The 57,671-nt window shown below is 64.0% G+C and carries 43 protein-coding genes (2 of these 43 cut by a window edge); 25 read left to right on the top strand and 18 right to left on the bottom strand.

Going from position 1 to position 57,671, the window contains the following annotated elements; genetic code table 11:
• The 6 genes from AC1DTQ_RS15600 to AC1DTQ_RS15575 all read right to left on the bottom strand — a co-directional run.
• Positions 1-246, bottom strand: partial view of a LacI family DNA-binding transcriptional regulator gene (locus AC1DTQ_RS15600; protein WP_477850745.1) — the 5' end (the start) only. 810 nt of this gene lie to the left of the window's left edge; 246 of the gene's 1,056 nt are visible here — the first part of the coding sequence; the start codon lies at positions 244-246; its stop codon lies beyond the left edge, outside the window.
• A gap of 51 nt (positions 247-297) precedes the next feature.
• Positions 298-1,890 (bottom strand): family 43 glycosylhydrolase, encoded by a 1,593-nt coding sequence (locus AC1DTQ_RS15595; protein ID WP_477850744.1) that lies wholly within the window; start codon positions 1,888-1,890, stop codon positions 298-300.
• Positions 1,887-3,170, bottom strand: coding sequence for a TRAP transporter large permease (locus tag AC1DTQ_RS15590; protein WP_477850743.1), 1,284 nt, complete (start codon positions 3,168-3,170; stop codon positions 1,887-1,889). Before AC1DTQ_RS15590 ends, AC1DTQ_RS15595 begins: the two co-directional genes overlap by 4 nt.
• Positions 3,170-3,670, bottom strand: coding sequence for a TRAP transporter small permease (locus AC1DTQ_RS15585; RefSeq protein WP_477850742.1), 501 nt, complete (start codon positions 3,668-3,670; stop codon positions 3,170-3,172). The genes AC1DTQ_RS15590 and AC1DTQ_RS15585 overlap by 1 nt, the downstream gene beginning before the upstream one ends.
• Positions 3,671-3,734: 64 nt before the next feature.
• Positions 3,735-4,736, bottom strand: coding sequence for a TRAP transporter substrate-binding protein (locus AC1DTQ_RS15580; RefSeq protein WP_477850740.1), 1,002 nt, complete (start codon positions 4,734-4,736; stop codon positions 3,735-3,737).
• Positions 4,733-5,548, bottom strand: a complete 816-nt coding sequence (locus tag AC1DTQ_RS15575) for a 2-keto-4-pentenoate hydratase (protein ID WP_477850862.1) — start codon at positions 5,546-5,548, stop codon at positions 4,733-4,735. The genes AC1DTQ_RS15580 and AC1DTQ_RS15575 overlap by 4 nt, the downstream gene beginning before the upstream one ends.
• Before the next feature lie 198 nt (positions 5,549-5,746).
• On the opposite strand from AC1DTQ_RS15575, the gene AC1DTQ_RS15570 reads away from it, so the two are divergent.
• The 3 genes from AC1DTQ_RS15570 (at position 5,747) to AC1DTQ_RS15560 (ending at position 9,572) form a co-directional block, all read left to right on the top strand.
• Positions 5,747-7,099: a pectate lyase family protein gene (locus AC1DTQ_RS15570; protein WP_477850739.1), complete on the top strand. Its 1,353-nt coding sequence runs from the start codon at positions 5,747-5,749 to the stop codon at positions 7,097-7,099.
• 5 nt (positions 7,100-7,104) lie between these two features.
• Positions 7,105-8,694 (top strand): carboxylesterase/lipase family protein, encoded by a 1,590-nt coding sequence (locus tag AC1DTQ_RS15565; protein ID WP_477850738.1) that lies wholly within the window; start codon positions 7,105-7,107, stop codon positions 8,692-8,694.
• Positions 8,695-8,756: 62 nt separating this feature from the next.
• The gene (locus AC1DTQ_RS15560; protein ID WP_477850861.1) at positions 8,757-9,572 is read left to right on the top strand and encodes a rhamnogalacturonan acetylesterase; all 816 of its coding nucleotides are present in this window, start codon (positions 8,757-8,759) and stop codon (positions 9,570-9,572) included.
• A 53-nt stretch (positions 9,573-9,625) separates the two neighbouring features.
• Here the strand turns inward: AC1DTQ_RS15560 and pelA are convergent, their stop codons facing one another.
• The 3 genes from pelA to AC1DTQ_RS15545 form a co-directional block, all read right to left on the bottom strand.
• Positions 9,626-10,681, bottom strand: a complete 1,056-nt coding sequence (gene pelA, locus AC1DTQ_RS15555; RefSeq protein ID WP_477850737.1) for a pectate lyase — start codon at positions 10,679-10,681, stop codon at positions 9,626-9,628.
• A 155-nt stretch (positions 10,682-10,836) separates the two neighbouring features.
• Positions 10,837-14,007, bottom strand: a complete 3,171-nt coding sequence (locus AC1DTQ_RS15550) for a TonB-dependent receptor (RefSeq protein ID WP_477850736.1) — start codon at positions 14,005-14,007, stop codon at positions 10,837-10,839.
• A 113-nt stretch (positions 14,008-14,120) separates the two neighbouring features.
• Entirely contained in the window at positions 14,121-16,907 is a 2,787-nt protein-coding gene (locus AC1DTQ_RS15545; protein WP_477850734.1) for a TonB-dependent receptor, read from the bottom strand.
• 238 nt (positions 16,908-17,145) lie between these two features.
• Here AC1DTQ_RS15545 and AC1DTQ_RS15540 point away from each other — a divergent pair, with 238 nt between their 5' ends.
• From AC1DTQ_RS15540 to AC1DTQ_RS15530, 3 genes are all read left to right on the top strand, one after another.
• Positions 17,146-18,165, top strand: coding sequence for a sugar kinase (locus AC1DTQ_RS15540; protein ID WP_477850732.1), 1,020 nt, complete (start codon positions 17,146-17,148; stop codon positions 18,163-18,165).
• A 390-nt stretch (positions 18,166-18,555) separates the two neighbouring features.
• The gene (locus AC1DTQ_RS15535) at positions 18,556-19,422 is read left to right on the top strand and encodes an HpcH/HpaI aldolase/citrate lyase family protein (RefSeq protein ID WP_477850731.1); all 867 of its coding nucleotides are present in this window, start codon (positions 18,556-18,558) and stop codon (positions 19,420-19,422) included.
• Positions 19,422-21,863 (top strand): sodium:solute symporter family protein, encoded by a 2,442-nt coding sequence (locus AC1DTQ_RS15530; protein WP_477850729.1) that lies wholly within the window; start codon positions 19,422-19,424, stop codon positions 21,861-21,863. The genes AC1DTQ_RS15535 and AC1DTQ_RS15530 overlap by 1 nt, the downstream gene beginning before the upstream one ends.
• A gap of 280 nt (positions 21,864-22,143) precedes the next feature.
• Here AC1DTQ_RS15530 and AC1DTQ_RS15525 read toward each other — a convergent pair whose 3' ends face one another.
• Positions 22,144-22,932 (bottom strand): phytanoyl-CoA dioxygenase family protein, encoded by a 789-nt coding sequence (locus AC1DTQ_RS15525; protein WP_477850727.1) that lies wholly within the window; start codon positions 22,930-22,932, stop codon positions 22,144-22,146.
• 170 nt (positions 22,933-23,102) lie between these two features.
• On the opposite strand from AC1DTQ_RS15525, the gene AC1DTQ_RS15520 reads away from it, so the two are divergent.
• The 7 genes from AC1DTQ_RS15520 to AC1DTQ_RS15490 all read left to right on the top strand — a co-directional run bounded on the left by AC1DTQ_RS15520 (position 23,103) and on the right by AC1DTQ_RS15490 (position 34,317).
• Positions 23,103-23,984: a LysR family transcriptional regulator gene (locus AC1DTQ_RS15520; protein WP_477850725.1), complete on the top strand. Its 882-nt coding sequence runs from the start codon at positions 23,103-23,105 to the stop codon at positions 23,982-23,984.
• A gap of 313 nt (positions 23,985-24,297) precedes the next feature.
• The gene (locus AC1DTQ_RS15515; protein WP_477850723.1) at positions 24,298-26,523 is read left to right on the top strand and encodes a TonB-dependent receptor; all 2,226 of its coding nucleotides are present in this window, start codon (positions 24,298-24,300) and stop codon (positions 26,521-26,523) included.
• Between the two features lie 47 nt (positions 26,524-26,570).
• Positions 26,571-27,953, top strand: a complete 1,383-nt coding sequence (locus AC1DTQ_RS15510; RefSeq protein WP_477850721.1) for a serine hydrolase domain-containing protein — start codon at positions 26,571-26,573, stop codon at positions 27,951-27,953.
• Positions 27,950-28,900, top strand: a complete 951-nt coding sequence (locus AC1DTQ_RS15505; protein WP_477850719.1) for a ribokinase — start codon at positions 27,950-27,952, stop codon at positions 28,898-28,900. The genes AC1DTQ_RS15510 and AC1DTQ_RS15505 overlap by 4 nt, the downstream gene beginning before the upstream one ends.
• A gap of 36 nt (positions 28,901-28,936) precedes the next feature.
• Positions 28,937-31,129, top strand: coding sequence for a formylglycine-generating enzyme family protein (locus tag AC1DTQ_RS15500; protein ID WP_477850717.1), 2,193 nt, complete (start codon positions 28,937-28,939; stop codon positions 31,127-31,129).
• Complete coding sequence (locus tag AC1DTQ_RS15495) at positions 31,126-33,009, top strand: glycoside hydrolase family 127 protein (protein ID WP_477850715.1); 1,884 nt, start codon at positions 31,126-31,128, stop codon at positions 33,007-33,009. Before AC1DTQ_RS15500 ends, AC1DTQ_RS15495 begins: the two co-directional genes overlap by 4 nt.
• 120 nt (positions 33,010-33,129) lie before the next feature.
• Complete coding sequence (locus tag AC1DTQ_RS15490) at positions 33,130-34,317, top strand: CaiB/BaiF CoA transferase family protein (protein ID WP_477850713.1); 1,188 nt, start codon at positions 33,130-33,132, stop codon at positions 34,315-34,317.
• 48 nt (positions 34,318-34,365) lie between these two features.
• Here the strand turns inward: AC1DTQ_RS15490 and AC1DTQ_RS15485 are convergent, their stop codons facing one another.
• Entirely contained in the window at positions 34,366-34,752 is a 387-nt protein-coding gene (locus tag AC1DTQ_RS15485; protein ID WP_477850712.1) for a DUF1801 domain-containing protein, read from the bottom strand.
• Between the two features lie 351 nt (positions 34,753-35,103).
• On the opposite strand from AC1DTQ_RS15485, the gene AC1DTQ_RS15480 reads away from it, so the two are divergent.
• Entirely contained in the window at positions 35,104-36,768 is a 1,665-nt protein-coding gene (locus tag AC1DTQ_RS15480) for a GMC oxidoreductase (RefSeq protein ID WP_477850710.1), read from the top strand.
• Positions 36,769-36,878: 110 nt separating this feature from the next.
• Here the strand turns inward: AC1DTQ_RS15480 and AC1DTQ_RS15475 are convergent, their stop codons facing one another.
• Together AC1DTQ_RS15475 and AC1DTQ_RS15470 are read right to left on the bottom strand one after the other, a co-directional pair.
• Entirely contained in the window at positions 36,879-37,784 is a 906-nt protein-coding gene (locus AC1DTQ_RS15475; RefSeq protein WP_477850708.1) for an SDR family oxidoreductase, read from the bottom strand.
• A gap of 104 nt (positions 37,785-37,888) precedes the next feature.
• Positions 37,889-38,629, bottom strand: coding sequence for an SDR family oxidoreductase (locus tag AC1DTQ_RS15470; RefSeq protein WP_477850707.1), 741 nt, complete (start codon positions 38,627-38,629; stop codon positions 37,889-37,891).
• Between the two features lie 118 nt (positions 38,630-38,747).
• Here AC1DTQ_RS15470 and AC1DTQ_RS15465 point away from each other — a divergent pair, with 118 nt between their 5' ends.
• Both AC1DTQ_RS15465 and glnE read left to right on the top strand, forming a co-directional pair.
• Positions 38,748-39,647 (top strand): LysR family transcriptional regulator, encoded by a 900-nt coding sequence (locus AC1DTQ_RS15465; RefSeq protein WP_477850706.1) that lies wholly within the window; start codon positions 38,748-38,750, stop codon positions 39,645-39,647.
• Positions 39,648-39,661: 14 nt separating this feature from the next.
• Complete coding sequence (glnE, locus tag AC1DTQ_RS15460; protein WP_477850859.1) at positions 39,662-42,490, top strand: bifunctional [glutamate--ammonia ligase]-adenylyl-L-tyrosine phosphorylase/[glutamate--ammonia-ligase] adenylyltransferase; 2,829 nt, start codon at positions 39,662-39,664, stop codon at positions 42,488-42,490.
• 75 nt (positions 42,491-42,565) lie between these two features.
• Here the strand turns inward: glnE and AC1DTQ_RS15455 are convergent, their stop codons facing one another.
• Complete coding sequence (locus AC1DTQ_RS15455; protein WP_477850705.1) at positions 42,566-43,516, bottom strand: mitochondrial fission ELM1 family protein; 951 nt, start codon at positions 43,514-43,516, stop codon at positions 42,566-42,568.
• A gap of 148 nt (positions 43,517-43,664) precedes the next feature.
• Here AC1DTQ_RS15455 and AC1DTQ_RS15450 point away from each other — a divergent pair, with 148 nt between their 5' ends.
• The 6 genes from AC1DTQ_RS15450 to AC1DTQ_RS15425 all read left to right on the top strand — a co-directional run bounded on the left by AC1DTQ_RS15450 (position 43,665) and on the right by AC1DTQ_RS15425 (position 49,045).
• Positions 43,665-44,255, top strand: a complete 591-nt coding sequence (locus tag AC1DTQ_RS15450; RefSeq protein WP_477850704.1) for a malonic semialdehyde reductase — start codon at positions 43,665-43,667, stop codon at positions 44,253-44,255.
• A gap of 61 nt (positions 44,256-44,316) precedes the next feature.
• Entirely contained in the window at positions 44,317-44,895 is a 579-nt protein-coding gene (locus AC1DTQ_RS15445; protein WP_477850703.1) for a YceI family protein, read from the top strand.
• Between the two features lie 545 nt (positions 44,896-45,440).
• On the top strand, positions 45,441-45,638 hold the full coding sequence (locus tag AC1DTQ_RS15440) for a zinc-finger domain-containing protein (RefSeq protein WP_310095372.1): 198 nt from the start codon (positions 45,441-45,443) through the stop codon (positions 45,636-45,638).
• Between the two features lie 41 nt (positions 45,639-45,679).
• The gene (locus AC1DTQ_RS15435) at positions 45,680-46,819 is read left to right on the top strand and encodes a glycosyltransferase (RefSeq protein ID WP_477850702.1); all 1,140 of its coding nucleotides are present in this window, start codon (positions 45,680-45,682) and stop codon (positions 46,817-46,819) included.
• Positions 46,819-48,138: an O-antigen ligase family protein gene (locus AC1DTQ_RS15430; RefSeq protein ID WP_477850701.1), complete on the top strand. Its 1,320-nt coding sequence runs from the start codon at positions 46,819-46,821 to the stop codon at positions 48,136-48,138. Before AC1DTQ_RS15435 ends, AC1DTQ_RS15430 begins: the two co-directional genes overlap by 1 nt.
• Positions 48,131-49,045, top strand: coding sequence for a lysophospholipid acyltransferase family protein (locus tag AC1DTQ_RS15425; RefSeq protein WP_477850699.1), 915 nt, complete (start codon positions 48,131-48,133; stop codon positions 49,043-49,045). Before AC1DTQ_RS15430 ends, AC1DTQ_RS15425 begins: the two co-directional genes overlap by 8 nt.
• 154 nt (positions 49,046-49,199) lie before the next feature.
• On the opposite strand, the gene lpxL is transcribed toward AC1DTQ_RS15425, so the two are convergent.
• Complete coding sequence (lpxL, locus tag AC1DTQ_RS15420; protein WP_477850698.1) at positions 49,200-50,138, bottom strand: LpxL/LpxP family Kdo(2)-lipid IV(A) lauroyl/palmitoleoyl acyltransferase; 939 nt, start codon at positions 50,136-50,138, stop codon at positions 49,200-49,202.
• Between the two features lie 38 nt (positions 50,139-50,176).
• Between lpxL and waaA the strand changes: the two genes are divergently transcribed.
• Positions 50,177-51,475: a lipid IV(A) 3-deoxy-D-manno-octulosonic acid transferase gene (gene waaA / locus AC1DTQ_RS15415; protein ID WP_477850697.1), complete on the top strand. Its 1,299-nt coding sequence runs from the start codon at positions 50,177-50,179 to the stop codon at positions 51,473-51,475.
• A 132-nt stretch (positions 51,476-51,607) separates the two neighbouring features.
• Here the strand turns inward: waaA and AC1DTQ_RS15410 are convergent, their stop codons facing one another.
• The 3 genes from AC1DTQ_RS15410 to AC1DTQ_RS15400 form a co-directional block, all read right to left on the bottom strand.
• Entirely contained in the window at positions 51,608-52,966 is a 1,359-nt protein-coding gene (locus AC1DTQ_RS15410; protein WP_477850695.1) for a TolC family outer membrane protein, read from the bottom strand.
• A gap of 18 nt (positions 52,967-52,984) precedes the next feature.
• Entirely contained in the window at positions 52,985-53,644 is a 660-nt protein-coding gene (locus AC1DTQ_RS15405) for a protein-L-isoaspartate O-methyltransferase family protein (protein ID WP_477850694.1), read from the bottom strand.
• A gap of 152 nt (positions 53,645-53,796) precedes the next feature.
• A complete protein-coding gene (locus AC1DTQ_RS15400) occupies positions 53,797-54,462 on the bottom strand; it encodes a TetR/AcrR family transcriptional regulator (protein WP_477850693.1) in 666 nt (221 codons plus the stop codon).
• A 99-nt stretch (positions 54,463-54,561) separates the two neighbouring features.
• Here AC1DTQ_RS15400 and AC1DTQ_RS15395 point away from each other — a divergent pair, with 99 nt between their 5' ends.
• Positions 54,562-55,707 (top strand): efflux RND transporter periplasmic adaptor subunit, encoded by a 1,146-nt coding sequence (locus tag AC1DTQ_RS15395; RefSeq protein WP_477850858.1) that lies wholly within the window; start codon positions 54,562-54,564, stop codon positions 55,705-55,707.
• Between the two features lie 3 nt (positions 55,708-55,710).
• On the top strand, positions 55,711-57,671 hold the 5' portion of the coding sequence (locus tag AC1DTQ_RS15390) for an efflux RND transporter permease subunit (protein WP_477850692.1). It continues 1,204 nt past the right edge of the window; the window shows 1,961 of its 3,165 coding nt (coding positions 1-1,961); the start codon lies at positions 55,711-55,713; its stop codon lies off the right edge, out of view.

The raw sequence follows: 57,671 nt of genomic DNA, 5'->3' as shown, positions 1-57,671 counted from the left end.
CATGCCGATCAGGAACGATTTGCGGAACGCGAGTCCGCGGGCCATCGGATCGGGCGAATACCCCACCTCGCGCATCAGCGCTTCCACTTTCTCGCGCGTGTCCTTACGCACCAGTGGCGAGTGGTTGATGATGCGCGATACGGTTTTCTTGGAAACCCCGGACAGCCGCGCGATGTCGTTGATCGTCGACGCCTTGCCGGGTACGGAGGGTTTGGCGGGCGTTTCGGGCTTCTTGCGCGCGGGCATGGACGTCGCTGTCTGGAGGAAAGGATCGGGTTGGATTCTACCCGCGCGCCGTCAGTCCAGCGCGCGGTAGCGGAAATGGCGGAATTTCACTGCGCCCTTGCCCGTCGCGTACAGCGACGGTTTCAGGGCCAGGAAGCCGCCGGCGACGTTGTGGTGGTAGCCGGAGACTTCCATCTGCACCGGGTATTTGGTCCAGGTAACGCCATCGGTACTGCTGTGGAGGGTGACGACGTGGCGGTTGTTGGTGACCCGCAGCCATAGCCGGCCGCCTTTAGCGCTGGCAGCGAGCGTCGCCGGGCGTTCGGTCCCATAGCGGTGCATGATGAAGTTCTCGCCGTTGCTGCCTACACCCACATAGAGCTTGTCGTTGTAGAACAGCAGGGCGCCGCCCTGCGCGCCGGGCTCGATCTCCATTTCGACTTCGAACTGGTAAGCCAGATCGCCGGCGATGAAACCCAGCGGCGAACTGTCGCGTGGAGAGCTCCCTTTTCCACGTAGGGCCATGGCGCCGTCGCCGAAACTCACGCGCGCGTATTCGTCGGGCGCCGGCTTGAAGAAGGCCCACTGCGGACCGAGCTTGCCGTTGGAGAAGTCATCCGACAGCGGCATGCCGTGCGGCCCCGACGCGGTGCCTGCGGGCTTGCGGATCGGTTGGCTCAGGTCTCCGCCCTTGGCGACGAACCAGCCGTCGTCGGTCCATTCGATGGGTTCCAGCAACGCCTGCCTGCCCAGCGTCCAGAACCCGTGTTCGTAGCCGTGGTAGATCATCCACCATTGGCCCGCGACATCCTCCACCAACGTGGCGTGGCCGCGCGACCACCAGTACTCGTCCCTGGATTCGGTGCGCACGACCGGATTGTTGGGTGCGTTCTGCCAAGGGCCGTGGATCGAGCGCGAGCGCGCGACGATGACCATGTGCCCGGTCGGCGGACCGGCGGTGCCGCCGACGGCAGTGATCATGTAGTACCAGCCGTTGTGGCGGGTGATCTTGGGGCCTTCCTGGGCGTAGCCCTCCACGTCCCATTGCTCGGGGTACTTCCAGCCATCGTAGACGTGCTTGACCTCGCCGACGGTGCTTAGCCCATCGTCGGCCAGTTGCACGTAGTCGCCGCCGCTAAGGAACAGGTAGCGCTTGCCGTCTTCGCCTACGGCGTGGCCGGGATCGATGTGGCCGGGCAGGCCGATATCGATGGGTTCGCTCCAGGGCCCGAGGATGTCGTCGGCCCAGACCACGAAGTTGCTGCGCGTGCTGCCTTCGGTGCCGCCGCGGCGCGCGGGGAAATAGAGGTAGTAGCGGCCCTTGTGCTTGACTAGGTCGGGCGCCCAGATCGATCCGACATTGGTCTTGATGCCATGCCCGATCGGCTGCCAGTTGACCAAGTCGCGCGAATGCCAGATCGGCAAGCCGGGATAGGCTTCGAAGGAGGACAGGGTCAGGTAGTAATCCTCGCCATCGCGCAGCACCGATGGATCTGGGTGGTCGCCGGACAACACCGGGTTGAGGAAGCTGCCATTGCCCAGATCGGCCTGGCGCTGATTTTCGATGCCGCGCTTCCATTGCGGCTCGTTCGTCTCGGATGCCATCGCGAGCGGTGTAAGCAACAGCAGCGTGGCTAGCATCGTGCGCAGTCTTACCCGACTCATGACTTCAGCATCCTGGGTAACCACAGTGACAGCTCGGGCACGAATGCGACCACCAGCAACACGGCCAGCGCCGACAGCCAGAACGGCCAGATGGTGCGCAGGCATTCGCCGATGCTGATCTTGCCAATGGCGGTGCCGACGAACAGTACCGATCCCAGCGGCGGCGTGATCAAACTGATTCCGCCCTTCAGGATCAGGATCACGCCGAAGTGGATGGGATCGATGCCGATGGCCTTGGCCAGCGGCAGGAAGATCGGCGTGCAGATGATGATCATCGGCGCTAGATCCATGAAGGTGCCCAACACCAGCAAGATCAGGATCATCAGTAGCAGCATCAGGTTCTTGTTGGTGGTCAGGCCGGTGAGCAGCTCGACCGCCGCGGTCGGCACCTGCAGGTAGGCCAGCAACCAGCCGAACGCGGCGGCCGAGGCGATCACCAGCAGGATCATGCCGGTAGTGCGTGCGGCATGGCCCATGGTGCCGATGAAATCCTGCCAGGTCAGGTTGCGGTAAATCACTGCAGTGACGAACAGCGCATAGACCACGGCGATCGCCGCGCTTTCCACCGCGGTGAAGATGCCGGCCTTGATGCCAACGAAAATCAGCGCCACCAGCAATAGGCCCGGTAGCGCGGAGACGAAGCGGCGCAACACTACGCCGAAGCCCGGAAAGAGCTCCACCGCATAACCGCGGCGCTTGGCGATGATGTAGGTGGCCCCCATCAGCGTGAGCGTCATCAGCAGCGCGGGGAAGATACCCGCCGCGAACAGATCGGCGATGGAGATGCTGCCGCCGGCCGAGGCCGAATACAGGATCAGGTTATGCGAGGGCGGCACCAGCAAGGCCACCAGCGCTGCGGTCATGGTCACGTTGACGGCGAAATCGCGGTCGAAACCGCGCTTCACCATCTGCGGGATCATGGCGCCGCCCACCGCCGACACGTCGGCGATGGCGGAGCCGGAAACCCCACCGAAGAACAGCGACGACAACACGCTGACCTGTCCCAGGCCGCCGCGCACATGTCCGACCAAGGAAGAGGCCAGTCCTATCAAGCGTTCGGATATTCCGCCGCGCAGCATGATCTCGCCGGCGAATATGAAGAGCGGTATCGCCAACAGCGAAGCGGAGGCCGCGCCGGTGGCGGTCTGCTGCGCTACCACGATCGCCGGCAGTCCCAGGTAGATCAGCGTAGACAGGGAGGCGGTGAATAGGGAGAACGCCACCGGCACTCCCATGATCAGCAAGCCGAGAAACACAAAGAAGAGAATCGCGATAGCCATTATTCGCTCCGCTCCGCGGCGGTGTTGCCAGCGAACAGATGGTTGAGGGAGAACACCGCGATCAACGCACCGCCCAAGCACAACGGCAGGTAGAACGTACCTTCGGGAATGCGGGCGCCCGCCATCGGGACTTCCCAGCTATCGGCGGCCAGAATGGCTCCCCACCAGGCCAGCAGCGCGCCGACGGCCGCGACCACCAGCCGGCTGAAACCGTACATCACCCGCGCCACGCGCGGCGGCGCGGCATCGCGGGCGATGAAGAAGCCGAAGTGCGACTCGGCGCGTACGCCGACCGCGGCGCCGAACATCATCGCCGTGTTGAGCAGCAGCAACGCCACCGGTTCGGTCCAGTCCGGAGAGGCGTTGAGCACGTAGCGCGCGAATACCTGCCATGCCTGTACCGCGGCCATGCTGACCAGCGCGATTCCCGCTATCCAGGTGGTGACGCGCGCCAGCCTCTCCGGCCAGCCCGAAGGGGCACTCGTTTTTGTGTCGCTCATCGGCTCTCCCGGCGATGTAGGCGTTGCTTCAAGTCAGTGGTGTTTCAGAAGGATTTGCATGCGATCACGCCGTGGCGCGAACGTATTCGTAGAGACGCGCCAACTCCGGTTCGCGCAGATATTCGCGGGTGATGCCGGCGGTGGCGGCGCGCATGGACTCGCGGTCCACGGCGTTTGCTTTCACCCCACCCGCGATGATCGCCTCGCGCGCCTTGTTCTCGGAGCTGTCCCACAGGCCGCGCGCATAAGGCACCGAAGCCGCTGCCGCCTCGCGGATCAGCTCGCGATCCTTCGGCGCCAGCCGCTCGTAGGCGGTGCGCGACATCAACAGCACATCGGGCGTGAAGGTGTGTTGGGACTCGGACCAGTAATGCGCCGCCTCGAACTGACGGCTCGAATGGAAACTCTTGATGTTGTTCTCGGCGCCGTCGATCAGATGCGTCTGTAGCGCTGAAAAAACTTCGCCGTACGGCAGCGGGGTAGCATTGGCGCCCAGCGCATGGATAAGGCGGACAAATATCTCGGACACCGGTACGCGCAGCTTGAGGCCGCGCAGGTCGTCGGGCGTGTGGATCGGCCGCTTGGTGTTGTAGATGCTGCGCGAGCCGGAGTCGTAGAAGGCCAGTCCGACCAGATCGCGGCGTTCGAAACTGCCCAACAGCGATTTGCCGAGTTCGCCGTCCAGCGTGCGCCGCAGATGCGGCGTGGAATCGATCAGGAACGGAAGCGAGAGGATCCGCGTGGCAGGCACGGAATCGTTCATCGTGGCTAGATAGACACGCGCCAAAGCCAGGGCGTTGAAGCGAACCAGGTCGACAGTGACCGTTTCCCGACCCAGCTGTCCGGAGTGATAGACCAGCGTATTCAAACGCCCGTCGGTACGCTCGCTCAAATAGCGGCCGATCCAGCGCACCGCTTCCACAGTGGGATAGCCATCCACGTGGACGTCCGCCGCGCGCAGCACTTGTTGCGAAGCGGTGGCGGCACTCGTCGGCTTGCAGCCTGCGGCCAATGCGGTAACGCCGACGCCAACGCCGGCGGCAAGGAATTTGCGACGGTCCATCATCGATGCCCGCTCCCCGCATCGTTTGTATCGACCGGCGTGGCGGCACGTGCGCAGCAGGTGATATCGCCGAAACCGGTGAAGCTGATGCGCGCCGACTGGCCCACGGCGATGTCGTGGATGCCGGTGGCGTTGCCGGTGGCGATCAGGTCGCCGGCCTTCAAAGGACGACCGCGCTTGGCCGAACGCGACAAGGCGAACGCGAACGCCGTCCGCAATCCGCCGGGCAGGGTGGTCGCGCCGCCGCTTCCCACCAGCCGCTCCTCGATGAAGGTATGGCAGGTGAGTTCGGCCTCGGGTATCGCCAGCCAGTCCGGAATTTCCGCCCCTAGGATCAACCCGTTGTTGTTGCCGAAATCGGAGACGACCACGCGGGGGCCCAATAGATTGATGGTCGCCAGCGGACTGCTGGCGATCTCGACGCCAATATGCAGCGTCGCCGGTACGCCAGCGGCTTCCTCAGGCGTCCAGTCGGTTTTGCCGGCGGGCGCATCTGCCTGAAGGCGCAGCACGTACTCGGCTTCGACCGCGGCGAATCCACCGGAAAACACGGGGAACGCCACATTGCCACCGGTGGCATCCAACAGCCCGGCGGAGAAAATAGGGCCCAGCAGGCGGTCGTCGCCGGAGCCGTCGCGGCGTTCGGCGGCGATGAAACCGACTTTCCAGCCCACCACACGGTCCGGCCAACGCGCGATGGCCAAATCTTGCACCTGATAGGCCGCGATGAGGTCGGCAGGAATACTGCCGGGAAAGTCGGGTAAGGAGCCTCCTCGCGTACGCGCTTCAACGAAGCTGTCGGCGATCCTTGCCAGATCCGGGGATCCGGGCGTCGTTTCCTGAATGCTGTCGCCGGTACTCAAGCGGCCTCTCCCAATAGTGTTGTTTTGCTGCACTGCCGATGGACAGCAGGGGTCGATGGCTTGTATATGGTAAACCGGTGTCATTTACAATACGCAGTGCCGCAAAGCCGAACGGCCGAGGGCAATAATCCACTCCTGGGAGGGAGCCGAATGAAATCCACCCGCGCCATGCGCATGGCCCTGTGCCGTCCCTTTGCTGTCGCCGCGATCGCTGCCGCGCTGCTCATGCCGCCGGGCGCCAGTGCGGCGCCAGCCGACGCAACGCTGGCCTTCCCCGGCGCCCAGGGCTGGGCGGCGCACGCCACCGGTGGCCGCGGCGGCAAGATCCTTCGTGTCACTACCCTGGCGGGAAGCGGTCCCGGCTCGTTCGCCGAAGCGGTCAACAGCAAGGGGTCGCGCATCGTGGTGTTCGAGGTGGGCGGCGTCATCGACTTGGGCGCGAAAACCCTGCGCATCGTCGAACCGGACCTGACCATCGCCGGCCAGACCGCGCCTTCGCCTGGCATCACTCTGATTCGCGGCGGCATCGACATCGCCGCCAACAACATCATCGTGCGCCATCTCCGCGTGCGCCCCGGCTCCACCGGCGCGGCGCGCATGGCCGGCTTGGATTTCGATGCCATATCCACGGTGGGCGCGCACGACGTGATCGTCGATCACTGCACGCTGACCTGGGCCACCGACGAAAACCTGTCCGCCTCCGGCAAGCGTTTCGCCGGCAACGATGCCGAGGAAAACGCCGCCGCCACTTCGCATCGGATCACCTTCAGCAACAACATCATCGCCGAGGGTCTGGCCCATTCCACCCATGCCAAGGGCGAACACTCCAAAGGTTCGCTGATCCACGACCATGTGCGCGACATCCTCATCGTCGGCAACCTGTACGCGCACAATTACGAACGCAACCCGTTGTTCAAGGGCGGCGTGCGCGGACAGGTGATCAACAACCTGATCTACAACCCAGGTCAGCGCGCGGCGCATTACAACCTGATCGCCGAAGAATGGCAGGGCCACGACTACGAAACCGGGCAGATGGTGTTGCGCGGCAACGTGATGCGCGCCGGGCCTTCCACCCAGGATCTGGCGTTCTTCATGATCGGCGGCTCTGGCGATATCGACCTGTTCGCGCAGGACAACCTGCTGGTGGACCGCGTGGGCCGGCACAAGATCGACGCCGAAGGCAGCTACACCAACGCACCGGTCAAGGTGAATGCGCTCAAGCGCGCGCCGGAGCTGCCGTTCGGCGTGAACGTGTTGGCGTCGGCGCAAGTGCAGGATGCGGTGATCGCCAACGCCGGCGCGCGGCCCTGGGATCGGGACGACGTCGATCGCCGCATCGTGGCGGATACCATCGAAGGGCGGGGCGGCATCATCGACAACGAAAGCGAGGTCGGTGGCTATCCCAAGCAGAAAGAAACCCGCCAGCCCTTCGTCGAAGCCGACTGGGACCTGGGTACGATGGAACCATTGAAGCCGTTGCAGCATCGCGAGCCGCTGAAGTAAACGGCATGGATGCAGGACGAAGGGTTTTCCTGCAGCAGGCTGCGCTGATCGGCGCAGCGACCAGCGCGCCGCGGTTGCTCGCCACCGCGGGAGAAGCGACAACACTGGCCAAAACGCGCAGTGGCCGCGTCGCCGGCTATCGCGACCATGGCATGCAGGTCTTCAAAGGCATTCGCTACGGTGCAGACACCGCGCCGCGCCGGTTCAGACCGGCATTGCAGGAATCCGCGTGGCGCGGCGTGCGCGACGCCACGCAGCCCGGCGCCAGCGCGCCTCAGAACGGCAACGACGGCCCGGGCAGCGAGGATTGCTTGTTTCTCAACGTCTGCACGCCGGCTCTGCGCGACGGCGGCAAGCGGCCCATTCTTTTCTACATCCACGGCGGCGGCTACAACAACGGCTCGGGCAGCAATCCGCTGTACGACGGTGTGCGCCTGTGCCGGCGTGGCGATGTGGTCGTGGTCACGGTCAATCATCGCCTCAATGCCTTCGGCTATCTTTATTTGGCCGAACTCGGCGGCGAAGACTTCCAACACTCGGGCAATGTCGGCCAGCTGGATCTGGTGCAGGCGCTGCAGTGGGTTCGCGAGCATGCGCAAGAATTCGGTGGGGACGCCGGCAACGTCACCGTGTTCGGCCAGTCCGGCGGCGGCGCCAAGATCGCCACGCTGATGGCGATGCCGGCGGCGCGCGGCCTGTTCCACCGCGCCTGGACCATGAGTGGCCAGCAAGTCACTGCGGCCGGGCCGCGCGCCGCGGACCAGCGTGCGCGGATCTATCTGCAGGCATTGGGTTTGGGCGAAGGCGATATCGAACCTCTGCGCAGCTTGCCGATGGGGGCGCTATTGCGGGCGCAGTCGGTGCGCGACCCTTCACGGGTCGAGGACAGCGGGCTGTACTTCGGTCCGGTGATGGACGGACAAGACCTGCCGCGGCATCCGTTTTGGCCGGATGCGCCTGCGCAGTCGGCGCAAATCGCGATGGTGATCGGCAACACTCGCGATGAGACCCGCGCCTTTCTCGGCAACGGCCCCGCGAACTTCGCGCTGCACTGGGACGACCTACCGGACAAGCTGGCGGTGCACCAGTTCGTCGACATCGCGCCCGAGGTGGTGATTGCCGAATACCGCCGGCTGTATCCCGATTACACGCCGTCCGAAGTGTTCTTCGCCGCCACTACTGCCGGACGTTCCTGGCGCGGCGCGGTGGAGGAACTGGAAGTGCGGGCGCGCCAAGGCGCCAACACCTGGGCCTACCAGCTCGATTGGCATCCGGGTGGCGAAGAAGGCGAACGCCTGCGCGCCTTCCACACCCTGGACATTCCGCTGGTATTCGACAACATCCGTCAGCCCGGTTCGCGCACCGGCGACAGCGAGCAGGCGCAGCGCGTGGCCGACGCGATGAGCGATGCGCTGCTGGCTTTCGCGCGCAGCGGCGATCCGCGTACCGGCGCAACCGCCGGTTGGTCGCCGTACTCGTTGGAGCGCCGCGAAACCATGCTGTTCGGCGCTACCCCAAGCATGCAGAACGATCCGCGTGGCGGCGAACGCCGGCTGTACCAGCGCGCGCCCTTCATCCAGCGCGGTACGGCTTGAGTCCGCGCCCAGCCCGGAGTCCCATCATTAACAACTTCCATCGACTGTTCGCCGCTGTGCTGTTGCTGGCCCTCGCGTTGCAGGGGCTCGCGCAGGAACGCCCGCCGCTCAAGCCGATCCGGGCCAGCAAGATCGTGCTGGTCGGCGACTCCACCACCGCAGTGCAGGGCGGCTGGGGCCCTAGTTTCTGCGCGCAGCACGCGACCTCGTTCCTGGCCTGCGTCAATCTGGCGCGCGGCGGACGTAGCAGCTACAACTATCGTGCGGAAGGCTCCTGGGACATCGCCCTGCACGAAATGCGCAAGGGGCCTTACCAGGCCGTGTACGTGCTGGTGCAGTTCGGTCATAACGACCAGCCCGGCAAGCCGGGCCGTTCCACCGATCTGGCCACCGAGTTCCCCGACAACCTGCGCCGCTATGTGCGCGAAATTCGCGCGGCGGGCGCGCAGCCGGTGTTGTTGACGCCGCTGACCCGGCGCCAATTCAAGAACGGTGAGTTGCTGCAGGATCTCGAACCTTGGGCGCAAGCCACGCGCAAGGTCGCCGCCGAAATGGAGGTGCCGCTGGTCGATCTATATGCGCGCAGCCAGGCACTGGTGCAGGGCATGGGACCGGTGCTGGCCATGCGTACTGCGCAGCGGCCGCCCGCACCGGAGCAGGTCAGCGCGGCGCAGTCAGGCACCACGATCGGTATGCCGACACCGGGCACAACGAAAGGGCAGACGCAGGCGAATGCCGCAGTCGAACCGATGGGACAGGCCAAGCTTGCGTTCGACTACACCCACATCGGCCCGGAAGGCGCCGACCTGTTCGCCGCCATCGTCGCCGACGAGCTCTCACGCGCGGTGCCGGCGCTTCGTGGACAACTGATTCCTTGATCCTGCCGCATGCCTAGAGCGAAAGGGCGCCGCGCAGTGCGAGGAGCCATCGGTCAAGGCGCGATGGATATCGGGAGTGACGCGACGGCCTTACGCCAGCGCGGTAAATCCTGGTTCAGCAGTTTCTCCGGCCAGATGCCATACCAGGCATAGCCGACGCGGCGTTCGTTGGGGATGTCGGCGAAGCGCGCGACCCGTTCTCCCTGGCGATTGACGAACATCGGCCGCTGCCGGTCCAGGTCGTAGAAACGCGCCCACAGCGAAGCGCCGGGTTGCGTCTCGATCAGCACATCCTGGCCGGTCTCCTCGCTGGGCGCCTCGACTTTGCGCAAGGCGGTGTCGCGCAAACGATGCCGGTCGAACCATTGCGCTGCATGATCGACGGCGTCGACTATCGCGGGTGTGGGCTGCGGCTGACGCATCAGGAAACGCACCACGGCGACCGACTCGGAAACCGCCAACGACGGCAATTCGTAGGAGCGGGCCTTGGCCGGTTGCAAGGTGATCTCGTCGTACTGGGCCGCCCAGATCGTTGGCTTGCCGTCGATCTTCAGTTGGGTCGCCAGGATGCAGGCGATGCCGCGCGACACCGCTTCGCGAGCACGTCCGGCGTATTCGGGAGTCAGCGCGATCAGCGCCTCGCGACCTTCGGCCACGTCCTGCAGCAATTGCAGCACGCGCACCATGGCATCGTCGTTGTAGGTGATCTGATGGCGGTACAGCGAGCGGTCCGGGTAGTACTGAGGCCAGCCTCCGTTAGGGTATTGCGCGGCCAGCAGGTAGGCCACGCCGCGGCGGGCAGACTCCAGGTAGGCGGGGTTGCCGGTTTCGCGGTAGGTCTCCGCCAAATAGCGTATCTCGCGGGTCGTCGCCTTGTTGTCGATGGTGGCGTCGTCGTGCCGATCCGCCGATGTCAGCGCAGCGATCTCGGCGGGCAGGTAACTGCGCGCGTAGTCCACTGCCTTGTCATCGAAATGCTTGGACCAACCGCCGGAGGCGGTCTGCAGTAACAACATGTTCTCAGCCACCGGATCGGTGCGCACATTGCCAGCCAGCGCAGGCACCGACAGCGAAAGTAGGGTCAGGATCAGGCTCAGCCGATACTTCATTCGAACGGTCTCATGCGCTAAGGAGTTGTGTGAGGTCGAATGCGTCGCCGTGGAGCGTCTGCGGGGAAGCCGACGCTGCAAGAAAGGCCAGCATCCCACACGCGAGACGGCCGGAAAGTCCGCCTTTCCGGCCGTCGCGTGAGGTGTGGCGCAATTCAGAAGCGGTAGCGGGCACCGAAGTAGTACTGGCGTCCGCTGACGGTATAGCGATCGGCCAGCTTCAGCTCGGAATCCACGTAGCGCTCGTCGGGAGTGTCCAGCAGGTTGATCGCTTCGAAGGTCAAGCTAAAGTTCTTGCTGACCTCATAGGACATGTTGAAGTCCACGTTCCTCACGCTGTTCTTGCCGGTAACGTCCGCGGTGATCAACTCGTTGCCATCCAGGTCCCAGACGTTTTCGCGGCTGAGGACTTCGCCGATGTAGCCGTCGCGATAGCTAGTGGACACACGCGCGCTGAACTTGCCGTCGTCGTAATAAAGCGTGGCGTTGTAGGAATTCGGCGACAGGTTGACCAGATCGTTCTCGACGAAACTCGTCACCACCGTCGTATTGTTGTTGGCGGCGGTGGTGAACAGATATTTGATCTCGGATTCGACATGCGTGTAGTTCACTTGCACGCCGAAGTGGCTCCAGAATCTAGGCAGGAAGGTGAACGGCTGCTGGTACGTGAGCTCATAACCCTTCAGGGGACCGCCTGGAGTATTGAAATAGCTCTGCACGTTGAACTGCGTGTCGGCGGTGAAGCCGGCCGGCAGCAGGTCCAGCGAATACCCCATGTCGCCCCAGGTGGTCAGCAGGCGTGTGCGCTGGATGTAGCTTTCGATGTCCTTGTAGAACACCGCCGCCGACAGCAGACCGCCTTCCTGGAAGTACCATTCCGCGCTGAGGTCATAGTTGGTCGAGCGGAAAGGCGCGAGCTTGGGATTGCCCAAGTTGATCGAGAACACGCGGCCGTCGTCGAAGTAGCCGGTGGGCCCGCCGCTCACGCCGGGCGACAGGTAAGTCAGTGCGGGGCGCGCCATGGTCTTGGCCGCGCCGAAGCGCAGCACCAGGTTCTCGGCCGCGTCCCAGGCCAGGTTGAGCGAGGGCAAGACGTCCGTATAGCTGTGATCGACTTCGCTGCGCACCAGCAGGCGATCGCCTGCAGGGGTGGTGGCGCTGGCCACGCCGAAGAACGTCTCGCAGGCGTCGGAATTGTTCGCCGCGGCGCTGGCCGCGCAAGGCGCATAACCCGATGCGGCGATCTGGGTGCTGACATAACGCACGCCCAGGTTGCCGCGGAACGCGCGATCGAACAGATCGGTGTTGAAATCCAGCTGCAGATAAGTGCCGAAGCTCTTCTCGTTGACCTCGAAATTGTTGTTCGAAGCGCCGAAGTGGCCGACGCTGGACAGGCGATAGTCGCCGCCCGCGAGTCCGGTATCGCAATTGCAGTTGATGTCCAGCAGATCCGCGATCCTGTCGAAGTCCGGGATCAGCCAGCCGCTGGGCACATCGCCGTCCAGGCCGCTGCCGAAGCCGGACAATGTGGTGCTCAGGTCGCCCACCGTCACTCCCGATGGCAACGCCTGCGCCAGACGTCCGTAGCTGATGTGGCGGTACTCTTCCGAGGACATGTCGTAGTCCTTGTACGCCAGGCCGGTGCGGAAGGTGAAAGTCGGGTTGATGACGAAATCCAGATCCACCTTGGCGCTGTCGAACGCGTTGTCGACATATTGCGGGTTGAGCCGCACCTCGCTGATGTTGGAGCCGCGCGCGGTACCGTTGCTATTGACCGGCACCGCGCCGTAACCCAGCCACGACCAAGCGTTTGGGTCATTCAGCGCGAAGGGGAAGGTCATGCTGGGCATGCTGGCGTTGTTGCGCATATCCAGCACGAAGCCATCCTGGTTCTGATTGTCGAAGCTGACCAATGAGAAGATCGGACGCGAATAGTCGGAAGACGAATGTCCGATAGTGGCGTCCACGCGCACATCGTCGTCGTTGTAGGCGAGGTTGAGGCTGTACTGCTGGAACTCGGTCGATTCTTCGATCTGCGTGGATTCGGTGCGGAAGTCCACATTGTCGAACACGCCGTAGACCAGCCGGTTCATGTCGTCGACCTGCGCCTCGCGCACGGTGATCTGGGTCTTGCCGCCCAGGTTGGCCGCGCGGTGCAGATTGGCACCCACCGAATCCTCGCGCTGGTCCTTGTCCAGCTTGGAGTACATGCCGTCGAAGCTGAGCACGGTGTTGTCCGAGACCTTGAATTGCAGGGCCGTCGTCACGCCCAGCCGCTCGATCTCGTGGGCGGTGCGGATATAGCGCGGATAGCGTGGAATCCAGGCGTTGGTCGCGGTTTCGTAGGCGGCGATGTTCTCCGGCGTGTTGGCCGGACGCGGCAGGCCGGTGCCGCAGCTGGTGGCGGTGATGCCATAGCTGCCCCAGCCGTTGTTGCGGTCCTGGTTGGCCTGACTACCGCTACCGGCGGGGGTTTCATTGGGCAGCCGGTTGCGTGGCGTCTGCGGGTTATAGCCCACCGGGCTGCAGAAGCCGTAGGTGCCGTTGTTGGTGGCGGTGGCCTGGTTGGAGTTGCGGTGGTTGCCGTGTTCCCAGCGCACTGGGTTATAGCCTTCCTCCGACACGTTGCGCTTGCTATAGGCGACAGAAAGCAATGCGCCGAAGCGCCCGTCGGCCCAGGTATCGCTGATCAGGCCCGACACACGCGGGTCGGACTGCTCCGACTGTTCGTTGTAACCCATCTGGCCGCTGAGCGAAGCCTGGAAGCCTTCGAAGTCGAAGGGCCGCGAACCGCGAAGGTCGACGGTGGAACCCAGCGAGCCTTCGTCCATTTGCGCCGACTGGGTCTTGTTGACCTTGACCTGGCTGAAGAGCTCCGAGGCGAAGGTGTTGAAATCGAAGCCGCGGCTGCGATTGACGCCGGCGCTGCCGGTGCCGGCCGTGGAGAGCGCCTCCAGGCCGTTGAGGCGCACTCGCGTGAAATCGGAGCCCAGACCGCGAATGGAAATGCGTTGGCCTTCACCGCCTTCGCGGTCGATGGAGACGCCGGCCACGCGCTGCAGCGACTCGGCCAGGTTCTGGTCCGGGAACTTGCCGATGTCCTCGGCGAAGATGGCGTCCACTTGTTCGACGCTGTAACGCTTTTCGTCCAGCGACTTCTGCAGGCTTGCGCGGTAGCCAGTAACGGTGACCTTGTCCAGCTCGGTAAGACGCTCAGCTTCGGTGGGGCCGGTCTGCTGCGCGAAGGCGGGTGTCGACAATGCCATGGCGACCGATACGGCCAGGATGGTAACCGGTGTCTTTCGAATTGCATGTGCGTGGCGCATTGCGTTCCCCCCTCAAGGATCACAGTACATTCGCGGAATGAGTGAGTTGCGGAGCTAATCCGCTGGACATAGCGATCCCGGGCGTGGTGCACGCCCGGGATCGAAGCTTGCGATCAGAACTTGTAGCGCAGACCCAGCAGGTATTGACGGCCGGTTTCGCTGTAGTCCAGCGGAAGCGTGACGGCGGGGTTGGACACCCACGATTCCTGCACTTCGTCGGTCAGGTTGATGCCTTCCAGGCTCAGTTCCAATTTGTCGTTGATCTTCCAGCGCACCGAAGCATCCACCGTCGTGGTGCCGGTCTGGCCGTGCACGCCATCCAGGTTGAACCCGGCTTCGGTGCCAGGCGCCTGCAGCAGATAGTCGTCGCGGTTAGTGGCCGAGACGCGGCCGGAGAAGCGCTTGCCTTCGTAGAACAGCGTGGCGTTCCACGAATGCTTGGACAACCCGGTCAAATCCGTCTTGAAGACATTGGCGCCCGCACTGTTCACGTACTGGATCTGTGAATCCACATACGTGTAATTCAGTTGCACGCCCAAGTTGGCCCATTTGCCCGGCAGGAAGGTGAACGGCTGCAGGTAGTTGGCCTCCAGGCCCATCAGTTCACCGCCCGGCGTATTGAGCGGCACGGTGAACGTGAAGTCATCATCGACGGTCGCACCGGTGCCTGCCAGCAAGCTGGCAGGCAGACCGCTGGCCGAGTAAGGCTGCACTACACGCGTGGTCTGGATGAAACTCTCGATGTCCTTGTAGAACAGACCCAGGCCGAGCATGGCGCCTTCCTGGAAGTACCACTCGAAGCCCAGGTCGGCGGTGAAGGCGCGGATCGGATCCAGATTCGGATTGCCGCCCGCCACGGTACGCGCACCGCCGCTGACGTTGACGGTGACACCCGGCGTCAGGAAGCCCAAACCCGGACGGGTCATGACTTTGGCCGCGCTCAGGCGGACCAGGAAGTCCGGCATGACCTCGGCCACCAGATTCATCGACGGCAGCGTGTCGCTGTACTTGCGGTTCGCCGTCGCAGCGACTGGGGCGCCGCTGGCCGTCGCGATGCCAGTGGACGACTGCTTGGTGCGCACATGGCGCATGCCCACGTTGCCCGAAACCGGGACCGGCCCGATATCCAGGGAGAACTCGCCCATCAAGTAAAGGCCGCGATCCTCTTCCTCCACGCTGCGGGTGTTGGCCGCACGCTCAGCCAAAGCGAAGGTGCCGGTGTTGCTGTAGATATCGAACACATCGGCGATGCCCTGGTAGTCGGGGATCACCCAGGTCCCGGGCGAACCGCTGACGCTGCTCAGACGGGCCAGTTCGGTCAGGTCGGCCGGGACCAGCGTAGTGCCGCCGGGAAAGACGGGCACGGCCAGTTCCGAGGCACGACGCAGCTCGCGAGTGGAGAACGAATAGTTCTTGGCCTGCACGCCGCCCTTCAGCCGGAAACCGGTACCGATATTCCAGTTGAAATCCAGTTGCCCGATGTCGAAGTCATTAGTGACGTATTGAGGACGGATACGGATTTCGGCCAGGGTCCAGCCGTTGCCGTCGGTCGGATCGATACCGTAGTTCAGCACCGGCTTGTATGGATTGCCGCGGTAGTCGTAGCTGTAATTGTCGACGTTGTTCTTATCCATGATGATCGTGGTCTGGATCGGATTTTCATGCTCCGATTTGGACGTGCCGAGCTTGCCGGACAGCTTGAAGTTGTCGGTGAACTCATGCTCGCCCTCCAGGTCGATCTGGGTGAAGACCGTGTTCCACTCGTCATGGCGGCTTTCCGAGCGGATGTCGACATCGTCGAACAGACCGTAGACCAGCGCGCCGTCCTCGATCACACCGTCGCGGACGATGGTCTGCGGCTTGCCGGTGCCACCGCGGCTGAATGAGATCGCTTCGATGTACTTCTCGTTGCGGGTGGCGTCGATTTTCGAGTACAGCGCGTCCAGCGAGAACTGGGTGCGGTCGGTCGGCTTGAACTGCAGCGAGGCGGTCACGCCCGTGCGCTTCTGGTCATGCTCCATCAGCGTGTAGCGCGGGAAACGCGGGTGATAAGTAGTGGCTAGGCGTGCGGGCGCGAATGGCGATGCCGCGTTGAAATTGCCATTGCTGGGACCATTGGCCCAGCGGCCGCTGCCGCTGCCTTCTTCCAGCGTCTGGCGTTCCGAATAGGCCACCGACAACAAGGCGCCGAACTTGCCGTCGGCCCAAGTGTTGGCAATCAGCGCGGCGAGCCGCGGGTCGGTCTCGCCGCCTATATCGTTGTAGCCGGCCTGGCCGCTGGCGGCGAGGGTGAAGCCCTCGTAGTCGAAAGGGCGCGCCGTGCGCAGATCGACGGTCGCACCCAGCGAGCCTTCTTCCACGTCCGCCGATGCGGTTTTGCGTACGATCAGCTGCGAGAACAGATCAGAGGCGAACACATTGAAGTCGAAACCGCGGCCGCGGTTCGTTCCGCCGTTCTGGTCCGTAGATCCTACCGTGGTCAGCGCTTCCATACCGTTGACGCGCACACGAGTGAAGTTCGAGTCCAGGCCGCGGACAGAGATGTTGCGGCCTTCGCCGGCATCGCGGGTGATGACCACACCCGGGATGCGCTGCAGCGATTCGGCCAGGTTCAGGTCGGGGAACTTGCCGATATCCTCGGCGACGATGGCGTCCACCACACCGGCTTCGCCGCGCTTGATATCCAGCGCTTTTTCCAGGCTGGCCCGGTAACCTGTAACGGTGATGGTGCCCAGCGTATCCACGTCCTCGGATTCGGAAGTGGCGGGCGCGGTGGGGCTTGTATCGGCCGGGCTGGCTTCCTGAGCGAATGCGGACATGGCATTCATCTGCAGCGCGAATCCGATCGACAGTGCGAGCACGGTAACCGGTGTCTTCCGGCGGTTGTTACGAGTTTGCATGGGTTCCCCTCCTCAAGGGCACATGTATCGCTCTATGGCGGCTTTTAGCGATGAAACGAATCGGGTTTTGTCACCTCGAGATGCTTTCCAGAAGTAAAATGACACCGCTGGTCAAAAAAACCGTAACAGAGTGTGCGGTGCAACAACAACTATTCTTTCCGGGGCGCTATGGTGTGTCCCGGGACAATCATTGCCGCAGTCCATCAGGCCGGCGGATAGACGATAAGGGAGCGGCGGAATGCGGGGACACGTGGTCTGTTTCGGGGAACTGCTGCTGCGCCTGGGCGCGCCGGGCCGGCAGCTATTGCTGCAGTCGCCTCATCTCGAGGTCTACACAGGCGGTGCGGAAGCCAATGTCGCCGTTTCGCTGGCCAAGTTTGGCCATCGTGCGGACATGGTCGGCGTGGTGGCCGACAACACCCTGGGCGAAGCGGCGACCGGGGAATTGCGCCGTCATGGGGTGGACACGCGGGGTGTCCAGCGGGCGTCGGGACGGATGGGCCTGTACTTTCTGACACCGGGAGCCATTCAACGTCCCAGCGAGGTGCTCTACGACCGAGCCGACTCCGCCTTCGCGCGCGCGGGCGGTGGAGAGCACGACTGGGCTGGGCTGCTAGCAGGCGCCGACTGGCTACATGTCTCCGGGGTCAGCCCGGCATTGGGACAACTGGCGGCGGATCGCACGCTAGGAGCGGTGCGCGCGGCGCGCGCGGCGGGGGTCAAGGTGTCCTTCGACGGTAATTTCCGTCCCAAACTCTGGGAGGCGTGGCAGGGCGACGCAGCGGCGATCCTGCGCGAAATCATGGCCGAAGCCGATCTGCTGTTCGCCAGCCATCGCGATATCCAGGTCGTGTTGGGTCAATCCTTCGCTCAACCCACTTCCGAAGAGCGCTTCCTGGCCGGCGCGCAGGCGGCGTTCGCCGCCTTCCCGCAGCTGCAGCGTATGGCCGCGACCATCCGCGTACAGCGCAGCGTCGATCATCACGCTCTATCCGCCATCGATGCGGTGCGTGGCGGAACCAGCCATACCACTTCCGCTTATGAGGTAGCCCCGATCGTCGACCGCATCGGCACCGGGGACGCATTCGCCGCGGGCGTGCTGCATGGCGTAATGACCGGCATGGACGACGTCGACGGACTGTGCTTCGGCTTGGGCTCTGCCTGCCTCAAGCATTCGCTGCCCGGCGATTTCAACCTCATGGGCGTGGCCGAAGTCAGCGCTTTCTTGGGGGAGAGCGGGTTCGACGTGCGGCGCTGAAAGCAAGATCAGAAGCGTTTCGTGCGTTGCGCGAGTCACTTTTCTTTGAACGGCAAAGAAAAGTAACCAAAAGAAAGCCGCCCTACGTCGCGCCCCACGATGAAGCCGTGGGGTCCGCGAGCAGGCCGGGAATTTCCGTAAGGCGCCTCCTGCGCCTCCGGAAACGGCGCACATCCATGTGCGCCGCCCCTTCGGGGTTTATCCCGTCCTGCTTGCCGCAACTCACGGGGCCGATAGCGCGCAGCAAAGGCCGAAGCCAATGCCCGAGCCCAAGCCTCTAATCTACTTCTCGCACCATTACCGCAACGAAATGTTTCTTCTGAATATGGCGAGGAAGACTTTTCTTTGCTTCCGTTTCCCTCACACTGCGCGCCATGAAGAGCGTGGTCGATGCGTAGCAAGCTGTTCGTTCCGGGAGTGCGTCCTGAATTGTTCGCCAAGGCGCTGGCGGGCGATGCCGATGCGCTGAGCTTCGATCTGGAGGACTCGGTTCCCGAAACGCGCAAGGCCGAAGCGCGCGCCGATGTCGCCGAATTCCTGCGATCGCCTGCGGTGCGCGCAGCGGCCAAAGTCATCGTGGTGCGACTCAACGCACTGGATACGCCGCACTTCGAGGCGGACGTACAGGCGGTCGCGCAGTCCGCGGTCGCGCTGCTGAACCTGCCCAAGGTGGAATCGGCCGAAGACATCCGCGCTGCGGTGGCGGTGCTGGAACGCGTCGAAGCCGGCAACGGCATCGATCGACCGATACGCCTACTGGCCACTATCGAAACTCCACGTGGTTTGCGCCGCGCGGCCGAAATCGCGGGCGCGCATCCGCGTGTGGCGGGATTGCAATTGGGGCTGGCGGATCTTTTCCAGCCCTTCGGTATCGACCGCGGCGATGCCGCCAACGTACATGCCGCGCTCTATGCGATGCGCATGGCCGCGGCGGAGGCGGGCGTCTTCGCCTGGGATGCCGCTTTCGCCGATCTCGAGGATGCGGAGGGCTTCCGTGCCGAGGCATCGATGGCGCGTCGCCTGGGTTATCTCGGCAAGAGTTGCGTCCATCCGAAGCAGGTGGCGCTGGCCAATGAAGTCTTCCAGCCGGACGCGCAGGAAATAGCCGCGGCACGACGTATCGTGGCCGCCGCAGGCGAAGCCAGCGCGCAAGGCCGCGGCGCCTTCGTGGTGGACGGCCGCATGATCGATCTTCCTTTCCTGAAGCGCGCCGAGGCGATTCTGGCTTCGCTCGATTCCAGCACGAGCACGCCTTAATGCCCCAACCTCTTTCCGCGATGCGCACTTTTCTGGCAGCGGCTCTCCTGCTGCTGGGCTGCCTGGCGTTGCCCGCTGCGGCCGCAAGCCTGTCGTCGGTGAAGACCACTTCATTGCCCGCGCTGGCTATAGACCAGCCATTGATAGGATTGGTGGTGGTGGAGGGCCGGCCGGTCGCGTTCACTGCCGATCGGGCCTGGATATTGGATGCCGAACGTAAGAAATGGGAGCTCTCGCCTTGGCAACCCGATGTCGCGGCCGGCACGCTGAAAAGTGCGGTCGGTAACGGGCAACTGGCGTTTCTGTTGAGCGGTTCAGCCGAGGGAACCGGTACGGCCTCCGTCGAGCAGATCGCATTCGTCAACGGCCAACTTTCCAACAAGCCGCTGCCTGCGCTTCCTTCGGCATTGAACGAGGTGCGTGCTGCGCTTAATGCCGACAACCTCTATCTGGCTGGAATCGACGCAGCAGGAAAATCCACGCTGCTTTCTCTTCTACCAGGCGCGGCTAAGTCGGAATGGCAGCTGCAGTCCGGTTGGCCGGGAAACTCGCCAATGACGTCGCTGGTAGTGCAGACCTCGGCGGTGTTCGCGACCGTGCCGGGCGCCAGCGGCGAACGCATCCTGCGTTGGTCCGCCGACAAGGGCTGGCAGGACAAAGGTGCGGTGCCCGGTTCGATCGTGCCGGGTTCGGCGCGGGCCATCGGTCAGGCGCACGTGATCTACCTGGTGGCGAGTTCCGGTGCGGCGCCGCAGATGATGACCTTCCATACCATCACCGGGTCGTGGGCAACGCTGCCCGATTCGAGCGCGGCGGGCGTCGCCGCCACGGCCGCCTTCGACAATGGCCTGCTGTGGGCCCGTACCAGCGCTGACGGCAAGCGCGTCGACTTCGAGTCCACCCAGATCGAATCGGGAAAACTGCTGTTGCGCTGGCTGGACTGGATCGTGATCGTGGTCTATCTGGGCGCGATGCTGGGCATGGGTTTCTATTTCTATATCCGCGAGAAGCGCAACTCGACTTCCGATTTCTTCGTCGGCGGGCGCACCATTCCTTTTTGGGCGGCGGGCGTCAGCCTGTATGCGGCCAACACCAGCTCGATCAGCTTCATCGCCATTCCGGCCAAGGCGTTCGAAACCAACTGGCAGTACCTCACCAACAATCTGGTCGCGGTGCTGGGCCTGATGTTCGTGGCGGTATGGATCGTGCCATTGCTGCGCCGCCTCAACCTGATGTCGGTGTTCTCCTATCTGGAGACCCGCTTCCATCCCACCATCCGCATGCTGGCCAGTGCGCTGTGCATCATCATGCAGATAGGCAGCCGCATGAGCGTGGTGCTGTTCCTGCCGGCGCTGGCGATCGCCACCATCACCGGCATCCGGGTGGAGTGGAGCATTCTGATGATGGGAGGCTTCACCATCATCTACACGGCCATGGGAGGCATGAAGGCGGTGATCTGGACCGACTTCGTGCAGGTCATCGTCAAGATGGGCGGCGCGATCTTCGCCATTCTCTTCATCATCTGGACGCTGAAAGGCGGCTTCGGCGAATTCCACCAGATCGCGCAAGCGGCGGACAAGACCAAGCTGCTGGACTTCAGCTTCGACCTGACCAAGGCCACGGTGTGGGGCTTCATTTTCCTGGTCTTGTTCGACGTGGTGCTGACCTTCCCCAAGGACCAGGTGCTGATGCAGCGCACGTTGTCGACCAAATCCGACAAGGAAGCGGGGCGCTCGATCTGGGCCTTCGCCCTGATCATGATACCCGGTGGTTTCATCTTCTATTCCATCGGCACCGCGCTGTTCGTCTACTACAAGAACAATCCGGAACGCATGAACCCGCTGCTGCCGATCGATGCGACCTTTCCGCTGTTCATCGCCGCGGAGTTGCCGATGGGCGTGACCGGGCTGATCATCGCCGGCATCTTCGCAGCGGCCATGGCCACGCTTTCCAGCATCATGAACAGTGTGGCCACGTTGGCTTCTGTGGATTTCTACGAGAAGCTCGCAAAGAATCCCACGCCGAAGAAGAGCGTGTTTTTCGCCGAGGCCGCCACGGTAGGCACCGGTCTGCTCGGTATAGGTGTGGCGCTGCTGCTCTCCCGCTTCGATATCCATTCGTTGTTCGACGTGTCCATCGAACTGGCCGGACTATTGGGTGGCGGCTTTGCGGGCGCCTACACGTTGGGCATGTTCACCCGCCGCGCCAATTCGGCAGGTGTGGCCATCGGCGTGGCCTCTAGCATCGCACTCACCCTGTTGGCCTGGTCGATGAATCTGGTGCATCCGTACTTCTACCTGGCCATCTCGATCATGCTGTGCATCGTGATCGGCTATCTGGCCAGCCTGTTCTTCCCGGCGCCTACGCGCGACCTGGATGGGCTGACCATCTACGCGAAGTCGGACAGCAATTACGTCAAACCTGTGCCTGTAGCGAAGTAGGGTGCATCAGGTATCCGGTCCAATTGGAATCGCACCCTTCTCCCGTTAACGGGAGAAGGTGGCCGGCAGGCCGGATGAGGGTAACGGAGCCGAAGATGTTTGGTTCTGCGTTGGCGCACCGAGTGTAGAGGTCCCGAATCTGACGCTAGAAACGATGCTGGAGACGGAAGTGAGTCGACTCCGGCTCCCCTCACCCGCCTGCGGCACCCTCTCCCGCTAGCGGGAGAGGGGTTCAATTCACTTATCTGCGCTGAAATCCAGAAGTTCGCGTCACGGCGCGTCACGCCTTGTCGGCATCGTCCACCGGCCGGCTCTCGGGAACCGTGCGCGTGCCTGTCTTCTGGTTGACTTTGACTCGCCACGGATAATGGCCGCCTTCGCCACCGGCGCCCACCGCCTGCAGATGGTTGGTGACCGCCTTGCGCCAGCCTGCGCCATTATTGGCGGTGCTCATGTGCGGCGTTTTCGAATGATGAAAAGCCACATCGCCGCGACGCATCGGACAAACCACGGTGCGACTCGCATCCACCTCGCATATCAGCAGGTCGCTTTGCACGCCTTCCACCAATTTGTGCTCGAGCACGCCCTCCAAGTGGCCGCCATCGATGAAGTGCATGCATCCGTTCACGCTGTCCACGTCTTGCAACGGAATCCAGCCGGTGATACCGCGATCGGCCAAATTTCGGCCCCAATAGCCTTCGTCCTGGTGCCATTCGGTCGGCACGCTCTTGCCCGGCGGTTTGCCCAGGAACTGGTCGTACCAGAACTCCAGCGCCATCCCCATCAGTTGCGAAGAAAACGCCGCCAGCCAATGGCGGTACGGCTGGTCGGCGATATCTTTCCAGACCAAGGTCGGGGTGGACTGCACGATGCGGAAGCTGCGGTCCTCCCGGGCCTCGTTCGCGTCCCACGCCCAATCGTTGGCCAGCCGCTCCTTGTTCTGCAACAGCATGTCGCAATAGGACTCCAAGGTATCCAGATCCGTCTGCGGGACAGCGCCGGCCACGACCAGATAGCCGTGTTCGCGGAAGAAACCGATCTGTTCGGCGGAAGCGCGGGGGTAGTCCATGGCGTAGTCAGACCCGTATGTGCAGAAGGCGCGAGCAATCCTGCAAGCGCATGACTTTCGCAACAAGCCTGCGCGGCTATCTTTTGAGTATGCTTGCGGTGATGTCCTGCCGCGCCGCGTCGGCGCTCGCCGTTCTTCCTCCATCTGCCGCTCACGCCCAGAGAAACCACGTGGACACCCAATTCCTGAAGACCTTCGTGGCAGTCGTTGATCGCGGTTCGATGGCCGCGGCCGCGCGCCTGCTCAACATCACCCCGGCGGCGGTTGCGCAGCAGATCCGCACTTTGGAGCGCGAAATCGGCGCGCCGCTGATCGCGCGGGTAGGGCGCACGGTCAGCGTTACCGAGGAAGGCTCGCGCATCCTGCAGCGCAGCCGCGATCTTTTGCGCGACGTGGCCGACCTGCGCAGCCTGGCCAACGACAACGCGGTCTCCGGAGAATTACGCCTGGGCGCCTGCCCCACCGCGCTGGCCGGCATGCTGCCGGACATTCTGGCGCGGATGGTGGATAAGTTTCCCGAGATCAACGTCTTCATCAAGCCGGGTTATTCGGCCGATCTCTACCGCGCGGTGGAAGGCGGCGAGCTGGACGCGGCCATCGTGCTGCACGCGCCGTATACCTTGCCTAAGACCTGCAACTGGCTGCTGCTGCGCGAGGAACCGCTGGTGGTACTGGCCCCCGAGAGCATGGCCGGCCGCGATCCGCACGAACTGCTCGCTACGCAACCCCTGATCCGCTACGACCGCAACCATTGGGGCGGCCGGCAGGCCGAGGAATACCTGCAGCGCATGGGCATCACCCCGCACGAACGCTTCGAGCTCAACGCGCTCAACGCGATCGCGGTGATGGTCGACCGCGGCCTCGGCGTTTCGCTGGTGCCGGACTGGGCCAAGCCGTGGCCGGAAGGACTCAAGCTGGTGCGCTTGCCGTTGCCGGAGGAAAGCGTGCCGCGGCAGATCGGCATCGTCTGGTCGCGCTCGACGATCCGCATTCGCCTGGTCACCGTGTTTCTGGAAGAGAGCAGGGCGGCGATGAAGGTGGTCAACGGTTAGGCGTACGCCAAACCTAAAAACATTTGGGATGACGTCCTGTATATGGATCAGCACATTCATGCTGCAACGCGTCATGAATGGCGTATTCGGTAAGCAACAAAAACTAGACTCTGAACATAGTTCGCCCCGGTTCTATTCCCGTCGACCAACGCATAGTCTCCCGTCCATTGTCGGGGCTGTACGTAAGCGTCTTGGAGGGGATGCTTGGCACGCAGATCGCATCGCATGCGAACTGCCGACGCGCATACGCATAACGGGGGAGCCGCGATCCACGCGTCTCTTAATAAGCATAAAAAACCGAGAGACCACACACATGAAGCACGTACCGGCCACATTCGGCGTTTTCCTGCTGGCGGCTGCCGTCAGCGCCAGCGTCCATGCGCAACAGGCGGCCGAAGCGGCCGCACCGACTCCCGCGACCGAGAGTCAGGACGCGACGGATCTTGATGCGGTGATTGTCACCGGCTCGCGCAGCCCCAAGGCGATCGACAAGATTCCGGGCGCGGTCACTCTGGTTTCGAAGGAAGAGATCAAGCACACACTAGCCGTTACCGAGGATGCCACGGCGGTTCTCGCCCGTACCGTGCCCGGCTATGCCGAATCGTCGCAAGCCATGAGCAATACCGGCGAAACACTGCGCGGTCGCATCGCACTGCGCCTGTTCGACGGTGTGCCGCAGGGCTCGCCGCTGCGCGAAGGCGGCCGCAACGCCACCTTCACCGATATGGGCATCGTCGACCGCATCGAAGTCATCAACGGTCCGTCGGCTTCCGAAGGCATTGGCGCGGCCGGCGGTATCATCAACTACATCTCCAGCGTGCCGCAGAAGGAAGGCAACGAATTCCGTATCCTCACCCGCTATTCCACCCAGTTCGGTAATGACAGCAGCGGCTGGAAGGTGGGCGCCAACTGGCTGCACAAGCAGGACAATTACGACTTCGTGGTCGGGCTTTCTGCCATCGACCGCGGTATCTCCTACGATGCCGATGGCCGCCGCGTAGGCATGAACACCAGCGGTTCGGTGTCGGACTCCATGGCCAACAACCTGTTCTTGAAGGGCGGCATCAACTTCGGCGAAGACGGCGTGCAACGCCTGCAGGCCAGCTACAGTCATTTCAAAATCGAAGGCAATGGCGACTACATCCAGGTCGAAGGCTGCCGCCCCGGAACCTGCGCCAATCCGGTCACCAACACCTCCGAGCGCGGACACATCTTCGGCAGCAAAGCCGAGTTCAACGACTTCGAACAGCTCAACCTGCTGTACACGCACGGCGATTTTTTCGGCGGCACGCTGGTGTTGAACGGCTATTGGGCAGACCAGCAGATGCGCTACCTGCCGGAAAACGGCGACGACCGCCAGTTGGTCTGGCCGCTGCCGGTTGGTGCCGAGCGCATCTACGACCAATCGGAAATCGACAGCAAGAAGTGGGGCTTCCGTCCATCGTGGACGCGTTCGGAACTGTTCGGCGTGTCCGGGTTGGAATTGCGTGCGGGCGTCGACTACGTCTATGACGAGGCCCAGCAACGACTCGCGCTGACCAATCGCCTATGGGTTCCACCCATGGAGTACACCAGCGTCGCGCCTTACGCACAGCTGAGCTACGACATCGGACCGGTGACACTGAGCGGCGGCGCCCGTCGCGAAGACGGCGAACTCAAGGTCGACAGCTACACCACCACGCCTTTCCGCAACAGCGTGTTCGTACAAGGCGGGGGAGTCGAGTACACCGAGGATCTGCTCAACTTCGGCGCTATCTGGCGCATTACCGACGAATGGTCGGTGTTCGCATCCTATGGCGAAGGCTTCAGCCTGCCCAACATCGGTATTCCATTGCGCAATATCAACGTACCAGGGCAGTCGGTCGACCGTATCAGCGACCTGCAGGCTATCGTGGTCGACAATCGCGAGTACGGTTTCAACTGGCGCGGTGCGCGTGGATCGTTCAGCGGTTCGTACTACGACTCGCGTTCGCCGTTTGGCACTTCTCTGTCGGTGGATCCTGCGACCAACGACTTCGTGCTTAACCGCGCGCCTACCCAAATCAAGGGCGTGGAGCTGAGCGGTGACTGGAGGTTCAACCCGCAGTGGAAGGCCGGTGCCTTGTATTCGCGCATACGCGGCAAAACGGCGTTCTGGAACGCGGCCCTGAATGGAGATTACCCGGCCGGTGGCCTGAACAAGCCGATGGGCGTATCGGACATCAACCCGGACAAGATCGGGGCCTGGATCACCTGGAACTTCAGCCCCAACGGCGATGTCACCTTGAACGGAACCAAGCTGCTGTCGCGCGACCTTTCGGCCAGCGATGTGCGTCCCTTCGATGGGCGGGCCTTCTCGTTTGAAGAACATACCAACGGCTACACGCTGTTCGACCTGAGCGTGAACTACCGGGTCGAGAACGTTGGGCGCTTCACCGTGGGCATCGAGAACTTGACCGACAAGCAATACGTCCTGAGCTGGTCGCAGGTGGACTTCTTCAAGAACTACTTCGCCGGCCGTGGTCGCATGGTTTCGCTGACTTATGAGTACACGTTCTAAGTGCGAATGATGCCGCATCAAATCAAGTTTTGATCGCTGAATTGTCAATGACTTATGTCTGCCTGCACGTCGGGTTCAAGCTGGGCTTGCCCGATGGCAGGCGGCCGTTGTCGGCCGCCGCGTTGTGGCCGGCAGCGCGCTTGCTGCCTATGCTGTGCGGGATAACGCTCTGCCTGACCTCGGTTGCCGCCGCCGCGTTGCCGCCTCCGCCTTCACCATCAACCGCTGCAGGTACGGAAACCCATCTCTCCCGATTTTCGGAGGACCGCCTGCAGCGGTTGGACGATTTCCTGGCCAAGGCCACCGATGCGCAGGGATACCTGGGTGCGGTGAGCCTGGTGATGGCCGATGATCGGATAGTGCAATCGCAAGCCTACGGCTATCGCGATCTGGCTCGGACCTTGCCCATGCAAAAGGATTCGATCTTCCGCATCTACTCCATGACGAAATCGGTGACCACGGTCGCCGTGCTGATGCTGATGGAAGAAGGTAAGTTGAATCTCGACGATCCGGTGGAAAAATACCTGCCGGAATTCGCCGACATGCAGATATTCGCCGGCGGCACTGCTGATCTACCGAAATTACGGCCCGCAAACCGCAAGCTCACCCTGCATCAGTTGCTCACCCACACTGCGGGCTTCGCCACCGGCGGCAAAGGCATTGAAGAAGCGACCAAGCTGCTCGAACGCGCCGATCTGCACGGTTCGGCGGACCTGGAGGAGTTCTCGCGACGCCTGTCGAAAATACCGTTGGCCGCCGAGCCCGGCACGGTGTTCCGCTACGACGGCACCCAGATGGAAGTAGCGGCGCGGATAGTGGAGGTGGCGAGCGGACAGCGTTTCGACGACTTCCTGCAACAGCGCCTATTCGATCCGTTACGCCTGGCCGACACGGGCTTCCGTGTGCCCGTCGAAAAACGCAGCCGCATCGTCGATATAACGGCCATGGGGGCGGATGGAAAACTGAAGCTGGATGACGGTCCCAGCGCCAAGCATCCCGGTGAAAGGCTCAATCCTTATCCCAGCGGCGCCGGTGGGCTGTATTCCACTGCGCCGGATTTCATGCGCCTGTGCCGCCTGCTGCTCGACGGCGACGCGCTGGACGGCGTGCGAGTCCTCAGCCGCAAGACGGTAGAGCGGATGATGGCCAACCAGCTGACCTTCCTGAATCCACCGGTGACCCAGTTCAGCGATGCGGAAGGCTTCGGACTGGGCGGCTCCGTGCTGCTCGATCCCGCAGGCAAGGGTCGCCTAGGTCCGGCCGGACAGTTCGGCTGGTCGGGGGCAGCGTCCACTTATTTTTCTATCGATCCCCAGCAACGGATGATTTCGATATTGCTGCTGCAGCACCTGCCTAACGACGCGGCCAACGACTTGCCGCGGATCAGCACCCAGTTCTACAACCTGGTCCAGCAGGCGCGGCTGCCATGAAGGCGAGCGCACGCCGCTCCCTGCTGGTGGCGGGCTCGGCCAATCTGGATTTCGTGGTGCGCGCCTCGCACGTGCCGGCGCCGGGAGAAACGGTGCTGGGCCGCGAATTCGCGACGTTCCCAGGCGGCAAGGGCGCCAATCAAGCCGTCGCCTGCGCACGCGCGGGCGGCGTCGACACACGCATGCTGCTGGCTTTGGGCAACGATCCATTCGCCAGCACCATCGAGAATTCGCTGACCGATGCGGGCGTAACCCTACAGGTGGTGCGCAGCGCGCAGCCCACCGGCACCGCCTTCATCTGCCTATCCGACGATGCCGAGAACGCGATTACCGTCGCGCCCGGTGCCAACGGCGTATTACGCGGCGACGAACTGCCGTCGCTGCAGGACGTGAGCCACTTGCTGCTGCAGTTGGAGACGCCCATCGAAGCCGTAACCGCTTTCGCCCTGTCCGCGCGCGAAGCCGGCGTGCGAGTGGTGCTGAATGCCGCCCCCGCGCGGGCCTTGCCGACCGAACTGCTGCGGTCGGTGGATGTGCTGATCGTCAACGAGGGCGAACTGGCGGCGATCACCGGGCATCACGGCACCGTGGCCGAATGCCTGGAACAACTGGAGGTTCCCTGCGTGGTCGTAACCCTGGGTGCACGCGGCTGCTGCGCGCGACAGGACGCGCAATTCTTCCTGCAGTCCGGCTTCAAGGTCCAGGCGGTCGATACCACTGCCGCAGGAGACACCTTTTGCGGCGCTTTTGTGGCCGCGCTGAACCTGGGCGATGCGCTTCCTGCAGCCCTGCGTTATGCGTGCGCGGCTTCGGCATTGGCCTGCACGCGGTTGGGCGCACAATCCAGCATTCCGCAACGTATCGAAGTGGAAACGATGCTGCGTTCGAACGACCGCCATGCGCCAACCGCCAACCGCGCCCTCGCCGCCTATTGCGGCCTTGTGTGACACTCGCTTCCAATCGATTCCGAAATCACTAAGACCATGACCGCAAGCCCGGAAAACACAGCGCCTTTCCCAGACGATCGCGACCGCGAGGAACGGCCGGAAATCAGGACCGAATACAAGTTCTCCCACGTCACCACCCAGCGCTACCTACCCACGCCGGGCAAGGCGCCGGGTTGGCCGTTCGCAGAGATCGGTCACTGGAAGATGGATGTCAACGGCACCGCCGACGACTGGATCCGCGAACTGACCGACTGGCGTCGCGAACATCTCACCCGTATCGGCTACGACGATGCCAACTACCGGCGTCCGGAACTGCAATGGGCGCAGCGCAATTTCGTGCATGCGCAGATGATGATCGAGGACCGCTACTTCTACGATCCGGCGATGGGGAAATACACCGTCGACCGCTATCTCGACGATCTGGAGGAACGCTTCGGCGGTCTGGACAGCGTGCTGCTCTGGTACATCTACCCCAACATCGGCATCGACGATCGCAACCAGTTCGATCTCATCCACGATCTGCCTGGCGGCGTCGAAGGCATCCGCGGCGTGGTCGCCGATTTCCACCGGCGCGGGGTGAAGGTGTTCCTGCCGACCATGCCGTGGGACAACGGCACTCGCGAGCAGGGCGAACCGGACTGGCTCGCGATCGCGCGGCTGGTCAAGGAAACCGGTGCGGACGGCATCAACGGCGATACTTACAACGGCGTTCCGCGCGCCTTCTTCGATGCGTGCGATGCGCTCGGTTGTCCGGTGGTGGTGCAGCCCGAATCGACGATCAGCGCCGAGGAACACCTGATCTGGAATGTGCAGAGCTGGGGCAAGAAGGCGCCAGCGGATGTGATTCCGTCGGTGGCTAAGTTCAAGTGGCTGGAACCGCGCCACATGATCAACTACGAGAACCGCTGGGGCCGCGACCGCAGCAACGATCTGCAGTACATTTTTTTCAATGGCGTGGGCTACAACGCATGGGAGAACATCTGGGGCATCTGGAACCAGTTCACCCCGCGCGACGCCGCCAGCTTGCGCCGCATCGCCACGGTCGAGCGCAAGTTCGCGCCGCTGATGGTCAGCATGGACTGGCAGCCGTACGCCGCGACCTTGCAGGCGGGCGTGTTCGCCAGCCGCTTCCCGGGCGAGGGCAGGACCTTGTGGAATATCGTCAACCGCAACGAGTACGACGTGAGCGGCGAGCAGATCGCCGTTCCGCATGCGGAAGGCACGCGCTACTTCGACGCGTGGAACGGCGTCCCGCTGCAGCCGCGTCTGGCCGACGGCAAGGCGACGCTGACGATGACGCTGGAAGGGAAAGGCTACGGCGCGTTGCTGGCGTTGGAGGCGAGCGTGCAGGATGCGGACCTAGAGGCCTTCCTCGAACTGATGAAGGGCTTCGCCAAGATCCCGCTGCAGTCGTTGTCGAATCAGTGGAAATCGATTCCGCAGACCCTGGTCGAGATCGTGCGCACCGCACCCATGGCCGAAGCCGCGGAAGGCATGGTTACCATTCCCGCCGGCGAGTTCGACTTCGTGGTCGGCGGCGTCGAGATCGAAGGCCAGACCTGGGACGGCGTCGACTTCCAATACCCTTGGGAAAACAGCGCGCGCCGTGGGCATCGCAAGCTACTGCGGATGCGCTCCTTCCATATCGACCGCACTCCGGTCAGCAACGCGCAGTTCAAGCACTTCGTCGACGAAAGCGACTACCGGCCGCGCGACTGCCACAACTTCCTGCGCGACTGGGTCGAAGGCGCACCGGTGGCGGGGTGGGAAAACAAGCCGGTGACCTGGGTATCGATCGAGGACGCGCGCGCCTACGCGCAATGGGCCGGTAAGCGCCTGCCGCACGAGTGGGAATGGCAGTACGCCGCTCAGGGTTGCGATGGCCGGGCCTATCCCTGGGGCGATGCCTGGAATGCCGCGGCGGTGCCCGCCCCGAATCGCGAACGCCGGTTGCGGTCGCCCGCTGATGTCGACGCGCATCCCGAGGGCGCCAGTCCGTTTGGGGTCATGGACCTGGTCGGCAATGTCTGGCAATGGACCGATGAATACTTCGACGACCACACCCGCGCCGCGGTGCTGCGCGGCGGCAGTTCCTATCGTCCTCAGACTTCACACTGGTATTTTCCGCAGGCCTACCGGCTCGACCAGCACGGCAAGTATCTGCTGATGGCGCCGGGCAAGGATCGCTCGGGTAGCGTGGGCTTCCGTTGCGTCGTGGATGCGGAATGAACTTGGATAAGAACAATGCGATGGCTCCGCCGTCTTCCGTGCAAGTACGGCTAGGCGGATTGCTGGGCGAGGCGCTCACCGCGAATCGGTCGGGGCGTCTGTCGCATTTCATCGTCGATGAAACCAGTCCGGCCATAGAGATCTTCGATCCGGCGCGCGCCGCGAAGAACGAGGAAGGCGACTGGTACGGCGAACACGCCGGCAAGTGGCTCTACGCCGCCGTCAAGTCGGCTGCACGCAATGGCGATGCGCATCTGGTCGCCAATCTGCTGCGTGTCGCCGACTATCTGGTCGGCGTGCAGGAAGCCGATGGCTATCTGGGCACCTATGCGCCCGATCACCGTTTCATGCGCAAGCAGCCGCCCAAGCCGGGCACTTGGGACGGCGCGCCTAGCGTGCGCACTTGGGACATCTGGACGCACAGCTATCTGATCCTCGGTCTGCTGGAAGTGCACAAGCATTTCCCCAAACCGGAATATCTGCAGGCTGCGCGCAAGATCGGCGACCTGTGCTGGCGCACCCTCGCCGAACAGGGCATCGACATTACCGAACTTGGCAATCATCACGGCATGTCGGCCACCGTGCTGATGGATCCGGCGGTGGAGTTGTACTCGGCCACCGGCGAACCGCGCTACCTGGCCCTCGCGCAGCTGGTGCTGGAGCAGGCCGACCACAATCCGGACCTGGCTCTGCTGAAGCGCGCGCTTGCCGGCGCCGACGCATCGGAGATCGCCACCGGCAAGGCCTACCAGTTGGCCTGGAATCTGGTGGGGCTGGCGAAGCTGCACAAGGCCACCGGCGTCGCCTCGTATCGCGAGGCGGTCGACCACATGTGGGAAAGCATCCGCACCCATCACCTCACGCTGGGAGGCGGGCCATGGGGCGGCGTGGCGCATCGCTCGCGCGAGGTGTTCAATCCGGCCGGCGTGTTCAGTCCGCAAGGCTACGTGGAAACCTGTTCCATTCTGGCCTGGGTGCAGCTCAACCGCGAATTGCTCGCGATCACCGGCGATGCGAAATATGCAGAAGAGATTGAGCGCACGGCCTACAACGATCTGCTCGGCGCCATGGCGCCCGACGGCCAGGACTGGTGCTACTACTCTTTCCCTAACGGCCGCCGCGTGCATACGACGTATTGGCGTTGCTGCAAGTCCAGCGGAGCGATGGCGATCGAAGAACTGCCTGGACTGGCCTATACGCAGTCACCGATTGGCGACCTCATGGTCAATCTGCTCGGCCCGGGCGAAGCGGTCTTCTTCCATCCGCAGGCCGGCGAGGTCACGCTGACGCAGAGAACCGCTTATCCATTCGAAGGCCGGATCGAGTTGCAGGTCTCCTGCGAACGCTCGGCGCGTTTCGCCATTTCGATACGCATCCCGCAATGGGCCGAAGACGCGACCGTCGCCATCAACGATGGCAACCCGCCGGCGCCAGCGGCATCCGGCGCCTACGCCGTCATCGAGCGCGAATGGCGATCGGGCGATGTCGCGACTCTCGAGTTGCCGATGCCGCCTGTCGCACATCGGCGCATACAGCAGAACATCCAGGAATCACGCGCGCCGGATGGCTCGCCGGTGCGTCAGCGGGTGATGCATTACCAATACCTGGCGGTGACGCGCGGTCCCTTGGTCTACGCCAGCGATCTGATCGACGGCTTCAAGACCGAAGAAACGCTGCGTCTCGCCGATGCCTCGATCGACGAATGGCTGCACCAGGCGCCTGGGGAAAGCCGCGAGGGCGCCATGATCCACCTGCACAGCCTTGGCCGTGCGCCGCTGACGCTGGTGCCGTATTACCGGGCCGGCGGCCGCGAACATGGCGCTTGGCGGTTGACCTGGTTCTCGCTTGCGCCCGGGCAAGCGCCGCCTCCGCCGGACTAAGGCCGGCCCTCAAGCAAGAAATTGTGCCGTCAGAAGCTAGCAAGCGAACCTGTTAAAGCGGACGATCATGAAGCAGACTTTTCGCCAGTGTTATTGGATGAGGTAGAGGGAAAGGATCGTATGGCGACTGAATCCCCGTTCGCGTTCGCGGGCCGCACCGGCGCCGCCGGTCCGTTGAGCGGCGTGCGCGTGCTCGACCTCAGCGCCTACATCGCCGGTCCGTACGGCTGCACGCTGTTGGCCGACCAGGGCGCGGACGTGCTCAAGATCGAGCCGCCCGACGGCGACAACCTGCGCAAATATCCGTCCACGCTGCAGGCCGAAAGTCGCGCTTTCCTGGGCGTCAACCGCAGCAAGCAGGGCATGACCCTGGACCTGAAGAAACCGCAGGGTTTCGCGGCGCTGCTAAAGCTGGTGCGCGAGGCGGACGTGATGGTGCACAACTTCCGCCCCAGCGTGCCCAAGCGCCTGGGCATTAGTTACGAGCAACTGAGCTTCATCAATCCGCGCCTGATCTACTGCGCCGTCACCGGCTACGGCGAGACCGGACCGATGAAGGACAAGGCCGGTTACGATCAGGTGCTGCAAACCATGACCGGCATGTGCGCGCTGCAGGGCAAGCGCGGCGGCGCGCCGGAAATCATCTACGGCTCGGTCGTCGACTACTACGCGGCGGCGCTGCTGGCCGCCGGTGTTGCCTCCGCCCTGTACGAACGCGAGCGGAGCGGGCTTGGCCAGTTCGTCGGCATATCGCTGCTGCGCAGCGCGCTGACCATGCAGTCGGCGCGGATGATCTGGGCCGAGGGCGAATCACTGGATATCGGTCGAGACATGCGCTCCGGCGGCGTCACTGGCATCCACCCTACGCGCGAAGGGCATATCTATATTTCGGCCAACACACCGCGCTTCTGGAAGGCGTTGTGCGAAAAAACCGGTCTGCACATGCTGGAGCAGAACGAACGTTACGATACGGTGCGCAAGCGCGCCGACCATGCCAACGAGATCGTCCCGCACCTGCATGCCGCCCTGACCCGGCACAGCGCGCTGGAATGGGAAGCGCTGTTCGGCGATGAGGTACCTTGCGCCGCCGCGCTGCGGGTCGAGGACATGTTCGATCATCCGCAAGTGCTGGCCGAAGAAATGGTGGGCGACATCGAGCACCCCGTCATCGGCCGCTACCGCGGCGTTACCCGTCCGATCAAGTTCGGCCGCACGCCGGGCCCGGATCCCTTTGCCGCGCCGGTATTCCATGAAGCCGACACCGCGACGGATGATGCACCGGCTTCGCAGAAGGCTCGCAAGGCTTGAAATCTTCGGGCTAAATCTCCCGCAAGCGCGGGGCGGATCGCAAATCCGTCACTTGGCCAATTGCGTTGGATCCCCAAGCGTTTTGTTGAGCATCACCGCTTCCTTGGTCAGACGGCGCACGGTCGCGGCACTGGTGCTCATCCCTTCGCGCAGTTCCAGTGTGGCCATCTCGTACTTCCCGCCGGGCTTGAGTCCCGGCTCGATCTCGCGCAGCCGCTGTCCCCGCCAGAATCCGAACAGCACCCGTTGCTCCTCGGCGCGGATGAGCAGCACCGGGCCGTTGGACAGATAGACCAGGTGGCCCCACTTCACGACTTCCTCCAGCGTCGCCGAGGAACGGACCGCCGCACGCAGGCTCTCAACGCATCCGCGCTGCCAGCCGTCGAGGCTCGCCACATAGGCATCGGGATTGGCGGCGGGCACAGTTTTTTTCATGGCCATATCGCGTAGTACTCCGGAACAAAAGTCGCGTGGTGGGTAGGTGCCCGCACGAGCAGAGCCGGACTTTACGCTGAATTCGCGGTGCAGCATCCGGGCGGCGAACCGATATCGCTGACTCGCAAGGAATACACGCTGCTCGCCTTGCAGCCGCGCCCTGTCGGATGCGTGACCACAAGATATATCGCCACGGAGCCGGGAGTGGGTCTGCGATTACTGTCCAGCGGACACTGGGCGCCAAATGCCGCGGCAGGCGTTTTCCGGCTCGTCCATGGCCGGAAATGAGGTCGATACTCGTTGTTTGCACTAGTGCGGTCTGTGCGCGAACGCGCGCTTGCAGGAGAGGCAATGATCATCGACTACCTTGACAGGTCTGGTCCGGACGATTTTTCTGCAGATATTTGCATCATCGGCGCTGGCCCTGCGGGAATCTCGATCGCTCGCAGCTTCATCGGAACTTCGCTCAACGTATGCCTGGTCGAAAGCGGCGGCCTTGCCGGCGAGGACCGGAATCAGGAGCTGTACCAAGGTACTTCCATCGGATCCCCCGAACTGGATCCGGTGACTTCGCGGATGCGGGCGTTCGGGGGCAGCTGCAACGTATGGGGCGGGGGCTGCGTTCCGTTGAGCGCTCTGGATCTGGGGCCGCGCGATTGGGTTCCGCATAGCGGCTGGCCGCTTTCCTACGACGAGATCGAGCCGTATTACCGGCGCGCGCAGGCGGTCTGCGGCATCGAGTCGCACGATTTTACCGAAGGTACGTTCCTTACTCCGCCCGCCCGGGCGCCGGTTGCTTTCGACGCCAACCAGTTGGTCAACCAGAACTTCGTGCTCAGCCCGGTCTTCTTCGGCGACGCGTATCGGTCCGAACTCGAACGAGCCGCGAACATCACCGTCCTGCTGCACGCCAACCTGCTTGAGTTCGAGGCCGCGCCCGCCGGAGCTTCCGTTCGTCAGGCCCGCATCGGTGCGCTGGATGGGCGCAGGGGTTTGGTCCGCGCACAGCGCTACGTACTTGCGTGCGGGGGTATCGAGAATGCGCGGCTCCTGCTGTTGTCCAACTCCGTAGCGCCGAACGGATTAGGCAACGACCGGGACCTGGTGGGGCGCTATTTCATGGATCACCCCAGCGGCAAACTCGGCACTTTATTCACCGACGCCCCAGATCCGCTGACGCGACCCTACGATCGTAGCGGGGGCAAAGGTCCGGCACCTTCGTTTCCCGAGCTGTGTCTGTCGGATCAGGCGGTGCAAGCGCATCAACTGCTCAGCGGACGCGTCCGTCCCGTTGCCGTGGAGGCTCCCACGCCCAAGGGGATACAGGCGTTGCGCGATCTGAAGAATGCGCTTTTTCCCGTGCGCGATGAGAGCCTGGCCCTGGAAGGGATGATGCGTGCCGCCCGGAAAAGCGATGAGCCAGGCAGCGACGAAGGGAGGGCCAAGGCGGGGATCGGCAAGCTGGTGTTGCGCGTGAGCATGGGCACCTGGGACATCGCGCAAGCAGTCTGGCGCAAGCTGACCGACAAGCCCACGGTCAAGAGCGATTACGTCGACGTGATCGGGTACTTCGAGCAAGCGCCCAATCCCGATAGCCGGGTCATGCTGGGCGATGAAGTCGATGCGTTGGGGCAACGTAAGGTCTGTGTCGACTGGCGGCTTACCGAACTCGATTGGCACACGTACCGGACCGCCGCCGGTCTGTTCGGCGCCGAGCTTGCGAGCTCGTGCGGAGGAAAGTTCCAGCTCGAGCCGTGGCTGCAGGAAGGCAGTGTCGCGGTTCCGGAGCTGCGCGGCACGGCGCACCATCTGGGGACGACACGCATGTCCGACGATCCGAATCTGGGTGTGGTCGATCGCCAATGCCGGGTGCACGGCGTCGACAATCTCTACGTTGTCGGCAGCTCGGTGTTTCCGACTGGAGGTTGGGCGTTTCCGACCTTCACCATCATCGCTCTAAGCATGAGGCTCGCCGAACATCTACGCACTCTCAGCGATATCGCGATGGTGCTTTGAGTGCCGCGCGTCTCCTCTCCGTTTTCGACGAGTGATTAGCGGGTCCGACGCGACTTCTTCATTCCCGCTTTCGCGGGAATGAAGAAGCAAGAGGCAAGCACGGTCCCAGGTCAGCCGCCGACCCGCGGCAGCAACAGATCCTGCAGGCCGATGCGTTGCAGGAACTCCGTTCGGATCCGGTCGCCCACCCCGCTGACTTCCTCGCAGCCGTCGCGAGATGGATCGATATGCACGCGGAACGGACGCTGGCCGAATTCCATATCCACCACCCGCACGATTCCATCGGCCACCGAGGCTGCATCCGCGTCGGACGGCTCCAGCGAGGCCAGCGCCTTCAGCGATTGCTCTGAGAGTCCGGCATAGGGACCGCTGTCGTATTCGGCCGAACGCGCCGTGTCGTCGGGCTTGCCGGAGTGGGCGAAATGGTTAGTGCCCTTGGTGAAGGCGCCGGGCATGACGATGCTGGTTTCGATTCCCCAGCGCGCCAGCTCGCTGGCATAGGACACGGCCAGCGAATCCATCGCCGCCTTGGCCGCGAAATACGGCGACAGGAACGGCGGGGTGCCGCCACGCACGCTGCTCGACGATACCCACACCACCAGTCCCTGGCGCTGTTCGCGCAACTGCGGCAACGCGGCTCGGTTGACCCGTTGCGCGCTGAGCACGTTGATGTCGTAAAGCTGGGCGAACTGTTCCGGCGTGAACGCTTCGGCAGGGCCGTAGGACATGTGGCCGGCGTTATGCACGATCACATCGATCCTGCCCGTTTCAGCGATGACCTGCGCGATGCCGACCTCGACCGATGCGTCCAATTGCACGTCCAGTTCTACCGTTCGCAAATCCACCTTGTGCTCGCGTGCGAATTGCTGCGCGGCAGCGACTTGCGGCGCATTGCGCGAAGCGGTGTCGCGAATGCCGGCGTAGACGGTATGGCCAGCTCTGGCCAGGGCGCGGGCGGTGAGCGCGCCGAAGCCGCTGGATGCGCCGGTGATGACGATGACTTTTGCGTTGTTCATGACAGTTCTCCAGTGTCGGCGCATCCATCGCGGACGCGCCTGATTGAGGAAGCGAGCGAATTTGCTAGGGAATTCGTTGGGGAAAGCGGTATCGCCTCGGGACGTCAGACCATGCCGCCGTTGGCGCGCAGCACCTGGCCGTTGATCCAACCGCCATCCGGACCGACCAGGAAGGCGACAACGGCGGCGATGTCTTCCGGCGTGCCCAGGCGTTCCAGCGGACTCATCTTCGCCATGCGCTGCACCAGTTCCTCGGACTTGCCGTCCAAGAACAGATCGGTTGCGGTCGGACCGGGGGCTACGGCATTGACGGTGATGTTGCGGCCGCGCAGCTCCTTGGACTGGATGGCGGTGAGCGTTTCCACTGCGGCCTTGGTCGCGGCATACACACCATAGTTCTCCATCTTCGTGCCGACCACGCTGGTGGAGAAGTTGACGATGCGTCCACCATCGCGCATGCGCGTGGAGGCTTCGCGCAAGGTGTTGAAGGTGCCTTTGAGGTTGACCGCGATCTGGGTGTCGAACAGCGCATCGTCGCTGGCGCCGATCGCACTCAATTTCAAAATGCCCGCGTTGTTGACCAGCACGTCGATGCCGCCGAAAGCCGCTTCGGCCGAATCGAACATGCGCGCCACGGCCGCCGCGTCGGCCACATCGGCTTGTGCGGCCATAGCCCTACCGCCGCCGGCCTCGATGTTGCGAACTACTTGCTCGGCGGCCGCTGCATTGCCAGCGTAATTGACGATGACGGCGTGACCGTCGCGGGCCAGGCGCTGAGCGATAGCGGCGCCGATGCCGCGGGAGGCGCCAGTGACCAGGGCGATACGGGAAGTGGTGGTGTTCATGGGGACTCCTCGGGAAGCGGGGTGGCCGGCCGCAGCCGGTGAGGGAAAGATGCGCCTTTCCTTTCTGCGGATAATCCACCAATATTCGGAATCATCTGCCGGATATGGCGAACAATCCATGGATCGATTCGACGCGATGCGGGTCTTCATCCGGGTGGTCGAACAGCGCAGCTTTACCCAGGCGGCGCAAGACCTTGGGCTGCCGCGTTCCACCGCCACCGACGCCATCAAACAGCTGGAAACCCGCCTGGGCGTGCGCCTGTTGCAGCGGACCACGCGCACAGTCAGCCCGACCCTGGATGGCGAGGCCTATTACCGCCGATGCCTGGCGATCCTGGGCGACATCGAAGACGCGGAGGCCGCCTTCGCCGGGGCCAAGCCGCGTGGACTGCTACGCGTCGATGTGCAGGGCACGCTGGCGCGCCGTTTCGTGCTGCCGGCGCTGCCCTCGTTCCTGGCCCGCTATCCGGATCTCGAATTGTTCATGGGCGAGGGCGACCGCTGGGTGGATCTGGTGCGCGAAGGCGTCGATTGCGTACTACGCGTCGGCGAACCGCGGGACACCGACATGGTGGCGCGGCGCGTGGCCATGCTGCAGGAAGTGACTTGCGCTTCGCCGGCCTATTTCGCCGAGTTCGGCGTGCCGACTAGCATCGAGGCCTTGCAGGGTCATCGCATGGTTGGCTTCCGTTCTTCGGCCACCGGCGCATTGCTTCCCCTGGAATTCATCAAGGACGGCGTTGCCCGCAACGTGACCTTGCCGACCAGACTTTCCGTAACCGGCGCCGAGAGCTACTCCGCTGCCGCGCGGCTGGGGCTGGGACTGATCCAGGCGCCACGCTACAACCTGGAAGCGGATCTCGAGCGCGGCACGCTGGTGGAGGTGTTGCCCGATCATCCGCCCGCGCCTTCGCCGGTATCGCTGCTGTATCCGCGCAATCGCCAGCTCTCGCCGCGCGTGCGGGTGTTCATCGACTGGCTGGTGGAAGTGTTCGCCGATGCGGGACGCTGCGCGTGACACAATCGCCGGCCATGGGAAACGATGCGATAAAGACCACAGCGTTGATCGAAGCAATCGTCGAGCGCGGCCTGACTGGCTTGCGCGCGCGTTCGGCCGAAGCGGCCGCATTGCTGGAGGACGCCGCATTCGCCGAACGCGTAGGCAAGGTGATCGCCGCCAGCGATTTCGCGTTGGAGACATTGCGCAAGCAGCCTGGATTGCTGGAGATGCTCAAGCACGACGAAGGCGCTGAAGCGTTCGCTCCGCCCGTGCTGTCGGCGGAACGATCGGCGCAGTGGCCGGAGCAATTGCGCAGTTACCGTGCCGCCGAATCGACTCGCCTGGTTTGGCGCGACGTGCTGGACCTCGATGAGGTGGACGCGATTCTGGCCAGCAGCACGCGACTGGCGGAGAACTGCCTGCGCACCGCGCTGGAGGCGCTGGAAACCGAGTTCGCCCAGCGGCATGGCGTGGTGCGCGCCGCCGACGGCGCCAGGCAACGGCTGGTCGTATTCGGATTGGGAAAGCTGGGCGGCGGCGAACTCAATTTCTCTTCCGACATCGACCTGGTCTATACCTATCCGCAGGGCGGCGAGTCCGATGGCACGCGTTCGCTGGCGGCGGAGGACTACTTCGCGCGTCTGGGCCAGCGCCTGGCCAAACTGCTGGACGAGCCGACCGTCGACGGATTCAGCCATCGCGTCGATCTGCGTTTACGTCCTTTCGGCAACGCGGGCAGGGTGGCGCTTTCCTTCGCCGGCATGGACCAGTACTTCCAGCGCGAAGGCCGCGACTGGGAGCGTTACGCCTGGCTGAAAGCGCGGGCGGTGGCCGGCGATATCGAAGCGGGCGAACAATGGCTGCAGACATTGCGGCCGTTCGTGTATCGCCGCTACCTGGACTTCACTGCGCTGGATGGCCTGCGCGAGATGAAGGCCGCCATCGCCGCAGAAGTCGCCCGCCGCGAGTTGGCCGACGACATCAAGCGCGGCCCAGGCGGCATCCGCGAGATCGAATTCCTGGCCCAGGCGCTGCAGCTGATCCACGGCGGGCGCGAAACCGCGCTGCGCGAACGCCGCCTGCTTCCTGCGCTGGACGCGCTTATGCGAGCGCGGCAGATATCGCAGGAAGACGGCGACGCGTTGATCCATGCTTATCGCTTCCTGCGCAAGCTCGAGAACCGGCTGCAGATGCTGCGCGACGTGCAGACCCATGCCTTGCCGGAGAATGCGTTGGACCGCGCGCGTATCGCCCTGGGCCTCGGCTATCCGGACTGGAGCGCGCTGGAGGCAGCGCTGGCGGTGCAGCGCGCGCGGGTCGCTGCGGAATTCAGCGAATTGCTGGCGCCGCGCCAACGCGACGCCACGCCGGGCGCGCTGAGCGGCTATTGGCGCGCGCTGCCGAACGCCGGTAATGCGGAAGCGTTGGCGACTGCGGGATTCGCCGATCCGGGCAGCGCCGACGCGGCCTTGCGCGATTTCGCCAATTCCAGCGGCGTGCTCGGTCTTTCCGATGGCGCACGCGCACGGTTGGATCGCGTCCTGCCGGCCTTGCTGGAGGGGGCGGCGCGATCCTCGCAACCGGACGCGGCGATCAAGCGGCTACTGGTCCTGCTGCGCGCGATCCTTCGCCGCGCCAGTTATCTGGCCTTGCTCGACGAACAGCCCAGCGCCCTGAATCGCCTGGTGGACGTGGTGGCGCGCAGCGCCTTGCTGGCCGAACGGCTGGCACTGTATCCGCTGCTGCTGGACGAACTGCTGGATACGCGCGTCGGCGGACCCATGCCGGACCGCGAGGTCATGCGTCGCGAATGCGAGCCGGCACTGCACGAGGACGATCCCGAAACCGCTTTGCGCGCGCTCAACGAGAAGCGCCTCGCGCTGAGCTTCCGCATCGCGCTGGCGGCGTTGGACGGACGCCAGTCTGCGCGCGACAGCATGCGGCAGCTGGCGTGGCTGGCCGAAGAAGTGGTGCGCGTAGTGTTGCGCATGGTGCATGCCGAAGTGGTCGCCGCGCATGGCGAAGTCGCCGGTGGGCGCTTCGCGGTGGTCGGCTATGGCAGCTTAGGCGGCGAGGAACTCGGTTTCGGTTCCGACTTGGATCTGGTGTTCCTGTTCGACGCCGATGCTTCGGCCGTCTCCAGTGGCGCACGGTCGTTGGAAGCGGGACGCTGGTACGCGCGTCTGGCCCAGAAGCTCGTGGCCTTGCTAGGTGCTGCCACCGGCGCCGGGCGCCTGTACGACGTTGACGTGCGCCTGCGGCCCGACGGTGCGAAGGGCCTGCTGGTGTCGTCGGTGTCCAGTTACCGCGACTATCAGCTCGAACGCGCCTGGACCTGGGAGCACCAGGCGCTGGTGCGGGCGCGCGGCGTCGCCGGCGACGCGTCGCTGCTGGCCGAATTCGACGCGATCCGCGAACGGACCCTGTCCCAATCGCGTGAGGTACGGAAGCTGCAGGAAGAAGTCGGCAGCATGCGCCTGAAGATGCGCGCAGAGCTGGATCGCAGCGATGCGGCGCGGTTCGATCTCAAGCAGGGCGCGGGCGGACTGGTCGACCTGGAGTTCCTGTTGCAGTTCCTGGTGTTGCGGGATTCTTCTTCGCATGCCGCCTTGCTGGGGCCGCGCGATACGCAAGGATTGATCGACGCGCTGCGGACGGCCAACACGCTGGACGAAACGCAGTCCCAGTCGTTGCTGCGTGCGCATGGATATTTCGTGTCCGAGGGCCTGAATTGCACGCTGGACCGTCGTCCTCGCCTGTTGCTGGAAAGCGAATCGCTGGCTGCCAGGCGACTGATGGTGAGTGCCGCTGCGCGTGCGCAAGGTCTGGTCTTCGACGACGAAGCACGCCCCGCGTTGTAGGAGCTGCGCTGCGAGCTGAAACTTTCAGCGTGCAACACTCTTTCCGGCGGTCCACGGTCGCAGCTTACGCAGCTCCTACAAACCGAGGCGTTCACGTACGAGTGCTGCGACCCGCGCGGTTTCCCGCAGCGGCTCGACCTGGAACGGCGCCAGCTGGGTATCCATCGCGCGGATGCGGCCATGCGCCAGCAACGAGTCCAGGAATTTGCGTGGCCTGCCGCTGACGCGGGTCGGATCGAATACGAACACCGGCGCGTCCGTCGCGCAGGCTTCGGACACCATGTTCACCGAATCCGGCGAGCACACGATGCGGTCGGCCCACGCCAACAACCCTTGGTAGGGATTGACCCCATCGGCTTCTCCGCACCAAACCACGCCGGGGGTCTCCACGTAGCGATGGCGCAAGGCGGCGATCAGGTCGGCAGGGGTGCGGCGCGAAGTCGTGATCAAGACGCTGCCGCCCTCGCGCGCCAGCGCGACCTCCAGCTTCGAGGCCAACACCTCGAAGGCGCTGCGATCGAAGCGTGCGTGCGAACTGGAGCCTCCCAACAAGACGGCAGTGCGGGGTTGCGGCAGTTCGGCGAATACCGCGAATGCCTCGCGCGCCCGTGCGAGCCACGTCTCGTCGACAGGATTCAGGCTACCGAGCAGGGTGATGACGTTGTCGCCCGAAAGCAGGTCGTGTTCGGGAGCGACCACCAGATTCCAATATCGGGTGTCGATGCGCGGATCGAGGATCTGCACCACCTTGCCGCCGCGCTCATGCAGCAGACGCGTGGCCAGCGCGGCCTGGCGACCGCAGCCGATGGCCAACGGCGGCGGCTGCGCCAGCGCCTGCGCGAACGCCGGTCCGAAAGCGTGGTCGGCGCCAGCGAAGCTGCGCGGGGCGAGCATGTTCCAGGGCAGGCGCGGGTCCAGCCGCCAGTCTTTGGCGGGTCCGCAATTTAGCGCCGCGGCCAGCGCATCGGCCTGGCGGCGGTTTCCTGCATGACCGTCGGTGAGGGTCCAGAGCTGTGTCGAATCCATGGGATCTACAGGACTTTGTTCCAGAAACTAAAACAATCCGTTCCGAACTGGCTTGATGTTGCCATTGCCGGGACACTCTACACTGCGCGCCTCGGTTTGCGCTGCCTCGCGAATCCTTCGAATCACTTGATCCCTCCAAGGATGTGACATGTCAGACGTCTTGAACGACAACGCGCTGGACCAGCTGTTCCGTACCGCGCGCACCCAGAACACCTATCAGGACCGCCCGATCGAGGACGCGCAGCTGCGTGCGCTGTACGACTTGCTGAAATGGGGCCCGACCTCAGCCAACATGTCGCCGGCGCGCTTCGTGTTCGTGAAGTCGCCCGCGGCCAAGGAAAAGCTCAGGCCCGCCCTGTCGGAAGGCAACCTGGCCAAGACCATGGCCGCGCCGGTGACCGCGATCGTGGCCTACGACGAGGACTTCCACGAGAAGCTGCCGTATTTGTTTCCGCACACCGACGCCAAGGCCTGGTTCGACGGCCCGCGCGAGAATCGCCATGACGCCGCCTTCCGTAATGGCAGCCTGCAAGGGGCCTACCTGATCCTGGCCGCCCGTTCGCTGGGTCTGGGTGCAGGCCCAATGTCCGGTTTCGACAACGCCAAGGTCGATGCGGCGTTCTTCGCCGGCACTACCGTCAAATCCAACTTCCTGGTGAATCTGGGTTATGGCGATTCTGTCGGCCTGTTCCCGCGTTCGCCGCGCCTGTCCTTCGACGAAGTGGCGCGTATCGAGTAGTTCACTCCGCCCCAACCCGCTTTCTGTTCCCATCAATCGCAAACACCCAAGGAGTCCCCTCATGCGCAAGACCCTGCTCGTTGCCGCCCTGTTCGCTTTCGCCGGTTCCGCTTTCGCCGCGCCGGTCACTTACAAGATCGATCCCAACCACACCAACGTCATCGCCAGTTGGAGCCACTTCGGCTTCTCCAACCCGAGCGTCAATTTCGGCAATGCCGACGGCACCATCGTTTACGACGCGGACAAGGTTTCCGCCTCCAGCGTGCAGGTCACGCTGCCGTTGACCGGCTTGAGCGCGCTGGCCACCGATTTCTACGACCATCTGACCAGCGCCGACTGGTTCGATGCGGCCAAGTATCCGGCTGCCACCTTCAAGAGCACCAAAGTGGAATCGGCGGGCGAGGGCAGGCTGAAAGTCACCGGCGATCTGACTGTCAAGGGCGTGACCAAGCCGGTGGTGCTGGAAGTGAAATTGAATAAGGCGGGCGAGCAGCCGATGGCCAAGCGCGCCGCGGTCGGTTTCGACGCTACCGCGACGGTCAAGCGCAGCGAGTTCGGCCTGGGCAAATACGTGCCGAACGTAAGCGACGCCGTGTCGCTGCGCATCACCACCGAGGCGATCGTGCCCAAGGCCGAGTAATCGGCACGCCTCTGATCTTGTTGAAACGCTGGCCGCGATTGTCGTGGCCAGCGTTTTTTGCTCGTCATCCCAGCGAAAGCTGGGATCCATCTTGATCTTGATCTTGATCTTGCTCTTGCCTCTGCCCCCCCTTTGCGCGCAGCGCAGGGGAGGATTGAGGGGGGGCTCTTGATCTTGCCTTTGTTCTTGCCTCAAAGCGTTTCGCGCTTTGCGCGAGTCACTTTTCTTTGAACGGCAAAGAAAAGTAACCAAAAGAAAGCCGCCCCCGTATCAAGTACGGGGCAGGCTCTACGCCGCGCCCAGCGATGAAGCCGCTGGGTTCGCAAAAGGGTCGGGACAACCGTAAAGCGCATTCGTGCGCCTCCGGAAACGGCGCACATCCTTGTGCGCCGCCCCTGCGGGGTTTTACCCGCCCCTTTTGCCGCGCCTCACGGGGCATTGAAAGAGCAAGAGCAAAGGCAAGAAGCTCAAGCCCATACTCCTTTCTCTTTTGCGGTATGTAGCCGGCTGTTAGACTGAGGCCTCGTACCGACCGACCAAATCCCATGAGCCAGACCGCCACCGCGCCCGCCAATGCCGAGAAGCGCTACACCGTGCATCGAAGCGACCTGCCGCTTAGCTGCCCGTTGCCGTCGATGGCGTTGTGGAACTCGCATCCGCGCGTGTACTTGGCCATCGAAGAGGCGCCGAACAAGGACGTGCAATGCCCTTACTGCGGCTCGCATTTCGTTCTCGCTGATTGATATCCACGCATGCCGATCCCGCGCGCACAGGTACTGCGCCGATGCGTCGCCTGACGGTTGTACAGCTGCTCCCCGCGCTCGAATCCGGCGGTGTAGAGCGTTCCGCCCTCGAAATTTCCCAGGCCTTGGTCGATGCAGGGCATCGCGCCATCGTCGTTTCCGCGGGCGGCCGCCTGTTGCCGGCCTTGCAGAAGACTGGCGCCGAGCATGTCGCGCTGGATATCGGGCGCAAGTCGTTGCTTACCTTCCGCCATCTGCCCACGCTGCGGAAACTCATAGTCCGCGAGCGCGCGGATATCGTGCACGCACGTTCGCGTCTGCCCGCCTGGCTGGGCTGGAAGGCGGTGCAGGGCATCGCCGGGACGCAGCGGCCGCATTTCGTCACCACCATGCATGGGCTCAATTCGCCCGGTCGCTACAGCGCGGTCATGACCTACGGCGAGCGCGTCATCTGCGTTTCCGATACGGTGCGTCGCTACGTGCTGCAGCACTATCCGCAAACGGATGCGGACAAATTGCGAGTGATACCGCGTGGCATAGACATCGCTCAGTTTCCTCGCATGGCATGGCCCGAGCGGACATTGCGGTCCGAGTTCGCGAAGCAATATCCGCAGCTCGCGGGCGGAGCGCCCTTGTTGCTGTTGCCCGGGCGCGGTACCCGCTTGAAGGGCCACATCGATGCATTGCGTCTGCTCGCCGGCCTGCGTCGCGACGGTAGCGACGCGCGCCTTTGGCTGCCCGGCGCGCGCGAAGCCGGGCGCGAGGACTACATCGCCGAGATGGAAGCCGAGGCGGCGAAGTTGGGCATCGCGGAGGTAACGGCCTTCACCGCCGCCACCTCGCGCATCGCCGATGCGTATGCCGCGTGCGACCTGGTGCTGCAGCTGTCGCGCAAACCCGAATCCTTCGGGCGTACGGTGATCGAGGCCCTGTCGGTCGGTCGCCCGGTGCTGGGTTGGGCGCATGGCGGCGTAGGCGAATTGCTGGCCGAACTGCAGCCGCAAGGCGCGGTGCCGCCTTTCGACGAAGCCGCACTGCTCGTGCAAGCCAACGCATTGTTGACCCATCCACCGTCGCCATTGGCTACGATGCCCTATACCCTGCACGCGATGCAGGACGCCACGCTGGATCTTTACCAAGAACTCGTTGCTCAAGAACCCGCCGCTTATAGAGCACGCTGATGACTCCGAACGCGCTACCCGTTGACAACACCGCTCCTGCGGCCGGCCATGGCTGGCATTGGGCGCCCGCCTGGGTACTCGCCGTCGTCGCCCTGTGGCCTGCTCCTGGCATCGCCGAAGGGGTGATGGTGCTGGGCGCCCTGGCCGCGATCGTGCGCCTGCTGCTGGTGCGTTTTCGCGGCGGCATGCGCTTGCTCAGCGGGCCGGCATGGGCGCTGACCAGCGCCTTGTTCCTGGCCTACTGGGTACCGCAACTCATCTCCGCATTCGATGCCACCGATACTTCGCATGCGTTTTACAAAGTAGGCACCGGCCTGCGCTATCTGCCGTTCCTGTGGCTGGTGGCGGCCGCAGTCGCCAATGAAAAGGGCAGGCGCACTACCTTTAGTGGCTTGGCGATCATCGTGACGGTGTGGACGGTCGATGCGTTGCTGCAGGTGATCTTCGGCACCAGTCCGCTGTTTTGGGGGCTCGATCAGCTCAAGCAGCTGATCAGCGGCCACGGCATGTGCACCGCGGAAGACACGCTTGCGCTGGATCGTCTGAGCGGATTTCTGGGCCCCTGCAACCTGAAACTGGGCGTGGTGCTAGCCAGCTTGTCGCCGTTCGCGCTGTTCGCACTCGGCAAGCGTTTCGGCATGCTCGGCTGGGTGCTGGCGTCGGCCGCGATCGGTTTGGTGATCCTGCTGGCGGGCGCGCGCGCCGCCTGGCTGACTTACGGACTGGTGCTGGTTTTCTCCGGCTGGCGCTTGCTCGGCTGGAAGAAACTGCTGGCCGTGTTCGCGTTCGGCGCGTTGTCGCTGATCGTGTTGAATCTTGTGTCGCCGCAGTTCCGCGAGCGCATCCAGCGCACCACGCAAGCCCTGGCCGCCGACGAAAGCGGAGTCGATGTAGCCCTATCCGGGCGCGCGCAGATCTGGCGCGCGGCCACCTGCATGATCGGACAGCACCCGATCAACGGCGTGGGCACGCGCAATTTCCGCGAGGAATACCCGGCCTGCGATCCGTCCCCCAACACGCAGCCGGCCTGGGGTGCCGGGCCTGCGCATCATGCTCACCAAATCGTGCTGGAAATACTGGCCGAAACCGGTGTGATCGGCCTGCTGCTGTGGCTAGCCGGCGCAGCGTTGGCGTGGCGCGCCTGGCGCTACGCGACGCCCGAAGCGCGGGAACGCGCCCGCCCAGCGATGCTGGCGCTGGGCGTCACCGTGTTTCCGTTCAACACCCATCTGGCGTTCTATTCCACCTTCTGGGGCGGGCTGGCGTTGATGTTGGCGGCGCTGTATTCAGGCAGCTTGTTAGCCAGGGAACATGACTGAAACCAGCGCGACTGAAGCCGGAAAGGCGCGTTGCTGGTTCATCGCGCCGTTGGACTTGCTGGCGGCGAGCATCGCGCGGTTGCCGCAGCCCTTGTTGCTGGGATTGGGAACCTTACTCGGCATTCTGATGTGGCCGCTGCTGGGCAAGCGGCGTCGCTATGCACGCATCAACCTGGCCTTGTGCTTCCCCGGACTGGACGCTACGCAACGGCGCCGTTTGCTGCGCGAAAACGTACGCGCCACCGCCACCGGCGCGCTGGAACTGTTGCGCGCCTGGTACGCGCCGGCATCGGCGCTGCAAGGCCTAGCCGAAGTCGAAGGACTCGAGCATCTTCGCGCGGCCACCGTATCGGGCCGCGGCGTATTGCTGTTCGGCGGCCATTTCACCCATTCCGAACTGGCCGCGCGCCTCTTGCAGCAGGTCTCAGGACAACCGGTGCATGTGGTGGTACGCCGCAACAACAACCGCTGCCTGGAAGCGATGTTCGATGGCGCACGTCGTCGCGCGTTCGCCGGCACCATCGCCAAGAAAGATGTGCGTGGCCTGCTGCGCACGCTGTCGCAGGGCGGGGTGGTGGCGTATTCGGCCGACCAGAACTTCACCTACCAGAACGCTTTCGTGCCGTTCTTCGGCGTGGCCGCGGCCACGCTGACAGCCACGCCGGATCTGGCGCGGCGCGGCAAGGCGACAGTGTTGCCGTTCTGGTTCCATCGCGGCGACGATGGCCGCTACCGCCTGCGCATAGAGGCGCAATGGAGCGGCTGGCCCAGCGGCGATCCTGCCGCCGACGCCGCGCGTTACATGAGTGAACTGGAACAGGTGGTGCGTCAGCATCCCGAGCAATATCTCTGGGTACACCGGCGTTTCAAGACGCGCCCTCAAGGCGAAGCCGACGTATACCGGTAGGGCGGGTCTCAACCCGCCATTGCCATGCATAAAACGCGCCTCGCCTATTGGCGAAGCGAACACGCACGGCGCAAAAAAGCGGTTTCGCTAATTGCCATCGCAATCGGAACGATGGCAATGGCGGGTTAAAACCCGCCCTACGCAATGCATCACGTCATTCGTATAGTTTTCCGCGCCCATCCGGCTGACGCTTGAAGCGACGGTGGATCCATAAGTACTGCGTTGGCGCCTTGCGCACCATTGCTTCGATCGCTGCCATCACCCGTGCGGTATCGGCGGTGGCATCCTTGGAAGGGAATTCCTCGAAGGCCGGCGATAGCTGCAGGGTGTAGCCGCCATCGGCGCGGCGCTCGTGCGCGAAGGCGATCACGCTGGCTCCCGACAGCCGCGAGAGCTGGTGGGTGGAAGTCAGGCTGTAGGCGGGCAGGCCGAAGAACGGCACGAATACGCTTTCGCCGCGGCGCGTGTCCTGGTCCGGTGCGAACCACAGCAGTCCCCCCTGTTTCAGGTGCTTCAGCGCGGGCCGCAATTCCTCGCGGGTGAACATCTGCGCCGCATAGCGCAGGCGCCCATGTTTTACCGCCCATTCCATTGCGCCCTGGTCGTGCGGACGGTACATGCCGGCGAGCGGGGCGTAATCGCACATCAACCGCGCGGAGATCTCCAGGGTGGTGAAGTGGCCGGAAATCACGATCACGCCACGACCGCCTGCGCGCGCCGCTTCAAGATACTCCAGTCCTTCCACCCGCAGACCGCGACGCATCGGCTCCACGCTGCCCCACCAGGCGCGCGCGAATTCGAACAGGCCGATGCCGAGTTCGGAAAAACTCTTGTACACCAGCGACGCCTGCTGCGCCGCGTCCAGCTCCGGGAAACACAGGGCGATGTTGCGTTCGGCGATGTGGCGTCGGCTGCGCAGCACTGCATGCAGGAACCTGCCCGCCAACCTTCCCAAGCCGCGTTGCAACGGCCACGGCAAGCGCGCCAGCAAGGCGGCCAAGCCGATGCCGAGCCATGCCGGCCACTGGCGGACGCCCTTCGGTGCCGAGTCGTTGTCGTTGCGAGGGCTTTCAACGCGGTCAAGTTCGGCCATACAGCGATTCTAACGGTTCAGTTGGTTATCCTTCCGCGATGCGGATGGACCTGACCGAGCGTTTCCTGCGTGGCCTGTATTCGGCCGTGCTCTATGTACTGACGCCAGTCACGGTCTACCACCTGATCTGGCGCGGTTTCCGTTTCCGCGAATATTTCCAGCGCTGGGACGAGCGCTACGCTTCCTACGGTCCGCCGCAGCCGCGAATCGATGTGTGGCTGCACGCGGTATCGGTGGGCGAGGTCAATGCCGCGGTGCCTGTGGTCGACGCCCTGCGCCGGGCGCATCCCGAATGGCGCTGGCTGGTGACCACCATCACCCCGACCGGTTCCGAGCGCGTGCGCGCTCTGTGGGGCGAGGGGGTCGAGCATGTCTACGTGCCCTACGACCTGCCAGGCGCGATATCGCGTTTCCTGCGCCACTTTCGCCCGCAGTTGGCACTGGTGATGGAAACCGAGTTGTGGCCCAACCTGCTGTTCGGCTGTCGCGATCAGGGCATTCCCACCTACATCCTCAACGCGCGTCTGTCGGCGCGCTCGCTGCGCGGCTACCGCGTGCTGGCGCCGCTGATTTCGAGAGTGGTGCGCACGCTCAAGCGCATCGGTGCCCAATCCACGCTCGACGGCAAGCGTTTCGTCGCTCTAGGTGCGATGCCTGGCGGGGTGGTGGATACGGGCAACCTCAAGTTCGACATCGCCGCTCCGGAAGGCCTCGCCGATTTCGTGCGCGCTTTCGGCGACCAGGCGGGGCAGCGGCCGGTATGGATCGCAGCCAGCACCCATGAGGACGAGGAAGCGGCGGTCATTGCCCTGCACCGCGGGCTGCGGCAGCGATGGCCGAACCTGTTGCTGCTATGGGCGCCCCGTCACCCCGAACGTTTCCCCCGGGTCGCCGAGCAAGCGCAAGCGGCCGGCTGGAAAGTCGCTACCCGCCGCAAATCGACCTGGCCCAATGCCGGCGACGATGTGTTCGTGATCGATACGCTGGGCGAACTGATGCCGTTCTACGCCTGCGCCGAGGTCGCCTTCGTCGGCGGCAGCCTGCAACCGATCGGCGGGCATAACCTGCTGGAACCGGCGGCGGTGGGCACGGCCATGGTGACCGGGCCCCATCTGCATAACTTCGCCGAGATTTCCAAGCGACTGAAGGAAGCCGGCGCGTTGCTGATCGCCGAGGATGCGCACGGCGTCGGGATCGCGCTTGGCCAGTTGCTGGAGGATGCGGCGAGGCGGCAGACGATGGTGGATGCCGGTCGCGAGTTGGTGGAGCAGGGGCGCGGTGCGTTGGCCAGAACGCTGCAGATGATCGATGCCGACCTTCCGGTAACCCGTCCGTAGGTCGGGGCTACGCCCCCGACACCACGCGCACCGTCTGGGGTTCATGCGTCGGGGGCGTAGCCCCGACCTACGAACGATTACGGCGGACCGAAGTCCGCCGTAATCGATGTGCCTGTCAGAAGCGATGCGTCGTTACTGACCATCGCCGGGCGCGAGCTGCGCTTGCGCATCGGCGGTCAGCAGGCGGTTCACTTGCTGCACGTCGTCGGCGTCCAGGGTGCCTGCCGCCTGGTCCAGCAGCAGTCGGTTCTGCAGGTAGTTGTACTTGGCCAGCGCGTAGTTCTGCTGGGCCAGGAACAGGTTCTGCTGGTTGATCAACACGTCCAGCACGGTGCGGGTACCGACTTCCAATCCGACCTGCGAGGCTTCGTAAGCGGCCTTGGCCGACACCAGCGCCAGGCGGCGTGCCTCGATCTCGCTGATGCCCGCTTCCAGAGTCTGGTAGGCATTGCGCGTATTGCGCACGATGGCGCGCTTCTGCTGCTCGTAGCCGTCCTGCGCCGCATCGCGATTGGCCAGCGCCTCGCGCACCCGCGATTGGGTGGCGCCGCCGGAGAAGATCGGCACGCTCAAAGTCAGGCCGATCGTGGTGCCGGTACCGTCGCCGTTGGCGCCGGTCGTATCGCCCCACGCCGCGTCCTTGCCCCAGTCGGCACCTAGCGACAGCGTGGGCAGATGGCCGGCGCGTGCGGTGGAAACGCCGGCTTCGGCCGATTGCACCTGGTATTCGAGCGACTTCAGCGCCGGGTTGGTGCTCACCGCGGTGTTGACCCAGCCTTCAGCGTCGTAATCGGTCGGCAGCACGGGGCGGAAATCATCCGGCAGCGCCTTCAGATTGTTGATCGGCTGGCCGGTGATTTCGGTCAGCGCCTCGTATGCATCCTTCAAGGCGTTGCGACTGGTGATCACGCTGGCGCGCGCGCTGTCGTATTGGGCGCGGGCTTCGTGCACGTCGGTAATCGGGGCCAGGCCCACGTCCAGACGCTTCTGCGCGTAGTCGAACTGCTTCTGCAACGCGGTCTGCTGCGCTTCGGCCGCGGCCAGGGTTTCGATCGCGACCAGTACATTGAAGTAAGCCGCCGAGGTGCGGGTGATCAACGCATCATTGGCCGCTTCCAGGTCGAAATCGGCGGCCTGGCTCAGCGCACGCTGCCCGCGCAGAGTGGAGTAGCGGCTGAAGTCGAGCACCGACTGGTTGACGCTGACGCCATAGCTGCGGCGTGTGTTGGTGGTGGAACCCGGCACGGCGTCCAGTTCATTGCGGCTGCGGGTGAGCGACGCACTGCCGTTGACCTGCGGCAACAGCGCGGCTCGGGCCTGCACGGCGCCTTCCTTCTGCGCCAGGCGTCCGGATTCGGCGGCCGCCAATTGCGGATCGCCGGTACGTGCGAGTTCATAGGTCTGCATCAGATCCGTGGCATTTGCACTGGCAACCAGAGTGGATGCAGGCAGGGCCAGGGCAAGCGCGAGAACGAGGGGGCGGCGACTCATGCGGTTTCCTTTCTGAAATCAAAAGACGAATTGCGGCACCGGGGCGGCGCCGACAAGATACGGAACGTCGGTCTCAAACAACGATTCTATGCGGGGACCGTTGACGTCGTTGTGCACCAGCACCGCTTCCATCACCGGCGAATGGCCGCGGACGACGAACAGTCGGCCTCCCGGACGCAGCCATTGCAAAAAATGTGACGGCACTTCAACGTCCATCCCTGCTGTCACGCAGATCGCATCGAAGCGGCGCTCGGTGGCGTAGTGCAGGGCGTCGGCGGTTTCGATGCGGACGTTGTTGCCGTAACCGCTGGCGTCCAGCTGCTGGCGCGCGCGGTCGGCGAGTTCGGGCTGGATCTCCAGGCTGACCACTTCGCGAGCCAGCGCGCCCATGCACGCGGCCAGGTACCCGCCGCCGGCGCCGATCTCCAGCACCTCGTCGCCCTCTTGCAGCAACAGCGCTTGCAGGGCGCGGCCTTCGACCACCGGCTTCATCATCTTCTGGCCGTGGCCCAGCGGAATCTCCACGTCGGCATAGGCCAGCGCGCGGTGGATCTCGGGCACGAACTTCTCCCGCGGCAGGGTCGCCAACACGCCCAGCACGCGCGCGTCCAGCACCTCCCAGGGGCGCACCTGCTGCTCGACCATCATTTCGCGGGCTTGGTTGTAATCGATCGTCATGGGTGGTGATCCGGCGCGGGGGACGCGCAGTTTAGCGGGTCGCGACGTGTTTTTAGGGTCGTACGGTGCGGAGCAGCATGGCCGTACTACCACACCGATACGCAGTGCCGGAAGTCACCGCGACCTCCGTCATGATCGATCGCCCTGTTTTTTCAAGACTTGGCATAGGCGCGCAGGAACATATCCACGCTGGCATCCAGATGGGCGTTGACGTCGCCCCGTGCGGGCCGGGCGCAGATGCCGCACATCATTCGGCCGTGCAGCTCGCCCTTGATCAGGGCAAAGAACTGCTCAGACGCTCGTTGCACGTCGTCGATATCCAGTTCGCCCGCTTCCACACGCGACTGCAAGAAAGCGCCGAAGGCCTGGTGGGTGCGCTGCGGACCGGCTTCCCAGAACAGCTTGCGCAGCGGATCGTCGGCATTGCCTGGGGTGATCATCATGCGGTGCGTGCTGATGGCCTCGTCGCTGCTGATGAGGGCGAAGAAGCCGCTTGCGATCGCCTTGAGCTGCGCACGCAACGGACCTTTCAGCTCCTGGGCGAACAGGTCGTCCGGCAGCATTTCCTCGCACTTGGCGCGCACGGCGGCGGCGAACAGCGCTTCCTTGTCGCCGAAATGGCTGTAAACGGTGAGCTTGGAGACGCCGGCCTCGGCCGCGATCTGGTCCATGCTGACGCCGGTGTAGCCATCGCCGGCGAACAGGCGTTTGGCCGCTTCCAGGATGGCGTCGCGCTTGGCCAGGTCCTTGGGCCGGCCGGGGCCCGAAAGCCTGGGGGCCGTTTTTTGACGGCTGGCGGGGGAGGGGTTACTGACCATTTCTCAATACTAGACTAATCGGTTCGATATTTATACTATACCGTCAAGTCCATTTATTGATGAACAAGACGGAGTGTTCTCCTTATGTGCAGTGTGTCCATGCGCAATGCGCGCCGCTACGGAATTCTGCTCCTTCTTATCGTGCCTATCGTGGGGGGGCTCTCCGCCTGCGGAGGCCAGCCCGAATCGGCCGAAGTCGCGCGCCCAGTTCTGGTGGTGCATCCGGGCGGTGGCGCGCAGGCCGCGCTGTCCGCTTATGCCGGCGAAGTACGCGCCCGCGAAGAAAGCCCGCTCTCGTTCCGGGTCGGCGGCAACCTGATCCGCCGCAACGTGGATGCCGGTACCCAGGTCAAACAGGGCCAGGTCCTGGCCCTGTTGGACGCCGATGACCTGTCCCTGCAGGCGCAAGCCGCGCAAGCCCAACTGGCCGCCGCCGAAGCGGATCTGGTCCGCGCCCGCGGCGACCGCGACCGCTACGCCAAGCTGGTGGGAGACAAGCTGGTCAGCCAATCCACCTACGATGCGCAGAACGCAGCCTACAAGGCCGCCGAAGGTCAGGCCCGCGCCGTCCGTGCCCAGCTCGACGTGGCCCGCAATCAGGCCGCTTATTCGCAACTGCGCGCACCGCACGACGGCGTCATCGCCACTCGCCAGGCCGAAGCCGGGCAGGTGGTCGCCGCCGGCCAGACCATCTTTACCCTGGCCGCCGACGAGGGCCGCGAAGTGGCGATCTCCCTTCCCGAGGGCCGCATCCGCGACTTCACCGTCGGCCAGCCGGTGCTGGTGGAACTGTGGAACGCGCCGGGCGAGCGTTTGCCCGGTTTGATCCGCGAAATTTCCCCCGCCGCCGATGCGCAAACCCGCACCTACGCCGCTCGCGTGAATCTGGTCGGCGCCGCGGCCAAGGCAGTCGAACTGGGCCAGAGCGCCCGCGTCTACGTGCAGGAAACCGGACCGGAGGCGGCGCTCAGCGTGCCGCTTTCGGCGGTGCAGCGCGGTGCCAAGGGCGCGACGGCGGTATGGGTGGTCGATCCGCAGACCGGCAAGGTGAAATCGCAGCCGGTGCAGTTGGGCCGTTACGGCGAAACCGATGTGCCCGTGCTCGGCGGCCTCAAGGCCAGCGACTGGGTGGTCGGCGCCGGCGGGCATCTGCTGCGCGAAGGCCAGCCGGTCACACCGGTGGACCGCGACAATCGTCCCCTGCTGTCGAAGAAAGTCGTCGCCGTCACTCCCAAGGCGGACTGACCCATGAAGCGCTTCAATCTCTCCGAATGGGCGCTGACGCATCGCGCGCTGGTGCTGTACGCGATGATCGTGCTCGCCCTGATCGGCGCCTGGTCGTACCGGCACCTGGGCCAGTCCGAGGACCCGCCCTTCACCTTCAAAGTGATGGTGGTGCGCACCGTGTGGCCGGGCGCGCCGGCCGATGAAGTCGCCAAGCAGGTCACCGAGCGCATCGAGAAGGCGCTGATGACCACCGGCAACTACGAGTACATCCGCTCGTATTCGCGTCCCGGCGAATCGCAGGTCATCTTCGTGGCGCGCGACTCCATGCATTCGTACGAGGTGCCAGAGCTCTGGTACCAGGCGCGCAAGAAGGTCGGCGACATCAAGGCGACCCTGCCCGAGGGCGTGGTCGGTCCTTTCTTCAACGACGAATTCGGCGACACCTTCGGCAATATCTACGCGCTCACCGGCCCGGGCTTCGATTACGCGGTGATGAAGGACTACGCCGAGCGCATCCAGTTGGAACTGCAGCGCGTCGCCGACGTTGGCAAGGTGGATCTGATCGGGCTGCAGGACGAGAAGGTCTGGATAGAGCTGTCCAACACCAAGCTGGCCACGCTGGGGATTCCGCTCAGTCAGGTGCAGCAGGCGCTGGACCAGCAGAACGCGGTGACTTCGGCCGGCTTCTTCGAGACCACCAACGACCGCGTGCAGTTGCGCGTCAGCGGCGCTTTCGATTCGGTCAAGGACATCCGCGACTTCCCCATCCAGGCCGGCGGTCGCACGCTGCGGCTGGGCGACATCGCCGAGGTGCATCGCGGCTTCGCGGATCCTTCAGCGCCGAAGATGCGTTTCATGGGCCAGGACGCGATAGGCCTGGCGGTGGCGATGAAGAACGGAGGCGACATCATTCGCCTGGGCAAGACTCTGGACGCGGAATTCGAACGCCTGCAGAAAACCATTCCCACCGGCATGGAGCTGCGCAAGGTCTCCGACCAGCCGCACGCGGTGCAGGACTCGGTCGGCGAATTCGTGCGCGTGCTGACCGAAGCGGTGGTCATCGTGCTGCTGGTCAGCTTCTTCTCACTGGGCCTGCGCACCGGTCTGGTGGTGGCGGTGACCATCCCGCTGGTGCTGGCGATGACCTTCGCGGTGATGCACTACTTCAATATCGGCCTGCACAAGATCTCGCTGGGCGCGTTGGTGCTGGCGCTGGGTCTGTTGGTGGACGACGCGATCATCGCGGTGGAAATGATGGCCATCAAGATGGAGCAGGGATTCGACCGCATGCGTGCGGCCAGCTTCGCTTACACCTCGACCGCGTTCCCCATGCTCACCGGCACGCTGGTCACCGCCGCCGGCTTCCTGCCCATCGCCACTGCCGCCTCGGGCACCGGCGAATACACGCGCTCGTTGTTCCAGGTGGTCACCATCGCCCTGATCGTGTCGTGGATCGCAGCGGTGCTGTTCATTCCGTACCTCGGCGACAAGATGCTGCCGGACCTACACCAGCCCAAGCCGCCGAAGCCCGGTTCGCTGACGGCGCGCTGGCACGATTTCCGCACGCGCCTGGCTGGCCGCGTTCCCGCGTTCTCCAGCGTGCTCGCGCCCAAGGTCCACGACGGCCACGAGCACGATCCCTACCAGACCCCCTTCTACCAGCGCTACCGCAAACTGCTCGACGCCTGCCTGCGCCATCGCTGGCTAGTGATCGGCGTGACCGTGCTGGCGTTCGTGCTGTCCATCGCGCTGTTCCGCTTCGTGCCCCAGCAGTTCTTCCCCGACTCGGTGCGGCCGGAACTGATGGTGGACATGGAGCTGGCCGAAGGCAGCTCGCTGCGCTCCACCCAGGCCCAGGCCGAACGCCTAGAGAAACTGCTGGCCAAGCGCGAAGGCGTGGACAACTACGTGGCTTACGTGGGCACCGGCTCGCCGCGCTTCTACCTGCCGCTGGACCAGCAGCTTCCGCAAGCCAACTTCGC

It is taken from the genome of Pseudoxanthomonas sp. P4_B2, assembly GCF_056402315.1.
Note: the sequence above shows the minus strand (reverse complement) of the source record. Positions and strands in the feature narration are given on the sequence as shown.

What these genes read in the sequence shown, in the direction of transcription:
- glnE (WP_477850859.1), top strand. Translation starts at nt 39,662, where the DNA reads ATGGGAAACGATGCGATAAAGACCACAGCGTTGATCGAAGCAATCGTC.
- pelA (WP_477850737.1), bottom strand. Translation starts at nt 10,681, where the DNA reads ATGAAGTATCGGCTGAGCCTGATCCTGACCCTACTTTCGCTGTCGGTG.
- AC1DTQ_RS15395 (WP_477850858.1), top strand. Translation starts at nt 54,562, where the DNA reads ATGCGCAATGCGCGCCGCTACGGAATTCTGCTCCTTCTTATCGTGCCT.
- AC1DTQ_RS15440 (WP_310095372.1), top strand. Translation starts at nt 45,441, where the DNA reads ATGAGCCAGACCGCCACCGCGCCCGCCAATGCCGAGAAGCGCTACACC.
- AC1DTQ_RS15585 (WP_477850742.1), bottom strand. Translation starts at nt 3,670, where the DNA reads ATGAGCGACACAAAAACGAGTGCCCCTTCGGGCTGGCCGGAGAGGCTG.
- AC1DTQ_RS15445 (WP_477850703.1), top strand. Translation starts at nt 44,317, where the DNA reads ATGCGCAAGACCCTGCTCGTTGCCGCCCTGTTCGCTTTCGCCGGTTCC.
- AC1DTQ_RS15590 (WP_477850743.1), bottom strand. Translation starts at nt 3,170, where the DNA reads ATGGCTATCGCGATTCTCTTCTTTGTGTTTCTCGGCTTGCTGATCATG.
- AC1DTQ_RS15485 (WP_477850712.1), bottom strand. Translation starts at nt 34,752, where the DNA reads ATGAAAAAAACTGTGCCCGCCGCCAATCCCGATGCCTATGTGGCGAGC.
- AC1DTQ_RS15455 (WP_477850705.1), bottom strand. Translation starts at nt 43,516, where the DNA reads ATGGATTCGACACAGCTCTGGACCCTCACCGACGGTCATGCAGGAAAC.
- AC1DTQ_RS15500 (WP_477850717.1), top strand. Translation starts at nt 28,937, where the DNA reads ATGACCGCAAGCCCGGAAAACACAGCGCCTTTCCCAGACGATCGCGAC.
- AC1DTQ_RS15565 (WP_477850738.1), top strand. Translation starts at nt 7,105, where the DNA reads ATGGATGCAGGACGAAGGGTTTTCCTGCAGCAGGCTGCGCTGATCGGC.
- AC1DTQ_RS15580 (WP_477850740.1), bottom strand. Translation starts at nt 4,736, where the DNA reads ATGATGGACCGTCGCAAATTCCTTGCCGCCGGCGTTGGCGTCGGCGTT.
- AC1DTQ_RS15570 (WP_477850739.1), top strand. Translation starts at nt 5,747, where the DNA reads ATGAAATCCACCCGCGCCATGCGCATGGCCCTGTGCCGTCCCTTTGCT.
- AC1DTQ_RS15505 (WP_477850719.1), top strand. Translation starts at nt 27,950, where the DNA reads ATGAAGGCGAGCGCACGCCGCTCCCTGCTGGTGGCGGGCTCGGCCAAT.
- AC1DTQ_RS15490 (WP_477850713.1), top strand. Translation starts at nt 33,130, where the DNA reads ATGGCGACTGAATCCCCGTTCGCGTTCGCGGGCCGCACCGGCGCCGCC.
- AC1DTQ_RS15515 (WP_477850723.1), top strand. Translation starts at nt 24,298, where the DNA reads ATGAAGCACGTACCGGCCACATTCGGCGTTTTCCTGCTGGCGGCTGCC.
- AC1DTQ_RS15410 (WP_477850695.1), bottom strand. Translation starts at nt 52,966, where the DNA reads ATGAGTCGCCGCCCCCTCGTTCTCGCGCTTGCCCTGGCCCTGCCTGCA.
- AC1DTQ_RS15430 (WP_477850701.1), top strand. Translation starts at nt 46,819, where the DNA reads ATGACTCCGAACGCGCTACCCGTTGACAACACCGCTCCTGCGGCCGGC.
- AC1DTQ_RS15470 (WP_477850707.1), bottom strand. Translation starts at nt 38,629, where the DNA reads ATGAACACCACCACTTCCCGTATCGCCCTGGTCACTGGCGCCTCCCGC.
- AC1DTQ_RS15535 (WP_477850731.1), top strand. Translation starts at nt 18,556, where the DNA reads ATGCGTAGCAAGCTGTTCGTTCCGGGAGTGCGTCCTGAATTGTTCGCC.
- waaA (WP_477850697.1), top strand. Translation starts at nt 50,177, where the DNA reads ATGCGGATGGACCTGACCGAGCGTTTCCTGCGTGGCCTGTATTCGGCC.
- AC1DTQ_RS15525 (WP_477850727.1), bottom strand. Translation starts at nt 22,932, where the DNA reads ATGGACTACCCCCGCGCTTCCGCCGAACAGATCGGTTTCTTCCGCGAA.
- AC1DTQ_RS15510 (WP_477850721.1), top strand. Translation starts at nt 26,571, where the DNA reads ATGACTTATGTCTGCCTGCACGTCGGGTTCAAGCTGGGCTTGCCCGAT.
- AC1DTQ_RS15450 (WP_477850704.1), top strand. Translation starts at nt 43,665, where the DNA reads ATGTCAGACGTCTTGAACGACAACGCGCTGGACCAGCTGTTCCGTACC.
- AC1DTQ_RS15405 (WP_477850694.1), bottom strand. Translation starts at nt 53,644, where the DNA reads ATGACGATCGATTACAACCAAGCCCGCGAAATGATGGTCGAGCAGCAG.
- AC1DTQ_RS15475 (WP_477850708.1), bottom strand. Translation starts at nt 37,784, where the DNA reads ATGAACAACGCAAAAGTCATCGTCATCACCGGCGCATCCAGCGGCTTC.
- AC1DTQ_RS15435 (WP_477850702.1), top strand. Translation starts at nt 45,680, where the DNA reads ATGCGTCGCCTGACGGTTGTACAGCTGCTCCCCGCGCTCGAATCCGGC.
- AC1DTQ_RS15530 (WP_477850729.1), top strand. Translation starts at nt 19,422, where the DNA reads ATGCCCCAACCTCTTTCCGCGATGCGCACTTTTCTGGCAGCGGCTCTC.
- AC1DTQ_RS15550 (WP_477850736.1), bottom strand. Translation starts at nt 14,007, where the DNA reads ATGCGCCACGCACATGCAATTCGAAAGACACCGGTTACCATCCTGGCC.
- AC1DTQ_RS15595 (WP_477850744.1), bottom strand. Translation starts at nt 1,890, where the DNA reads ATGAGTCGGGTAAGACTGCGCACGATGCTAGCCACGCTGCTGTTGCTT.
- lpxL (WP_477850698.1), bottom strand. Translation starts at nt 50,138, where the DNA reads ATGGCCGAACTTGACCGCGTTGAAAGCCCTCGCAACGACAACGACTCG.
- AC1DTQ_RS15540 (WP_477850732.1), top strand. Translation starts at nt 17,146, where the DNA reads ATGCGGGGACACGTGGTCTGTTTCGGGGAACTGCTGCTGCGCCTGGGC.
- AC1DTQ_RS15545 (WP_477850734.1), bottom strand. Translation starts at nt 16,907, where the DNA reads ATGCAAACTCGTAACAACCGCCGGAAGACACCGGTTACCGTGCTCGCA.
- AC1DTQ_RS15425 (WP_477850699.1), top strand. Translation starts at nt 48,131, where the DNA reads ATGACTGAAACCAGCGCGACTGAAGCCGGAAAGGCGCGTTGCTGGTTC.
- AC1DTQ_RS15400 (WP_477850693.1), bottom strand. Translation starts at nt 54,462, where the DNA reads ATGGTCAGTAACCCCTCCCCCGCCAGCCGTCAAAAAACGGCCCCCAGG.
- AC1DTQ_RS15495 (WP_477850715.1), top strand. Translation starts at nt 31,126, where the DNA reads ATGAACTTGGATAAGAACAATGCGATGGCTCCGCCGTCTTCCGTGCAA.
- AC1DTQ_RS15480 (WP_477850710.1), top strand. Translation starts at nt 35,104, where the DNA reads ATGATCATCGACTACCTTGACAGGTCTGGTCCGGACGATTTTTCTGCA.
- AC1DTQ_RS15465 (WP_477850706.1), top strand. Translation starts at nt 38,748, where the DNA reads ATGGATCGATTCGACGCGATGCGGGTCTTCATCCGGGTGGTCGAACAG.